This is a genomic window from Bradyrhizobium vignae (assembly GCF_004114425.1).
GTDB lineage: Bacteria > Pseudomonadota > Alphaproteobacteria > Rhizobiales > Xanthobacteraceae > Bradyrhizobium > Bradyrhizobium vignae.
Genome location: NZ_RDQF01000010.1, coordinates 1 through 55,546 on the forward strand (window position 1 = coordinate 1; position 55,546 = coordinate 55,546).

General features: G+C 63.5%; 54 protein-coding genes, 2 tRNA genes and 3 pseudogenes (1 of these 59 cut by a window edge). 29 read left to right on the plus strand and 30 right to left on the minus strand.

Annotation, left to right across the window (positions count from 1 at the left end):
* Positions 1–308 precede the first annotated feature (308 nt).
* From EAV90_RS10930 to EAV90_RS10940, 3 genes are all read left to right on the plus strand, one after another.
* Positions 309–1,514 (plus strand): ABC transporter substrate-binding protein, encoded by a 1,206-nt coding sequence (locus EAV90_RS10930; protein ID WP_129143389.1) that lies wholly within the window; start codon positions 309–311, stop codon positions 1,512–1,514.
* A 150-nt stretch (positions 1,515–1,664) separates the two neighbouring features.
* Positions 1,665–2,453, plus strand: coding sequence for an enoyl-CoA hydratase (locus EAV90_RS10935; RefSeq protein ID WP_122400586.1), 789 nt, complete (start codon positions 1,665–1,667; stop codon positions 2,451–2,453).
* Positions 2,454–2,455: 2 nt separating this feature from the next.
* On the plus strand, positions 2,456–3,202 hold the full coding sequence (locus tag EAV90_RS10940; RefSeq protein WP_162500084.1) for a VOC family protein: 747 nt from the start codon (positions 2,456–2,458) through the stop codon (positions 3,200–3,202).
* A gap of 182 nt (positions 3,203–3,384) precedes the next feature.
* Here the strand turns inward: EAV90_RS10940 and EAV90_RS10945 are convergent, their stop codons facing one another.
* From EAV90_RS10945 to EAV90_RS10955, 3 genes are all read right to left on the minus strand, one after another.
* Complete coding sequence (locus EAV90_RS10945) at positions 3,385–4,203, minus strand: enoyl-CoA hydratase/isomerase family protein (RefSeq protein ID WP_122400588.1); 819 nt, start codon at positions 4,201–4,203, stop codon at positions 3,385–3,387.
* Positions 4,204–4,303: 100 nt separating this feature from the next.
* The gene (locus EAV90_RS10950) at positions 4,304–5,464 is read right to left on the minus strand and encodes an acyl-CoA dehydrogenase family protein (RefSeq protein ID WP_122400589.1); all 1,161 of its coding nucleotides are present in this window, start codon (positions 5,462–5,464) and stop codon (positions 4,304–4,306) included.
* An 18-nt stretch (positions 5,465–5,482) separates the two neighbouring features.
* On the minus strand, positions 5,483–6,547 hold the full coding sequence (locus EAV90_RS10955) for an acyl-CoA dehydrogenase family protein (RefSeq protein ID WP_129143390.1): 1,065 nt from the start codon (positions 6,545–6,547) through the stop codon (positions 5,483–5,485).
* A 249-nt stretch (positions 6,548–6,796) separates the two neighbouring features.
* Between EAV90_RS10955 and EAV90_RS10960 the strand changes: the two genes are divergently transcribed.
* Complete coding sequence (locus tag EAV90_RS10960) at positions 6,797–7,582, plus strand: SDR family NAD(P)-dependent oxidoreductase (RefSeq protein ID WP_129143391.1); 786 nt, start codon at positions 6,797–6,799, stop codon at positions 7,580–7,582.
* A 140-nt stretch (positions 7,583–7,722) separates the two neighbouring features.
* Here the strand turns inward: EAV90_RS10960 and EAV90_RS10965 are convergent, their stop codons facing one another.
* Together EAV90_RS10965 and EAV90_RS10970 are read right to left on the minus strand one after the other, a co-directional pair.
* Positions 7,723–7,995: a GlsB/YeaQ/YmgE family stress response membrane protein gene (locus EAV90_RS10965; protein WP_174221543.1), complete on the minus strand. Its 273-nt coding sequence runs from the start codon at positions 7,993–7,995 to the stop codon at positions 7,723–7,725.
* Between the two features lie 28 nt (positions 7,996–8,023).
* Complete coding sequence (locus tag EAV90_RS10970; protein WP_129143392.1) at positions 8,024–8,587, minus strand: YidB family protein; 564 nt, start codon at positions 8,585–8,587, stop codon at positions 8,024–8,026.
* Between the two features lie 162 nt (positions 8,588–8,749).
* Here EAV90_RS10970 and EAV90_RS10975 point away from each other — a divergent pair.
* Both EAV90_RS10975 and EAV90_RS10980 read left to right on the plus strand, forming a co-directional pair.
* Positions 8,750–9,762, plus strand: a pseudogene (locus EAV90_RS10975) (2-dehydropantoate 2-reductase).
* Positions 9,763–9,780: 18 nt separating this feature from the next.
* Entirely contained in the window at positions 9,781–9,996 is a 216-nt protein-coding gene (locus EAV90_RS10980; protein WP_129143393.1) for a hypothetical protein, read from the plus strand.
* A gap of 90 nt (positions 9,997–10,086) precedes the next feature.
* Here the strand turns inward: EAV90_RS10980 and EAV90_RS39375 are convergent, their stop codons facing one another.
* On the minus strand, positions 10,087–10,710 hold the full coding sequence (locus EAV90_RS39375; protein WP_164936871.1) for a hypothetical protein: 624 nt from the start codon (positions 10,708–10,710) through the stop codon (positions 10,087–10,089).
* Between the two features lie 243 nt (positions 10,711–10,953).
* On the opposite strand from EAV90_RS39375, the gene EAV90_RS10990 reads away from it, so the two are divergent.
* From EAV90_RS10990 to EAV90_RS11005, 4 genes are all read left to right on the plus strand, one after another.
* Positions 10,954–12,471 (plus strand): AMP-binding protein, encoded by a 1,518-nt coding sequence (locus EAV90_RS10990; protein ID WP_129143394.1) that lies wholly within the window; start codon positions 10,954–10,956, stop codon positions 12,469–12,471.
* 21 nt (positions 12,472–12,492) lie between these two features.
* Positions 12,493–13,131: an RraA family protein gene (locus tag EAV90_RS10995; RefSeq protein ID WP_122400595.1), complete on the plus strand. Its 639-nt coding sequence runs from the start codon at positions 12,493–12,495 to the stop codon at positions 13,129–13,131.
* Positions 13,132–13,157: 26 nt separating this feature from the next.
* A complete protein-coding gene (locus EAV90_RS11000) occupies positions 13,158–13,529 on the plus strand; it encodes a cupin domain-containing protein (protein ID WP_129143395.1) in 372 nt (123 codons plus the stop codon).
* Between the two features lie 142 nt (positions 13,530–13,671).
* A complete protein-coding gene (locus EAV90_RS11005; protein WP_129143396.1) occupies positions 13,672–14,628 on the plus strand; it encodes a tripartite tricarboxylate transporter substrate-binding protein in 957 nt (318 codons plus the stop codon).
* 64 nt (positions 14,629–14,692) lie between these two features.
* Here the strand turns inward: EAV90_RS11005 and EAV90_RS11010 are convergent, their stop codons facing one another.
* Positions 14,693–14,986: a GYD domain-containing protein gene (locus EAV90_RS11010; protein ID WP_014490344.1), complete on the minus strand. Its 294-nt coding sequence runs from the start codon at positions 14,984–14,986 to the stop codon at positions 14,693–14,695.
* Between the two features lie 106 nt (positions 14,987–15,092).
* A complete protein-coding gene (locus tag EAV90_RS11015) occupies positions 15,093–15,446 on the minus strand; it encodes a VOC family protein (protein ID WP_129143458.1) in 354 nt (117 codons plus the stop codon).
* A 142-nt stretch (positions 15,447–15,588) separates the two neighbouring features.
* Between EAV90_RS11015 and EAV90_RS11020 the strand changes: the two genes are divergently transcribed.
* Positions 15,589–15,665, plus strand: a tRNA-Arg gene (locus EAV90_RS11020).
* 1,079 nt (positions 15,666–16,744) lie between these two features.
* Positions 16,745–17,569: a ribonuclease HII gene (gene rnhB, locus EAV90_RS11025; RefSeq protein ID WP_129143397.1), complete on the plus strand. Its 825-nt coding sequence runs from the start codon at positions 16,745–16,747 to the stop codon at positions 17,567–17,569.
* Between the two features lie 31 nt (positions 17,570–17,600).
* Here the strand turns inward: rnhB and ligD are convergent, their stop codons facing one another.
* The 5 genes from ligD to EAV90_RS11050 all read right to left on the minus strand — a co-directional run bounded on the left by ligD (position 17,601) and on the right by EAV90_RS11050 (position 22,641).
* Positions 17,601–18,548 carry a non-homologous end-joining DNA ligase gene (gene ligD, locus EAV90_RS11030; RefSeq protein WP_129143398.1) on the minus strand — a complete coding sequence of 316 codons (948 nt, stop codon included), beginning with the start codon at positions 18,546–18,548 and terminating at the stop codon, positions 17,601–17,603.
* 190 nt (positions 18,549–18,738) lie between these two features.
* Entirely contained in the window at positions 18,739–18,936 is a 198-nt protein-coding gene (locus EAV90_RS41645; RefSeq protein ID WP_407194545.1) for an LLM class flavin-dependent oxidoreductase, read from the minus strand.
* Positions 18,937–19,231: 295 nt separating this feature from the next.
* Entirely contained in the window at positions 19,232–20,905 is a 1,674-nt protein-coding gene (locus EAV90_RS11040; protein ID WP_164936872.1) for an arylsulfatase, read from the minus strand.
* Positions 20,886–21,884, minus strand: coding sequence for a formylglycine-generating enzyme family protein (locus tag EAV90_RS11045; protein WP_129143399.1), 999 nt, complete (start codon positions 21,882–21,884; stop codon positions 20,886–20,888). The genes EAV90_RS11040 and EAV90_RS11045 overlap by 20 nt, the downstream gene beginning before the upstream one ends.
* Positions 21,885–22,275: 391 nt before the next feature.
* Complete coding sequence (locus EAV90_RS11050; RefSeq protein ID WP_122400602.1) at positions 22,276–22,641, minus strand: hypothetical protein; 366 nt, start codon at positions 22,639–22,641, stop codon at positions 22,276–22,278.
* Positions 22,642–23,149: 508 nt separating this feature from the next.
* Here EAV90_RS11050 and EAV90_RS11055 point away from each other — a divergent pair.
* Positions 23,150–24,238 carry a SphA family protein gene (locus EAV90_RS11055; protein ID WP_245509492.1) on the plus strand — a complete coding sequence of 363 codons (1,089 nt, stop codon included), beginning with the start codon at positions 23,150–23,152 and terminating at the stop codon, positions 24,236–24,238.
* Between the two features lie 228 nt (positions 24,239–24,466).
* On the opposite strand, the pseudogene EAV90_RS41650 reads toward EAV90_RS11055, so the two are convergent.
* Positions 24,467–24,943 (minus strand): annotated as a pseudogene (locus EAV90_RS41650) (hypothetical protein); the annotation flags it as partial.
* On the opposite strand from EAV90_RS41650, the gene EAV90_RS11065 reads away from it, so the two are divergent.
* Positions 24,834–25,229: a site-specific integrase gene (locus EAV90_RS11065; RefSeq protein WP_407120370.1), complete on the plus strand. Its 396-nt coding sequence runs from the start codon at positions 24,834–24,836 to the stop codon at positions 25,227–25,229. The pseudogene EAV90_RS41650 and the gene EAV90_RS11065 sit on opposite strands and share 110 nt — an antisense overlap.
* Before the next feature lie 737 nt (positions 25,230–25,966).
* Here EAV90_RS11065 and EAV90_RS11075 read toward each other — a convergent pair.
* The gene (locus tag EAV90_RS11075; RefSeq protein WP_129143401.1) at positions 25,967–27,397 is read right to left on the minus strand and encodes a DUF1254 domain-containing protein; all 1,431 of its coding nucleotides are present in this window, start codon (positions 27,395–27,397) and stop codon (positions 25,967–25,969) included.
* A 258-nt stretch (positions 27,398–27,655) separates the two neighbouring features.
* Between EAV90_RS11075 and EAV90_RS41210 the strand changes: the two genes are divergently transcribed.
* Positions 27,656–27,778, plus strand: coding sequence for a hypothetical protein (locus tag EAV90_RS41210; RefSeq protein WP_283810462.1), 123 nt, complete (start codon positions 27,656–27,658; stop codon positions 27,776–27,778).
* Positions 27,771–28,307, plus strand: a complete 537-nt coding sequence (locus EAV90_RS11080) for a winged helix-turn-helix transcriptional regulator (protein WP_430644725.1) — start codon at positions 27,771–27,773, stop codon at positions 28,305–28,307. Before EAV90_RS41210 ends, EAV90_RS11080 begins: the two co-directional genes overlap by 8 nt.
* Before the next feature lie 120 nt (positions 28,308–28,427).
* Here the strand turns inward: EAV90_RS11080 and EAV90_RS11085 are convergent, their stop codons facing one another.
* The 5 genes from EAV90_RS11085 to EAV90_RS11105 all read right to left on the minus strand — a co-directional run bounded on the left by EAV90_RS11085 (position 28,428) and on the right by EAV90_RS11105 (position 34,321).
* Positions 28,428–30,050 (minus strand): ABC transporter ATP-binding protein, encoded by a 1,623-nt coding sequence (locus EAV90_RS11085; RefSeq protein WP_129143402.1) that lies wholly within the window; start codon positions 30,048–30,050, stop codon positions 28,428–28,430.
* Position 30,051: 1 nt separating this feature from the next.
* Positions 30,052–30,891 carry an ABC transporter permease gene (locus EAV90_RS11090; RefSeq protein WP_162500086.1) on the minus strand — a complete coding sequence of 280 codons (840 nt, stop codon included), beginning with the start codon at positions 30,889–30,891 and terminating at the stop codon, positions 30,052–30,054.
* Positions 30,888–31,859 carry an ABC transporter permease gene (locus EAV90_RS11095; RefSeq protein WP_122400607.1) on the minus strand — a complete coding sequence of 324 codons (972 nt, stop codon included), beginning with the start codon at positions 31,857–31,859 and terminating at the stop codon, positions 30,888–30,890. Before EAV90_RS11095 ends, EAV90_RS11090 begins: the two co-directional genes overlap by 4 nt.
* A gap of 78 nt (positions 31,860–31,937) precedes the next feature.
* Positions 31,938–33,488 (minus strand): ABC transporter substrate-binding protein, encoded by a 1,551-nt coding sequence (locus tag EAV90_RS11100; RefSeq protein WP_129143403.1) that lies wholly within the window; start codon positions 33,486–33,488, stop codon positions 31,938–31,940.
* Positions 33,489–33,547: 59 nt separating this feature from the next.
* Positions 33,548–34,321 carry a class II aldolase/adducin family protein gene (locus tag EAV90_RS11105; protein ID WP_122400609.1) on the minus strand — a complete coding sequence of 258 codons (774 nt, stop codon included), beginning with the start codon at positions 34,319–34,321 and terminating at the stop codon, positions 33,548–33,550.
* Positions 34,322–34,467: 146 nt separating this feature from the next.
* On the opposite strand from EAV90_RS11105, the gene EAV90_RS11110 reads away from it, so the two are divergent.
* The 4 genes from EAV90_RS11110 to EAV90_RS11120 all read left to right on the plus strand — a co-directional run bounded on the left by EAV90_RS11110 (position 34,468) and on the right by EAV90_RS11120 (position 38,020).
* Positions 34,468–35,172: a GntR family transcriptional regulator gene (locus EAV90_RS11110; protein WP_122400610.1), complete on the plus strand. Its 705-nt coding sequence runs from the start codon at positions 34,468–34,470 to the stop codon at positions 35,170–35,172.
* Positions 35,173–35,242: 70 nt separating this feature from the next.
* Positions 35,243–36,268, plus strand: a complete 1,026-nt coding sequence (locus EAV90_RS11115; RefSeq protein ID WP_122400611.1) for a histone deacetylase family protein — start codon at positions 35,243–35,245, stop codon at positions 36,266–36,268.
* Positions 36,269–36,688: 420 nt separating this feature from the next.
* A tRNA-Ser gene (locus EAV90_RS39385) sits at positions 36,689–36,756 on the plus strand.
* A gap of 124 nt (positions 36,757–36,880) precedes the next feature.
* Complete coding sequence (locus EAV90_RS11120; RefSeq protein ID WP_129143404.1) at positions 36,881–38,020, plus strand: amidohydrolase/deacetylase family metallohydrolase; 1,140 nt, start codon at positions 36,881–36,883, stop codon at positions 38,018–38,020.
* Between the two features lie 11 nt (positions 38,021–38,031).
* On the opposite strand, the gene EAV90_RS11125 is transcribed toward EAV90_RS11120, so the two are convergent.
* A complete protein-coding gene (locus tag EAV90_RS11125; protein ID WP_129143405.1) occupies positions 38,032–39,177 on the minus strand; it encodes an acyl-CoA dehydrogenase family protein in 1,146 nt (381 codons plus the stop codon).
* 148 nt (positions 39,178–39,325) lie between these two features.
* The gene (locus EAV90_RS11130; RefSeq protein WP_245162737.1) at positions 39,326–40,270 is read right to left on the minus strand and encodes an SDR family NAD(P)-dependent oxidoreductase; all 945 of its coding nucleotides are present in this window, start codon (positions 40,268–40,270) and stop codon (positions 39,326–39,328) included.
* Positions 40,271–40,329: 59 nt separating this feature from the next.
* On the opposite strand from EAV90_RS11130, the gene EAV90_RS11135 reads away from it, so the two are divergent.
* The gene (locus EAV90_RS11135) at positions 40,330–40,998 is read left to right on the plus strand and encodes a TetR/AcrR family transcriptional regulator (protein ID WP_129143406.1); all 669 of its coding nucleotides are present in this window, start codon (positions 40,330–40,332) and stop codon (positions 40,996–40,998) included.
* Positions 40,999–41,017: 19 nt separating this feature from the next.
* On the plus strand, positions 41,018–41,695 hold the full coding sequence (locus tag EAV90_RS11140) for an alpha/beta hydrolase family protein (RefSeq protein WP_129143407.1): 678 nt from the start codon (positions 41,018–41,020) through the stop codon (positions 41,693–41,695).
* 3 nt (positions 41,696–41,698) lie between these two features.
* Here the strand turns inward: EAV90_RS11140 and EAV90_RS11145 are convergent, their stop codons facing one another.
* On the minus strand, positions 41,699–42,673 hold the full coding sequence (locus tag EAV90_RS11145; RefSeq protein WP_122400614.1) for a ketopantoate reductase family protein: 975 nt from the start codon (positions 42,671–42,673) through the stop codon (positions 41,699–41,701).
* Between the two features lie 155 nt (positions 42,674–42,828).
* Between EAV90_RS11145 and EAV90_RS11150 the strand changes: the two genes are divergently transcribed.
* The gene (locus tag EAV90_RS11150; protein ID WP_129143408.1) at positions 42,829–43,632 is read left to right on the plus strand and encodes an enoyl-CoA hydratase-related protein; all 804 of its coding nucleotides are present in this window, start codon (positions 42,829–42,831) and stop codon (positions 43,630–43,632) included.
* A gap of 3 nt (positions 43,633–43,635) precedes the next feature.
* Here EAV90_RS11150 and EAV90_RS11155 read toward each other — a convergent pair whose 3' ends face one another.
* Positions 43,636–43,908 (minus strand): hypothetical protein, encoded by a 273-nt coding sequence (locus tag EAV90_RS11155; RefSeq protein WP_122400616.1) that lies wholly within the window; start codon positions 43,906–43,908, stop codon positions 43,636–43,638.
* A 177-nt stretch (positions 43,909–44,085) separates the two neighbouring features.
* Entirely contained in the window at positions 44,086–44,970 is an 885-nt protein-coding gene (locus tag EAV90_RS11160; protein ID WP_129143409.1) for a LysR family transcriptional regulator, read from the minus strand.
* 110 nt (positions 44,971–45,080) lie between these two features.
* On the opposite strand from EAV90_RS11160, the gene EAV90_RS11165 reads away from it, so the two are divergent.
* From EAV90_RS11165 to EAV90_RS11180, 4 genes are all read left to right on the plus strand, one after another.
* On the plus strand, positions 45,081–46,445 hold the full coding sequence (locus EAV90_RS11165; protein WP_129143410.1) for an FAD-dependent oxidoreductase: 1,365 nt from the start codon (positions 45,081–45,083) through the stop codon (positions 46,443–46,445).
* A 34-nt stretch (positions 46,446–46,479) separates the two neighbouring features.
* A complete protein-coding gene (locus EAV90_RS11170; RefSeq protein ID WP_129143411.1) occupies positions 46,480–47,484 on the plus strand; it encodes an ABC transporter substrate-binding protein in 1,005 nt (334 codons plus the stop codon).
* 109 nt (positions 47,485–47,593) lie between these two features.
* Positions 47,594–48,367, plus strand: coding sequence for an ABC transporter ATP-binding protein (locus EAV90_RS11175; RefSeq protein WP_129143412.1), 774 nt, complete (start codon positions 47,594–47,596; stop codon positions 48,365–48,367).
* A complete protein-coding gene (locus tag EAV90_RS11180; RefSeq protein ID WP_129143413.1) occupies positions 48,360–49,178 on the plus strand; it encodes an ABC transporter permease in 819 nt (272 codons plus the stop codon). Before EAV90_RS11175 ends, EAV90_RS11180 begins: the two co-directional genes overlap by 8 nt.
* A gap of 113 nt (positions 49,179–49,291) precedes the next feature.
* Here the strand turns inward: EAV90_RS11180 and gtdA are convergent, their stop codons facing one another.
* Positions 49,292–50,332 (minus strand): gentisate 1,2-dioxygenase, encoded by a 1,041-nt coding sequence (gene gtdA / locus EAV90_RS11185; protein WP_129143414.1) that lies wholly within the window; start codon positions 50,330–50,332, stop codon positions 49,292–49,294.
* A gap of 176 nt (positions 50,333–50,508) precedes the next feature.
* Here gtdA and maiA point away from each other — a divergent pair, with 176 nt between their 5' ends.
* Both maiA and EAV90_RS11195 read left to right on the plus strand, forming a co-directional pair.
* Complete coding sequence (gene maiA / locus EAV90_RS11190) at positions 50,509–51,141, plus strand: maleylacetoacetate isomerase (RefSeq protein ID WP_129143415.1); 633 nt, start codon at positions 50,509–50,511, stop codon at positions 51,139–51,141.
* On the plus strand, positions 51,131–51,643 hold the full coding sequence (locus tag EAV90_RS11195) for a MarR family winged helix-turn-helix transcriptional regulator (protein ID WP_164936874.1): 513 nt from the start codon (positions 51,131–51,133) through the stop codon (positions 51,641–51,643). The genes maiA and EAV90_RS11195 overlap by 11 nt, the downstream gene beginning before the upstream one ends.
* Before the next feature lie 274 nt (positions 51,644–51,917).
* On the opposite strand, the gene EAV90_RS11200 is transcribed toward EAV90_RS11195, so the two are convergent.
* From EAV90_RS11200 to EAV90_RS11215, 4 genes and pseudogenes are all read right to left on the minus strand, one after another.
* Positions 51,918–53,531: a benzoate-CoA ligase family protein gene (locus tag EAV90_RS11200; RefSeq protein ID WP_129143417.1), complete on the minus strand. Its 1,614-nt coding sequence runs from the start codon at positions 53,529–53,531 to the stop codon at positions 51,918–51,920.
* Positions 53,528–54,667, minus strand: coding sequence for an FAD-dependent monooxygenase (locus EAV90_RS11205; RefSeq protein WP_162500088.1), 1,140 nt, complete (start codon positions 54,665–54,667; stop codon positions 53,528–53,530). Before EAV90_RS11205 ends, EAV90_RS11200 begins: the two co-directional genes overlap by 4 nt.
* 190 nt (positions 54,668–54,857) lie before the next feature.
* Positions 54,858–55,073, minus strand: a complete 216-nt coding sequence (locus tag EAV90_RS11210; protein ID WP_129143418.1) for a hypothetical protein — start codon at positions 55,071–55,073, stop codon at positions 54,858–54,860.
* An 85-nt stretch (positions 55,074–55,158) separates the two neighbouring features.
* Positions 55,159–55,546, minus strand: a pseudogene (locus EAV90_RS11215) (cysteine rich repeat-containing protein) (its annotated part continues 332 nt past the right edge of the window); the annotation flags it as partial.

Below are 55,546 nucleotides of genomic sequence, written 5' to 3' on the forward strand. Positions count from 1 at the left end.
TATTCCGAAATCAGAAAACGCCACTTCTGCAGATAGTTGCGTTCAACCGTTCGGTCATAGCTGTTGTCTCGCATCGGATCGTTCCTCCGCTGCAGCGATCCAATCAGCGAATTATTGAACATGCACAGCAATGACGACGTGGAACGTCTTGCGTCTTCTCACCATTCCGCTTTGCGGAAAACATGCGCGGCAATCACGCATTCGCTTCGTTCCCGCGCTTGCTGCCCTCTCGCGCATGCGGCATGATTGCGGCAAGAGCAATAACCAAGCCGCCATCAGAGACGGGCGATAGAGGGAGGTCGTTTTCGATGAAGACTATTTTGTCCGGCATTTTTGCCGCCGCGCTTGCCCTCAATGCGAGCGCCGCGCAGGCCCAGGACAAGCCGTCGCTGAAGATCGGCGGCATCCTCGACATGTCCAGCCTCTATGCAGATATCACGGGCCCCGGCAGCGAGACCGCGGCCAAGATGGCCGTCGAGGATTTTGGTGGCGAGGTGCTGGGGCGCAAGATCCAGGTGCTGGCGGCCGATCATCTCAACAAGGCCGATCTCTCCGCCAACATCGCCCGCGACATGCTCGACAATCAAGGCGTCGAGATGATCTACGACGTCGCGGCCTCCGCAACCGCGCTTGCCGCCGGCGAGATCGCGAAAGCACGCAACAAGATCATCATGTTCAACGGCCCGGGCTCGATCCGTCTCACCAACGAAGCCTGCGGTCCCTACACCATCCACTATGTGTTCGACACCTACGGCCAGGCCAATGTGACCGGTCTTGCGGCCGTGAAGTCCGGCCTCGACAGCTGGTTCTTTCTCACCGCGGATTACGCCTTCGGCCAGGATCTGGAGAAGGACACCAGCGCCGTCGTGACCAAGACCGGCGGCAAGGTGCTTGGCAGCGTGCGTCATCCGCTCAACACGTCGGATTTCTCGTCCTTCCTGCTCCAGGCCCAGGCCTCCAAGGCCAAGGTGATCGGACTAGCAAATGCCGGCGGCGACACCATCAACGCCATCAAGCAGGCGGCGGAGTTCGGCATCACCAAGGGTGGCCAGAAGGTCTCGCCGCTGCTCGCCTTCGTCACCGATATCGACTCGATCGGGCTGGAGACCGCGCAGGGCTTGCTGCTTGCCGAGGCATTCTATTGGGACCTCAACGACGACACGCGTGCATTCTCGAAGCGCTTCATGGAACGCACCAAGCGGATGCCGACCTCGGCGCAGGCTGGAGTCTATTCCTCCGTCACGCATTACCTCAAAGCCGTGAAGGCGGCCGGCACCACCGATGCCGCGGCGGTGATCAAGGTGATGAAGGAGACACCGATCAACGACTTTTTCGCCAAGAATGGCAAGATCCGCGAGGATGGCCGCATGATCCATGACATGTACTTGTTCGAGGTGAAGAAGCCCTCGGAGTCGAAGGGCCGCTGGGACGATTACAAGCTGCTCGCCACCGTGCCCGGCAACGAGGCGTTCCAGTCGCTGGAGCAGTCGCGCTGCCCGCTGGTGAAGAAGTGACGGCGTGACGTAAGTCACGACGTCATTGCGAGGAGCTCTTGCGGTGAAGCAATCCAGACCGCATCCGCGGAGACATCTCTGGATTGCTTCGCTTCGCTCGCAATGACGGTGTGGTGAGAGCTCGGTCAAACAACGAGAGGGAGACGCCCGATGAACGACATGGTCCTGCAAAAGCTCGAAGGCGGGCTGCTCACCATCACCATGAACCGCCCGGAGCGGAAGAACGCGCTCAATCCCGACATGGTGCGCGGGCTGGTCGAGGCGGCGCGGCGCGCGGCTGACGATCCGGAGGTACGTGCAGTGCTGTTCAAGGGCGCCGGCGGTTCGTTCTGCGTCGGCGGCGACGTCAAGTCGATGGCGGAGGGCCGCGCGCCGCTGCCGTTCGAGCAGAAGCTCGCGAATTTGCGCCGTGGCATGGAAGTCTCGCGCATCCTGCATCAGATGCCGAAGCCTGTCGTGGCGCAGCTCGATGGCGCGGCGGCCGGCGCGGGGCTTTCGATGGCGCTGTCCTGCGACCTGCGCATCGCCTCCGAATCCTGCAAGATCACGACGGCCTTTGCCAAGGTCGGCTTCTCCGGCGATTACGGCGGGACCTATTTCCTGACCCAACTGCTCGGCAGCGCGCGGGCGCGCGAGCTCTATCTGATGTCGCCGGTGCTCACGGCGAGGGAAGCTCACGCCATCGGCCTGGTGACCAAGGTCGTGCCCGACGCCGAGATCGACACCGCCGCGCACGAGCTCGCGCTGTCGCTGGCGCAAGGGCCCTCGATCGCGCTCGGCTACATCAAGCGCAACATCAATAATGCCGAGCATTTGGCGCTGGAGGATTGCTTCGACGGCGAGGCGATCCACCACACCCGCTGTGGTGATACCGCCGATCACAAGGAGGCCGCAAAAGCCTTCGTCGAGAAGCGCAAGCCCGCCTTCAGGGGCGAGTGACGATGTCGTCCTACATGCGCTTGCGGCAGATCTGCCTGGTCGCGCCGCAGCTCGAGCCGGTGATCACGGATATCGCCCGGATCATGGGCTTGGCCATCTGCTATCGCGACGGCAATGTCGCAAAATACGGCCTGGAGAACGCGCTGCTCCCGGTCGACACGATCCTGCTTGAAGTCGTGGCGCCCTTCAGGGACGGCACCACGGCCGGCCGCTTCATCGAGAAGACCGGCGGCCGCGGCGGCTACATGGCGATCTTCTGCTGCGATGATCCGGACGAGCGCGGCCGCAACGCCAACGCGCTCGGCGTGCGCACGGCCAACGTCATCGACCATGCACCTTATCATGGTGTGCAGCTCCACCCCCGCGACTGCCGCGCCGCCTTCATCGAGTTCAACCACACCGAAGGCAGCGACGATAGTCTGGGCGCCTATCCGCCGGCGGGACCGGACTGGCAAAAATTCATCCGCAAGGATGTGACGCAGGCGCTGACGGCGGTGGAGATGCAGAGCCCGGACCCGCAGGGCCTCGCGGAGCATTGGGGCAAGATCATCGGGGTTGCGCCACGCGATGCCGAATTGAGACTACCGAACGCCACCTTTCGCTTCGTGAAGGGCGCCAGCGAGATCATGAGCGCGCTGGAGTTTCGGGTGACTGACGCGGCGCAGGTGCTGCATGCCGCCAAGGCGAAGGGGCTCGCCGTTGCCGGGAATGAGTTTCTGCTCGGCGGGGTGACGTTTCGCGTGAGTTGATCACGCTGTACCCTCTCCCCTTGTGGGCCTTGTGGGAGAGGGTGGCTTCGCGAGAGCGAAGCCGGGTGAGGGGTTTCTATCCCCATGAACAGTTTTGCGCACGGAGAGAACCCCTGATCCGGCGCTTCGCGCCACCTTCTCCCACAGGGGGAGAAGGAAGAAGAGAACGTTCATCGCCGCGATCACCTTCCCTTAAAATTCGCCACCCGGCGCTCTTCCGTGGCCTTCACGCCTTCCTTGAAATCTTCAGTCGCGCGCAGCCTTGTCTGCTCGGCGAGCTCGTGATTGGTCGCGGCCATGACGCGGTCGGCGAGGCCGGCGCGCATCGTGGCGCGGGTCGAGAGCAGGCCGAGAGGGGAGCATTCGGCGATCTCGCCGGCGAGCTTCATCGCGGCCGCCTTCACCTGGTCCTGCGGCACCAGCTCGTTGGCCAGGCCCCATTTGTAGGCCTCTTCGCCGGTGACCCGGCGGCTGGTGTAGAACATCAGCTCAGCGTTGTTCTTGCCGATCAGCTCGGGCAGCGTCACGGTCAGGCCGAAGCCAGGATGGAAGCCGAGTTTGGTGAAATTCGCGGAAAAGCGCGCTTCGGGGCAGGTGACGCGAAAGTCGGCCGACACCGCGAGACCAAGGCCGCCGCCGATGGCTGCGCCCTGCACGGCGGCAACGATTGGCTTCTTGGCGCGGAAGATGCGCACGGCCTGGATGTAGAGGTGGCTGATCGGCCCGAGATTGTCGGCCGGATCGCCCTTCTTGGCTTGCTCGGCCTCGCGCGCTTCCTGCGCCTGCCGCGCCGGGTCGCCGAAATTGGCGCCGGCGCAGAACGCCTTGCCCTGCGCCGACAGAACGGAGGCGCGGATCTCGATGTCGCGGTCGAACTCGTCGAGCGCATCCGCGATCTGGTTGATCAGCGAGATGTCGAAGAAGTTGAGTGGCGGCCGGCGGATCTCGATGGTGCCGACATGCCCGACCTTCTCGACACCGATATCTTTATACGTGCTCATAGATTGTCTCCAAACGTCCCGATACGTCCGTGGCGAAGAACCACCCCTCCCATAGGGAGAGGTCGGCGCGGAGCGCGAGGCTGGCAGGTCGCCACGAGCGTTACCGCAAGCCAAGTCCGCGGGCGATGATGCCGCGCAGCACCTCGGTTGTGCCGCCCTGGATGGTGAGTTTCGGTGCGGTCTTGATGGCGAAGTCGAGCTGCCGCTCCAAGGTCTCGCGGTTGGTCGCGGTCTCCTCGACGAAGGCGGCGAGATCGCGCACGCGATGCGGCAGCTGCTGCTCCCAGACCGTGCCGATGTCCTTGACGATGGACGCCTCGACCACGGGCTCCTTGCCGGCTTCGAGCATGCCGGCGACCGAGACCGACATGCGCCGCATGGTGTGGAGCTGCGCGACCAGGCGCCCGATGCCTTCGGCGCTGCGCGTATCCGGATTGGGCCCGACTGCGCGCACCAGCTCGGTCAGCACGTAATAGGTTTCGAGGAAGCGCTCGGGGCCCGAGCGCTCATAGGCGAGCTCGCTCGTCGCCTGCTTCCAGGCGCCGTCGACCTCGCCGAGCACGTGGTCGTCGGGGATGAAGTGATCGGTGAAGACGACCTCGTTGAACTCGTACTGGCCGGTGATCTGGCCGATCGGGTTCACCTTGATGCCCGGCTGCTTCATCTTGACCAGGAACTGGGTCAGGCCGTGACGGCGGTTTTCCTTGGTCGGCGGCGAGGTCCGGAAGATTGCGATCATGTAGTCGGCGATGTGTGCCGACGAGGTCCAGATCTTGGTGCCGTTGATGAGATAGCCGCCGTCGGTCTTGGTCGCGCGCGTCTTCGCCGCGAACAGGTCGGAGCCGGAGTTCGGCTCGCTCATGCCGATGGCAAAGCAGATCTCGCCGCGGCAGATGCGCGGCAGGATGTCCATCTTGATGTGCTCGGGCGCATATTTCAGGAGCACCGGGCCGCTCTGGCGGTCTGCGACGAAGAAGCGGCGCGTCGGCGCGTTGGCGACGCGCATCTCCTCGGTCACCACGTAGCGTTCGAGGAACGAGCGCTCCTGGCCGCCATATTTCTTCGGCCAAGTCATGCCCAGCCAGCCCTTGGCGCCGACCCGGCGGGAGAACTCCGGCGCGTCGGTGTCTTCGCGGTTGGGCTTGTGCGGATCAAAAGTGCCGGCGGCGATTTCCTCGGCGAGGAAGGCGCGGACTTCCTTGCGCAGCTGCTCGCACTTCTCGGGCAGGCGGATCGGATCGAAACGGAGGGCAGCGGTCATTGTTGTCTCGTCCCCTGATCAGCGCGAAGCCACGAGCGGCCACAATTCGTCCGCGCCGCGGTTTGCTATGAGCTTGCCGAGCTCGACGGCCCAGTAGCTCTCCGAGCCGAAATCGTCGCGCCAGGCCAGCGCGCGCAGTGAGTAGCGGTGCAGGATATGCTCCATAGTGAAGCCGATCGCGCCATGGACTTGATGCGCGATACCGCCGCCCTTCTCGGCCGCTTCCGCGCAGCGGATTTTCGCGGAGGCGGCCTCGAGATAGACCTCGTCGTTGAGCGATTTCGCATTCGCGATGGCGTCGGCCGCCGAGGTTGCGGCCGCGAGCGCTGCGGCGGATTCGCCGGCAAGCCGCGCGAGATTGTGCTGCACCGCCTGGAATTTCGAGATCTTCTTCTCGAAGGCGACGCGTTCGTTGGAATAGCGCACGGAGATGTCGAGCATGGATTCCAGCGCGCCGGCGATCTGGAGGCTGCGTGCGACGCCGCCCATCAGCATCAGATTGGTCTGCTCAAAGTCCTTCGGTGCGGGCTTAATCGCAACGGGCTGCACTTTGTCGAGCGTCACGGTGTCGCTGTGGTCGTAGCCGACATTGAGGCCGGCCTCGATCCGCGCCTTGGTCGCATCCACCAGCGCAATCGCGGCGCCGTCCTTGCCGTGCGCCAGCACCGCAAAATGCTTCGCCGATTTTGCGAAAGGCACGCCGCGGGCGCGGCCGGAGAGCAAGCCGTCGGCATCGAGGCCGACGCGGTCCTTCGGAGACGCCGGCAGCACCGTCATCTCGCCGTCGGGCGAGGTGATCCTGGCCTGCGCCAGCAGCCAGCCGGCCAGCATGGTCTCGGCCAGCGGAACTGCGACGGCGAAACGGCCGGCGGCGTTCAACAGCGCAAAGCCGTCGGCGAGGCTTGCGCCGGAGCCGCCGAGATCGTCCGGTACCCAGGAGAGCGGCAGGCCGGCTTCGCTCAGCGCCTGCCACAGCGGCGCCTGCCAGGTATTCTTCCTGTCGTTGTTGATTTCTTGCGGATCGGCGAGATCGGCGAAGATTTTCTCCGCGGTCTCGACGACGATATTGTCACTCTCCGCCACAGCGTTCCCCGTGTCTTGCCATTGGCGCGTCCCGCCTCCGTGGGGCGGCGCGCACGTTCTTCTTGCGCCCGATGATCGGAAAAAGCCATGGCCCTGACAAGCGTTGATCGCAGGTCAACCTGCGGTGCGGGCATGGGCGCAAGGACCAATTGGAGGCTAATTCCGCTTAGCGGAGTTTGCTCGATTTGCAGGGCGCGGCAAACTCGCTAAACAGGGCGCCGCGATCAAAGACAGGGGAAGGAGATCGGGATGGCAAAGGACAGCTTGTGCGCAATCGTGACGGGGTCTGCTTCCGGCCTTGGCGCAGCAACCGCGGAAATTCTGGCGCGGAGCGGGGCGCGGCTCGTCATCAACTATTCGTCGAGCCAGAAGGAGGCCGACGCTACGGCTGAGCTCTGCCGCAAGGCCGGCGCGGCGGAGGTGCTGGTTGCGCAGGGCGACGTCTCGAAGGATGAGGATTGCCGCAAGATCGTCGCTGCCGCTGCGCCTTGGGGCCGGCTCGATATCCTCGTCAACAATGCCGGCACCACCAAGCACGTGGCTCACGCCGATCTCGATGGGTTGTCGGCTGAAGATTTCCAGCGGGTCTACGGCGTCAACACCATCGGCCCGTTCCAGATGGTGCGCGCGGCGCGCAGCCTGCTGGAAGCCGCTGCGAAGGCTTCGGGGCGTCCGTCGGCGGTCGTGAACGTCTCCTCGGTTGCCGGCATCAGTGGCGTCGGCTCGTCGATCGCGTATGCCGCGAGCAAGGGCGCGCTGAATACGATGACGCTGTCGCTGTCGCGCGCGCTCGCGCCGCTGATCCGCGTCAACACGGTCTGCCCCGGCTATATCGATACGCCCTGGTTCACCAAGGGCCGCGGCGAGGCCGGCGCCAAGCAGGTGCGCGACAGCGTCGTGGCGAAGGTGCCGCTCAAGGTTGCCTCATCCGCCGAAGATATCGCCCAGCTCGTCTGCTTCCTGGCAATGCCGGCCTCCAGCAACATGACCGGCGAGGTCGTGCGCATGGATGCGGGGATGCATTTGATTACGTGATTGGGTGTCTCGCCGCTCTCTCCCCGTCATGGCCGGGCTTGACCCGGCCATCCACGTGTTGTCACGCAGATCAAAAGACGTGGATGCCCGGGTCAGGCACGGGCATGACGATGTGGAGGCGGTGTGCCGCCCCTCGCTGGCTACCCCTTGATCACGCCGCTCGCCACGAGGCGATGCCAGATGAACAGCACCACTACGGCGCCGATCGTCGCCGTGATGAAGCCGGCACCCTGGTCAGGGCTGTAATGGCCGATGGCCTGGCCGACGAAGGTTGCCAGAAAGGCGCCGGCGATGCCGAGGATGGTGGTGAGGATGAAGCCGCTCGGATTGTTCGGTCCCGGCGCAAGCCAGCGCGCGATGAGGCCGGCGACGAAGCCGACGACGATGATCCACAACAGGCCGCCCATGCTCATGAGTGTGCTCCCCTTCCCGAGACCGCCATCAGATTCGCCCCGAGAGTTCGTTCTCAGTCGGCAGCCGTCCGTCCGGCGTCAGATGATCGATCACCTGCGGTAGATATTGGCTGAGACCAGAGAGCAGCTCCTCGCGTGACAGGCCGCTCTGGGCGGACAGGCTGTCGATCTGGTCGGCGCCGAGTGCGCTGGCGAGATCGCCCGGCGCGATCGGCTTGTTCTCGCCCTTGCCGACCCAGGAATTCGCGGTGTCGCCGTGACCGCTCTGCTGCAGCTGGTTGAGGAGATCGCCAAGCCCGCCGCTGAGCACGGTGCCGGCCGCGCCGCCCGCAAGCAGGCCGCCGAGGCCGCCCTTCAGTATATCGCTCAGTCCGCCACCCGCACCCGCGTTCACCGGCGGAGGCGCGGGCGACGGTTGCGGCGCCGAGCCCGACTGATTGGCGGTGAGATGCTTGAATGCCTTCCAGGCGAGGAGGCCGAGCAGCGCCATGGTCATCGGCGACATGCCGCCGGAGGATGATTGCTCTGAGCTGGGTGTGCTTGGGCCGCGCGGGCCTTTCTGCATGCCGTTGAGGACGTCGAGTAGACCCATGATGCTCTCCTTCGTCTCGTTCGGCGAGCGCTCGCCGCTGACTGCCCCCCGGGCGAAATCATATGGGGCACTCATGACGGTTACAAGGCGGCTGCGACGCAACCAATGGGCAGGCGGCGTTGCCTCTGCTATCGAAGGCCGGTCCTTCAGGGAGCGAGTTCAATGGTTACGGATCGACCGATCGTGGTGGCCGGCGCCGGCGCCATCGGCTGTTTCGTCGGCGGCATGCTGGCCGCGTCAGGCCGGCGTGTCGCGCTGCTGGTGCGGCCGCGGGTGAAGACCGAGATCGAGCGGTTCGGTCTGCGGCTGACCGATTTCGACGGCTCCGAGAAGAGGCTTGGCGCGGGTCAGCTTGCGTTGTCCGAGGATCCTGCGATCTTCCACGGCGACGGCATCGTGCTGGTGACGGTGAAGAGCGCCGACACCGCCGCTGTCGCCGATCAGATCGCGCAGCATGCGCCGCAGGATGCGGTCGTCGTCTCACTCCAGAACGGCATCGGCAACGTCGCAGTGTTGCGCGAACGACTTGGCGACCATTTTAGGCGCGTGCTCGCCGGCATGGTGCCGTTCAACGTGGTCGCGATGGGCGAGGGCCGCTTCCACCGCTCGAGCTCCGGTGACATCCATGTCGGAGAAGACGAGGCGAACACCGCCGGGGCGCTTTCGGTGCCTGGCCTTAAGGTGCGTGCGAGAGGTGACATCACCGGCGTGCAATGGGCAAGCTGATCATCAATCTGAACAACGCGCTCAGCGCGCTGTCCGACATGCCGCTCGCCGCACAACTGGCGAATCGCGAGTGGCGAAGATTGTTCGCCGACCAGATGGCGGAAGGGCTGGCTGCGCTGAAGGCCGACGGCATCGCGCCGGTTTCGTCGACGCCGATCCCGATGAAATGGTCTCCGGCATTGCTGCGGCTGCCAGACATGATCTTCGACGCGATCCTCGGGCGGACCATGAAGATCGATCCCGAGGCGCGCTCCTCGATGTGGCAGGATCTGAAGCAGGGCCGTAAAACCGAGATCGACTATCTCCAGGGTGCGGTCATCGCGCTCGCCGAGCAAAACGGCGTGAACGTGCCGCTGATGCGCCGCATTGTTGCGCTGATCAAGGAAGCCGAGGCGGCCGGCAACGGCCCGCCGCGGCTGACGCCGCAGCAGATCCGCGGGTCGGCGTGAGTGCGAAGGAGCTACGCCATGAAGCGTTGTCTGATGATCGGGGTCGCGCTGGCCGCGCTCTGCGGCGCATCGACGCTCGCCCTTGCGAGGCCGCCGACGGTCGTGAACTCTCCGGGCTATGACAGGCGATTGCAGGAGAGCAGGTCGCAGTTGGGTGGTTCGCCGACGGTAATCGCGCCCGCGAATCCAACGGTGCCCACGTCCAAGCGCAGCAAGAAGAAGCATCCAAACTGAAGCCTCACCCTCCGCCGTCGTCCCGGATCGGGGCTGACGCTTCTCGGGAGGACAGCGGAGTTTGCGGCCGCCGCGGAAAAGCCGAGAAGCTTACCCCTTTTTCGCGGGTTTGCTCGGCGTCGGGTTGAACAGCTTCTTCAGGTCGTTCAGGCTTTCCGATAGCCGCGGCCATTCGCAGCTGAACGAGCCCTTGGTGCAGGGCGCGCTCTTTGGTCTCGTGCCCACGGCCTGCTGAACCTTCGGCCGTTCGACCGGGATAGGCACGCGCTCGACTTCGGTCTGCAGCGCGACCTGCTGAAGCTGCCGCACCTGTTGCTCTTGCTGCTCGCGCTGTTGGCGCGCGGTGGCTTGGGCCGCTTCATTGCTGCGGCGCTGATTGGCGAGATACGCGGTGTAGGCTTCGTCGATCTTCTTCTGCTCCTCCGGCGTCGGATTGGGGCCGGCGATGTCGAAGGTGCGATCCTGGAGGAAGTCGTAATAGGAATAGCCGCCGCCCGGCTTGCGGCGGCCGGCAAACTTGGCGTTGCAATCGGCAAGCGCGGCTGTCTTCTCGGTCTTGGTTGCGGCCTTCTCGGCGGCGTCGGCGCATTCCTCGAAATCGACCGGCGCACGTTTCCACCATTGCGCCTCGGCATGCGCATGCATCAGCAGGTAAAACCCTGTTGCGGCAACGACAAGCAGCGCTGCACGATGCGATGTAACGACGGCCGACATTCTACGAGAGCATTCCCTATCAGACTCAACCCGAACTGAGTCGGGTCGGATTTTTGCCCCTTTATCGCCGCCTTGTCACCCATGGAACCCACATGGAACCCGGGAATTTCATGGCCGGGATGCTGACATTTTGTGCTTGACGTGGCGTGGGAGTCACAGCGTCGCGCCGGCAGGCTGTTACACTTATGTTGCGAGCGCCTCACTCCCCGCGGCAACGCCAAGAACACGAAGTGGAAACGCCTGATGCTGCTCCCCCTGTCCGATGTGCCGCGCTGGTACGCCGAGCGCAAACCGCAAGGCACGATCGCTATCCGTCACGGGCAGGACACGTTGACATGGGACGAGCTCGAGCGTTGCGCCAATCGGCGCGCGCGGGCGTTCGCGGCCAAGGGCGTCAAGCCTGGCGATTTCGTCGCGATCGGTTTGCCCAACGGCAACTCGTTCTTCGAGACCTCCTTTGCGGTATGGAAGTGCGGGGCGACGCCGACCTCGCTGTCATGGCGGCTGCCGCGCGGCGAGGCCGCCGCCGTGCTCGACATCCTCAAGCCCGCGCTGGTGGTCGGCGGCGAGGCCGACTGGAATGCGCCGAACCGCCTGCCTGCGGATTTCGTGCCGGAAGGTGTTTCGGACGAGCCGCTCAATCCGCCGGTGGCGCGCTACTGGAAGGCGATGACGTCAGGCGGCTCGACCGGCCGTCCCAAGGTGATCCTCGATCACCATCCGGCGGTGACCGACACCGTCGCGGCGCCGCCGCTCAACATTCCTTTCGGCGTCTCGCTGCTCAATCCCGGCCCGCTCTACCACAATGCGCCATTCATCGTGTCGCACTACGCGCTGTTCGCCGGCGGCAAGCTCACCGGCCTCACCAAATTCGATGCCGAGGAGACGCTGCGCCAGATCGAGCGTGAGCGCGTGCAATGGGTCAATTTCGTGCCGACCATGATGCACCGGATCTGGGCGCTGCCGGAGAGCGTGCGCAACTCGTACGACCTATCGAGCCTGCAGACGGTCTTCCATATGGCGGCGCCGATGCCGCCGTGGCTGAAGGAGAACTGGATCGCCTGGCTCGGACCGGAGCGGATCTGGGAGCTCTATGGCGGCACCGAGCGCCAGGGCGCCTGCATCATATCAGGCACCGAGTGGCTGACGCACAAGGGCTCGGTCGGCAAGATCGGCGATATGGCGAAGCTTCGCATCATTGGCGAGGACGGCAACGATGTCGCGCCGGGCGAGACCGGCGAGATCTACTTCCTCAACAATGACGGCAAGGACGCCACTTATCACTATCTCGGGGCCGAGCCGAAACGCCGCGCCGATGGCTGGGAATCGCTCGGCGATATCGGCCGGCTGGATGCAGAAGGCTATCTCTATCTCGGCGACCGCCTCGCCGACATGGTGCTGCGCGGCGGCGCCAACATCTATCCGGCCGAGGTCGAGGCTGCCGTCTCCGCCTGTCCCGGCGTGCGCTCCTGCGTGGTGGTCGGCTTGCCCGATCCGGAATTGGGCCAGCGCGTGCATGCGATCATCGAGCCGGAGCCCGATGCCGACGGCCAGGCCATTGCTGATGGAATGGCAGATTTCCTCAAGGACCGGCTCAGCCGCTACAAGCACCCTGAAAGCTTCGAATTCGTCAGCGCCCCGCCGCGCGATGATTCCGGAAAAGTTCGCCGCACGCTGTTGCGCGATGAGCGCGCAGCATGGATGAAGGAAGGGCGCGCTTTCCGGATTTTACCGGCGAAGGCGCGGGCGCACGCCGAATGAGACAAACACGGAAGGATTGACATGACGATCACCATCGCAGCGAGCAGCGTGCCGAAGCCGCCGGCCGATATCATCGAAGGTTTCAGGCACGCGCCGACCTCGGTGATCTCGGACAATCTCGCCCGGCTGCCGGGCGCAGTGGGGCTAAGGCCCTATCACCGCGGCGGCAAGCTGGTGGGGACGGCCTTCACCGTGCGCACCCGTCCCGGCGACAATCTCGCCATTCACCGTGCGCTCGAACTGGTCGGGCCCGGCGACGTCATCGTGGTCGATGGCGGCGGCGACGAGACGCGCGCGCTGGTCGGCGAGATCATGAAGAACATCGCGCAATGGCGCAAAGCCGAAGGCTACGTCATCGACGGCGCGATCCGCGATGTCGCGGCCTTCGCAGCGGACGACTTCCCCTGCTATGCGCGCGCGGTGATCCATCGCGGCCCCTACAAGAACGGTCCCGGCGAGATCAACGTGCCTGTCACGGTCGGCGGCAGCGTCATTTCGCCCGGCGACATCGTGGTCGGCGACGAGGACGGCGTGGTGTCGTTTCCGGCCGCCGGTGCTGCCGCGCTGCTGGACGCGGTGCGCGCCCAGGTCGCGCGCGAGGAGGAGACCATGAAGGCGATCCGCGAGGGCCGCTACCAGGGCTCCTATGGCAAAGCTTGATCGCAGAAGAACGAGGGGAGGATGACGTGAGCCAGAAGGACGAATTCCACAACATCGACAATCCCGGCGACGGGCTGTTTCGCGAGCTTGCAGCCGGAGTGACCACGCGCATCTTCTCCGGCGAGCAGGCGATGCTGTCGGTGGTGACGCTGGCGCCGCATGCGCAAGGCGCGCTGCATCATCACCCCGAGGAGCAATGGGGCGTGCTGCTCGACGGCTCGGCGATCCGCGTTCAGGGCGATGAGGAAGTCCCGGTGAAGAAGGGCGATTTCTGGCGCACGCCCGGCAACGTGCCGCACACCATGCGGGCCGGCCCCGACGGCGCCCGCGTGCTGGACATCTTCAGCCCGCCGCGGCCAGAATACAAAAAAGCAGGGACGGGCTTCGGCACGACCTAAAGCATGATCCGGAAAAGTGCGAAGCGGTTTTCCGGAAAGATCATGCGTAAACAACAAGCTAAAGCGCGATGACGATTCATCCAAATCTCATCGCGCTTTAGCGCTCAAAAGTAGAAAAGCGCGAAACAAAAGGGAGGGGACCATGACGATCACACGGCGGGCCCTGCTGGCCGCGCCCGCCATCCTCGCGATGGCACCGGCAAGCGCGCAAGCCTCGAAAATCACGCTGGTCGTGCCGTTCCCGCCGGGCGGCTCGACCGATGCCATGGCGCGGCTGCTGCAGAGCAACCTGCAGACAAAGCTCAACCGTATCGTCGTGGTCGAGAACAAGTCGGGCGCCGCCGGCGCGCTCGGCGCAGCGCAGGTCGCCAAGAGCCCGGCGGATGGTGCGACGTTCCTGGTGACGTTCGATTCGCATGCGGTGATCCCGTCGATCCTCGACAAGCCGCCCGTCGATGTCGAGCGCGAGCTGATGCCGGTGTTGCTGATCGGCACCGCGCCCTACGTGATCGCGGCCGGCGCCGGCCGTCCCTACAAGAGTTTTGCCGACGTGGTGGCCGCCTGCAAGACGACGCCCGGCGCGGTGAAATACGCCTCCGTCGGCATCGGCACGCTCGGCCATCTCGCCATGACCGTGCTCGGCAGCAAGGCCGGCGTCGACATCATGCACGTGCCCTATCGCGGCGGCGGCCCGGCCATGAACGACGTGCTCGGCGGCCATGTCGATCTGATTGCGGGATCGGCGGCGCTGGTCGCAGCCCAGCTCGGCACCAACATGCTGCGCCCGATCCTGCAGCTCGGCCGCGAGCGGCTGCAGGCCCTGCCGGATACGCCGACCGCGATCGAGGCCGGCTTTCCCGATTTCGAGACGCTGGCCTGGTGGGGCATCTTCGCGCCCGCGGGCACGCCGCCCGACATCGTCTTGGCCATGGCGACCGCGTCCCGGGAGATCCTGAGCGAGCCCGCGACTGCCGCCCAGCTCAAGGAGACCCAGCACATGACGCTGCTGCTCCAGGACGGCCCCGCCTTCAAGACCTTCTTCGACAAGCAGGTCGCCTATTGGGGCAAGGTGGTCAAGGACAACAACATCAGGGCGTAAGAGGCCTCAGCCCGGGATTGCCATCCCGGGTCCGGTGGCAGGTCCGGTGCGCTCGCGCTGAGCGTCAGAGCATCTTGCCAACGATCTTCGTCATATCCGCTGCCGAAAACGCGCGCAGCGTTTCGGTGCGGACATTGCCGAGTGCGCTGAGACTAAGGCTGAGCGACATCGCTGCAGCCTCATCTGGAGCCTCGAGAACGGTCACAACGTCATATCGTCCCTGCGTCCAGACGATCTCTTTCACAGTCACGCCGAACGTTTTGGCCATCTCCTTGAAGGCTTCGGCCCGCTTCGGCGAGTCCTTGACGTTGCGGACTCCCTGATCCGTGAAGTTGCCTAGCACAACATAGGTTACCATGGTCGTCCTCCCTGGTTAGAACTTGAGGAAACCGCGCCGAGCTTGCCACGGCGGCTGAGACGGCGCCACTTGCGCGTTGGAACGTCAGCAGATGCGACTTATTCGGTCAGGACAACGGCCGAGCGAAACTGAGCTCATGGCCGTCGGGGTCGGTGAGATGGAAGTAGCGCTCACCCCATTCGGCATCGCGCGGCGTGGTGGACGGCGGCCACCCGGCGGCACGCGCCTGTGCGTAGGTCTCGTCGACATCGGCCACGTAGAAGATGACCCGGCCCCACCAGGACCAGCGCTTGTCTTCCGGCTGCGCAGTCAGGTTGAGATAGCCGGTGCCGGCGCGAAAGCTCGTGAATGCGGCGGCTTCACCGCCATACAGCAGCTCGAATCCGAGCGAGCGATAGAAATGCACGGCACGCGCCATGTCGTGGGTGCCGAGCGTGATGGCGCTGATGCTCTCGATCATGTGGGCTGCTCCGCCAAGAGGGATCTCGGCGCATTGTACGGCCGCCTTGCTCAGCTTGCAGATGATCTGGCCCGCCTTGCGGCTGGCGAACCGCATCCTGCTCTGCTATGAGGAGGCCGAACCCGCAGCTATCGGGTTCCGCGGTCCCGTAGCTCAGCCGGATAGAGCGGCGGTTTCCTAAACCGTAGGTCGGAAGTTCGAGTCTTCCCGGGATCGCCAGCCTCCGACCGCAAGAAACCCTATAAGCAAAGGGATTTGTGCTTCGTACGCGCTCCGTTCCGGTGAAAAACTCGCGCCAAAACGATATTACCGTCGATTACGCTCAGTACCATTGATTTCAACGGGTTACGCCCCAGTACCGTCTGTTCCGTGCAACACGGATGCAACACGGACGAGGTGTCGTGTTCGTAATTCGTTTCCTTTCCAATAGACAATTCGAAGCTCGTTTTCTGGACATTCCAGTCCGACAAATGGCCTGTGTTGGAATGAGATCGGAGGCGGCTTCGAGACTTCCGCACGAGCTGTAGCATGACCCCGCCGAGGGTGCCGCCGACGAAGCGCGCGCGGTGGCGATTCGGCTACTCGAAACTCGGCGCGGCTTCGCAGAGCGGAGTTGCTGTCTTTGGGGAAATGTCTGCTAAGTTGTGCCGACAGCCCTCACATCGAACGATTGGCTTCCGATATGGAATTGGACGCAAAGCCGCCCGTCGAAGGCACAAATTTTCGATTCACGATCTCGGGCGGTATCGGCACCACCCGCATCACTGTGCAAAGTGAACGGAAAAATGCTGCACGACGGCGATTGCCCCGATCCGCCTTGTCACGCGGAGATGCGCATACCCGCTGTCGTGGGGAACCGAATTGGTGGTGATCGCCAAGGACTCTCACCAAGCTGGATCTAGACCGCAAGCTGAAGACGAGGACGGCAACGGAAACGCAGCCGATACGGCCGAGCATTCTGGACTTCATCGCTAATTACCGCGATCTGCAGGATCTCGACAAAGCGTCTCCGCGAGATCTTTATGTGACGATCAAGGCCATGCGCATCAAGAAGAAAAGTCCAGAAGCGGCCACCCCCGGCGGTGCTCCCAAGGCCGGCAGCGAGGCGCCAAACGGTTCCGACTTCGACGACTGATGCTTGGCCCTCCAATCGATATGTTGTGCCCGCTGTGAGGGTTGCAGACGCTTAAGTCCGCGAGGCCATAGCAGCCTCACTCGTCTTCGGCATGGGTTAATTTCAGACAATCGCCACAAAGTTAACCGACACGCGCCTTACAGTCAGTCTCCACAAGACCGCCATGTCCCAGTATTCACTCGATGTATTGCGTCAACGCTATGTCGTCGAGAAAAGACCGCTCGAGACCAGCGTGGAGCAGATCTTACGGGCCGACGGCCGCGCGGGAGCGCGTGCCATCTTGGCTGCAATCGATAAACGCCGCTTCGAAAATAGGTCCGAAGGCCAACGCCTCCGCAAGATGCTCCGCTTCGAGACCTCTCTCTGGGAGAGCGGCCATCATGCCGTGGCAGGCGTGGATGAGGCCGGAATGAGCCCTCTCGCCGGGCCGGTCTCCGCCGGTGCCGTGATCCTGAAACCTGGCACGCGGATAGTCGGGATCGACGACTCGAAAAAACTCGACGCCGCGGCTCGCGAAGAACTCGCGAAGGAGATCAAGGAAAAAGCAGTGAGTTGGTCTGTAGCGTTCGTCGAGGTCGAGGAGATCGACGCGATCAATATCTATTGGGCAGGCATCCAGGCTATGCAGCGTGCCGTCCAGGGGCTGGGCTTGACGCCGCAGCACTTGCTGATCGATGCGAAGCGGTTGAAGCAAATCGACATCCCGCAGCAGGCCATCATCAAAGGCGATGCCAAGTCAGCCAGCATCGCCGCCGCCTCAATCCTCGCGAAAGTCGAGCGCGACACCGTCATGCGAGCGGTCGACGTGCGTCACCCCGGCTACGGATTCGCGGACCACAAGGGTTACCCGGTGCCGGCTCATTATGAGGCGCTCGCCAGGCTTGGTGCATGCGCAGCTCACCGGAGGTCGTTCGGACCCGTCCGCAAGGCTCTCGGGCTACCGCCCCTGCCGCCCTGGCCTTCGGCATCCGAGCGATCCGTCGGCTGAACTCTAAGTCGTACGCTTCGTCTGAAGGGCATTATTTTCGCGACCGGCTCTTTTCGCGAACGACATCCTTGGCCTGTTTGTCTGACCGCAGACCGAGATAGACCGGCTGGCGCAGCTCGCCCTTGCTGGTCCACTCCGCGAACTTCACTTCCGCAACCAATGAAGGGCGCACCCAGGTCGTGACCTGCTCATCCTTCACCTTAGCAGGGAAGGGCGACTTGGCGGTCTTGAGCTTCACGAGCTTGCCGTGAAGCTCTTCGAGAGCTTGGTGGCTGAAGCCGGTGCCGACGTGGCCAATGTACCGCCATGCACCGTCTTCGCGTACCGCCAGCACGAGAGCGCCGAAGAAGGGCCGGGTTCGCCTGGGTGCCGTGAAGCCGGCGATTACAACCTCCTGACGCTGCGCGGTCTTCACTTTCAGCCAGTCGGGGGTCCGGCATCCGGACGCGTATGGGCTGTCGGCGCGCTTGGCCATGATGCCTTCGAGATGTCTCTGCTCAGCTTCTGCGAAGAACTTCGTTCCGCTGCCTTTGCGGTGCTTGCTGAACGCGATCAGCTTGTGGCGGGGCAGGATGGCCCTGAGCCGCTTCTTGCGCTCGAGGAGCGGCAGCGCACGCAGGTCCTCACCATTTGCGAACATCAGGTCGAACGCGCAGTAGAGAAGCTTAGCCTCGTGGCGCAGGGCGTTTTGAAGCAACTGGAAATGGGATACGCCATCAGTTCCAATCGCGACGAGCTCGCCATCGATCACGGCATCGGCCTTCACGCCTTCAAGTGCTTTCGCGACCTCCATGTAGGAGTGGCTGATGATTTTCCCGTTTCGGCTGTAGAGCGCGACCTTACCGCCCCGGATTTCCGCGACCATGCGGAAACCATCGAACTTGTCCTCGAAGACCCAATTGGGATCGTCGAACGGTGAATCGGTCAGCGTGGCCAGCATGGGCTGCAGGCGGCGAGGCAGGGTTGATTTTCGGGCCATAGCTGGACGATGGGACTAGAGAGGGACGGCAACTAGCACGATGCATCGTGAGTTCCCCGCGAGAAGTGAAGGCCTGGGTGTAAAATTGAAGATGGCGGAGTCCGAGACCTACACCGTTAGCCGACAAAGCGTGCCTGCCGCTTTTGGCACCCCATGGTTGCCTCGATGCTCGTCCTCCTGCTCTGATTTGCTAGGAAGGTATAATCTCGACGCGTATTGCGCCGAGCGCAGCCACTCCCCTCCCGGCGATGATCTCTGTGCGGCCGCCGGACACCAGGTCGAGCGAAGCATATTCCTCGAAGACGCGGACCGGGTCTGCGGCTCCCAGGATGGTGATTGCGCTGGTGAGACGTATCTGCCGTGTACGCGCCGCAACGGCCCGAGCAATATCGCGGGAGCCGAATCGAGAAACTCGTCGGTGTGGTGTTCGCCGATTCCGTAGATGTGGATGCCGAGCTCATCGGCGAGCTGGATCTCCTCCAGCACATGGTTGACGACCTGCGTCGGCAACTCCTCGAGCGTTTCCCCGCGCGGCGCGAAGAACAGCGGAGGTGCGAGCTTGGTCCCCGTCGCTACATGATGTTGTCCGACGGGCGCCCGCGGCCGGCACCCGCCATCGCGCATTCTACTTGCCGGCATGCGACTGCATGGTCTCGATCGGCAAGCAGCCAATCGCGGTCTTGTCACTTTGCCACGGCATGCCTCGCCGCCTCGATCTGGGCTTTTACCGCTTCGAGATTGAAGCTCGCTCCCCTCTGCATCGGCGGGAATTCGATGGCCGTCTTGGCCAACTCCTCCACTTTCTGCTGTATGAACACGAAGCGCCAGAATTCGTACTGGAACCAACCGAAGTAATGCTGCGCACCGTTCTTGGTGCCATTTTCCGGCCAACCCGTTCGCTCGAACGGATCGAGGCGCAGATTGGTAATGTAAGGCACATCGACCTTGCCCTTTTCACCCAGCCAACCCGCGGGCTGGTCGATGAAGCGGTACTTGTAGTCGTCGATGCGTATGGCACCTAGCGTGCTCTCGCCAAAATACCAGATCTCATGCCTGTTCGACGGCCCCTTGCCGGTGATCATGTCCATCTGGTTGTAGCCGTCGAGATAGACCTTGTAAGTGCGGTCGCCGATCTGCTTGCCCTTCTTCAGCTCCTCGGCAATGTTCGGATTTCCTGCGGCCGCCACCAGAGTCGGGAACCAGTCTAGCCCCGACATGATGCCGTTCTCGACCTTGCCGGCCGGCACGCGGCCTGGCCAGCGAATCATGGCCGGTGCACGATAACCGCCTTCCATGACCGTGCCCTTTGATTGCGCAAACGGCGTCTGTCCGCCATCTGGCCACGTGAAAACCTCAGTGCCGTTGTCGGTGGTGAAGACGACGATGGTGTTGTCGTCGACACCCATGTCCTTGAGCTTCTTCATCACCTCGCCGACGATATCGTCGAGCTGCGCCATGCCTGCTTCATGAATGGTCCAGCCGTTCCTCGAGTTGCGCATCGCCTCATACTTCTGCGACAGGTGAGTGACGATGTGCATGCGCGTTGGGTTGAGCCAGAGGAAGAATGGCTTGTTGTCGGCCTTGGCCTTCTCGATGAACTTGAAAGAAAAATCGCGAATTTCGTCGTCCACCGTCTCCATGCGCTTGGGATAGAGCGTGCCGGCATCCTCGATCCTCTGCTTGCCGACCTTGCCCCAACGCGGGTCGACGGTTGCATCGTCGCTGTCGGTCGCCCAGGAGTGAACCATGTTGCGCGGACCCACCACGTTCAGCAGCTCTTGCGGGTAGCCGGGGTGCGCGGGGTCTTCCATGGCGTCGAGATGGTACAGATAGCCGAAGAACTCGTCGAAACCGTGCACGGTCGGCAGAAACTCGTTCTTGTCGCCCAGGTGGTTCTTGCCGAACTGGCCGGTGGCGTAGCCCATTGACTTGAGCACATGGGCGATTGTCACGGCCTCCGCCGGAATCCCGATCGGCGCGCCGGCCTGACCAACCGTCGTCATGCCGGTGCGGATCGGCAACTCGCCGGTGATGAAGGCGGCGCGGCCGGCGGTGCAGCTTGCCTCGGCATAGTAATCGGTAAACAGCATTCCTTCGGCCGCGAGCTTGTCGAGGTTCGGCGTTCGTCCAGCCATCATGCCGCGGTGGTAGGCACCGATGTTCCAGATGCCGATGTCATCGCCCATGATGACGACGATGTTGGGCCGCTGGCCGCTCGGTGCCTGCTGCGCCTGGGCCAGTGCCTTTTCAACCGATGCGGCAGCGCCCAATGCGGACGCTGCCGCCAGGCTTGTCGTCGCGAGCAAAACGTGGCGACGGCTCATATCGCGTGAGGTGTTATCCTTGTCCTCGCTCATCATTTGCTCCCTTCCTTATGATGCATCGAAAACCAACGTGGCTCGTGGACGTATCCACCGCTTCCGCATGACGCGCAGCCGGGCGGTAGCGACGGCAGTAGCTCGGCGCGCAGAGATGCGAGCCGCCCTTGAGAACCTTGCGGGGAATTTTGATCCTGGGCAGAGACGGATCGTGGCTGTCTTGCTCTTGTCCGCCGCGCGGATTATGCGGAACACAGCAGGCTTTGGGGGCGTCGGGCTCATGTCTGGTAGACCACCAATCCGTGGTCCACTCCCAGACGTTACCGATCATGTCATGGAGACCGTAGCCATTCGGCGGGAACGCCGTTATCGGCGAGGTGCGGGCGTGACCATCGCCGTTGAGATTTTCGTACGGAAACGCGCCTTGCCAGGTGTTCGCCATTGACCTGCCGCCGGGCATGAACTCGTCGCCCCAGGCGAACTCGGCTCCGTCGAGGCCGCCGCGCGCGGCAAACTCCCATTCGGCTTCGGTCGGCAAGTCCTTGCCAGCCCATATCGCGTAGGCCTCGGCATCGCGATAGGCAATGTGGACCACGGGATGATCGTCGAGGCCGCTGATCGAACTGCGGGGGCCGTATGGCCGGCGCCAGTTGGCGCCAAATTTGAAACTCCACCATTGCGACCAGTCGCGCAAATCGACCGGACGCTTCGGTGGCGTGAAAACCAGCGAGCCGGCCTTGAGCATGTGCGGCAGCGCGCCTGGATAGTCCTTTGCCTCGGGCCGCGTCTCCGCTGACGTCACGTAGCCTGTTGCGTTGACGAACTTGCGAAAATCGCGATTGGTGACCGGCATCCGGTCCATCCAGAAGCCGCTCACCGAGACGCGATGGACGGGTGCCTCTTCGGCGTAGTGCCTGTCGGAGCCCATGCGGAACGTGCCGCCCGGAATCCAGTTCATGCCACCTTGGCTGGGCTCATCCGACAAAGGTACGCCTGCCGCAACGCCAACGTCGTGCATGGGCTACTCGCAGCGAACGAGAAGTTACGAGCGCCGCCCCGAGCATTTCAAAAATCTTTCCGACAGCTTTCCAGCATCGGTTCTGCGGGGGAGGAGCGCGGCTCAACCATTAGTCAGTCAACATGACAATCGAACATCTGAACCGGTGGCAAGTTCGCAGCCACACAACCTTCTTTTATTGATCTAGATCAATCCAGCCAGCTCGCCTTCCTTGTCGAGGGCCCCTGACGACTATGCAAGACACAGAAGGCTGTGGCGTCATGAACTCAGCCGTTCAATAGACCTCCGGCTGAACTCGAGTATGCCGATTTCGCATGGACCAACGGCGACGGTGTGGGCTTATCTTTTCCCGATCATGCCCTGGCAGCAGACATCATGGCGCCAATACGGGCTAGTTTGGACCCTTCTTCTTTTTGCTCGCGCCCTTCAAGGCTGCTGCCGAGGTCGTGACTGATCCATCGGTCATTTGAAGACAGGTCAAGAGATCGACATAGCTCGCTTCGCCTATCGTCGCCTCTCCCTCACACTGGGACCTGACAGCCGGGGAGTACGAAGACCAAATCGGGCCCAGCTGTTCACGCGCTGAGTTCTCATCGCTCAAACACTTGTCGAAACTCTGCGGTAGGCTCAAACTCATCGCCTTGTCGGCTTCTACCGATGCTCTGCAAGTAGCCTCGACGTTGAATTTTGGGATAGCATCGGAAATGGGCGTCAACAATTGAGTAGCCGCCGCCATGGCCATGATTGCGGGGTGCATCGGATATCCTTTCCTTCACAAAAAACAAACAGGCACGAGCGATGCCGCCAAGTCGCATAACGATTTGTGAGAAGTACCCATTGCGTCCTCCGATCAAAGGCTCGCTTCGCGGGAATATGGCTTCGGCTCCAACGTCGCCATAACGACTGGCCCTTCTTTCAAGAGAAAACCAATCTTGGGCGACGTCCGAAACGATGGTCGTTAGAAAGGAAAAAGAGGTGGCCAAGTCACAACTGTCTGCGAACTGGGCAGCACGAGATGCTTCCAGCAACGCGTTCTGCTTTTATTGATCTAGATCAATCACGCCAGTGGCTGATGCCTTGTCGAGAGCGCCCTGATGGTGATGCAAGAACGGCGGGGCTGTGGCATCTAGGACACAACCTTTCAACAAAACTCCAGATGAATGCAAGTTTGCCGATTTCGCATGGACGTGCGCCAGCATACTGTTTCCGAGTTCGCACCGGCCGGAGCCGGCAATGGCGCGATCGCGAGAGTCGGGGGATCGGCGATGCGGTACCTTGGATCGGGTTTAGGACGTAGATTTTCGCGGCGGCATTCGAGTGTTGGGGCGATTGCCGCTCTGCTGGTGCTGTCCAACCAGGCGGCTCGCGCCGATGAAAATGGCATCAGCTTTTGGGTACCCGGATTTTTTGGCAGCCTCGCGGCCGTTCCGCAGCAGGCACCGGGCTGGTCGGTGACCTCGATTTATTATCACACCTCTGTTTCCGCCGGCGGCGACGTGGCGCGGTCGCGCGAAATCACGCTTGGTCGCTTTCCCGCGAATCTAACGGCCACCGTGAACGCGAACGTCAACGCGAACGTGGATCTTGGCCTTTTGGCCGGAACTTACACCTTTGCGACACCCGTGCTGGGTGGTCAGGCTTCTGCCACCCTGTTGGCGTCCTACGGCTCCAACTCCACGTCGTTGGCCGGATCGCTCGTTGGGACATTGACGGGACCGGGCGGCGGCACGCTCCCGTTCTCGCGCTTCGACAGCATCGACAGCTCGCTCATTGCATTCGGCGACCTGATCCCGCAGTTCGCGCTGCGCTGGAATGCCGGAGTCAACAATTACATGACGTACGTTACCGCTGACCTCCCGGTCGGCGCCTACCAGTCGACCCGCCTGGCGAATTTGGGGATCGGACACTGGGCGATCGACGCGGGCGGCGGCTACACCTATTTCGATCCAAAGACCGGGCATGAATTTTCGGCGGTGCTGGGATTCACCTACAACTTCGTCAACCCCTCCACTCAATATCAAAGCGGCGTCGACATGCATCTCGACTGGGGCGCATCGCAATTCCTGACCAAGCAGTGGCAGGTCGGCCTCGTCGGCTACCTCTATCAGCAGCTCGGCTGCGACAGTGGCTCCGGCGATCGCGTCGGCTGCTTCCGGTCGCGCGTGGCCGGCGTCGGCCCGCAGGTCGGCTACATTTTCCCGGTCGGAGACATGCAGGGATATCTGAACCTGAAGGGCTACGGCGAATTCGCCAACGAAAATCGGCCAGCAGGCTGGAACGTTTGGCTGACGTTCAATCTTCAGCCCGCGGCGCCAACGCCGCCGACGTCCACAAGGCCGAGGTTCACAAAATAAGGATGCCGTGACGCTGCTGATCGCGCTGAAGGAATTCCCGCAATTCACGGAAGTTGAGAGACGCCCAGCGCCCGGACCGGGACCGAGACGACGTTTGGCGAACGCCACGGGGTCGAGACCCGCATGACCCGGGATGCCCAATTCATGTGTGAAGATATCGCTCACGACAGCAGCGACCGGCCCCTCACAATCGACAACGGGCGCTCCGGAGGAGCCGTGATCGATGATGAGGCGATTGGTTCCGTCATACATTTCCAGAAGTGCCATGCCGGCCAACTTCTCGTCGTCTCCGAACCGAACGAACCGACCTCCAACGAGCTGAGGGCGCCCGGCTGAATAGGCAACCGTCCAAACCGGTTCTTCCGGAGCGAGCGGCTCCTTGCGGATGATGGCGGTTCGCGACGATGAGGCGGCCCGTTGTAGTTCGATCACGGCCAGCCTTTCCATCTGACTACCCGCTAACCGGTGGATACGTGCGGGGACGGACTGGCCACCGTCCTCGCCGTCAATCGGCGTCCAGTCCTGATGCGAGAGATTCATCGCTGTCGCGACGTGCTCCGCCGTCACGATCGTGCTCGGCGAAAGAAACCAAGCGGTGCCCGTCGGCGCAAAGCCGCCGCTCCGTCCCAAGCACGTCTGGTCAATCCGAACCAAGCTCCAGGTCGAAGGTCGAACGCGTGATCTGGCGCTTTTCAACGTCGCCATCGACAGCAAGCTGCGCGGCTGCGATGTAGTCGCATTGAAAGTCGATGACGTTGCGCCAGGCGGGTATACGGCCGATCGCGCGATCGTCCGACAGAAGAAGACCGGTCGACCAGTCAAATTTGAACTAACGGAATCGATCCGTCAGGCCCCCACAGGCGGTCCGGGCCAAACTCAGACAAAAGGTTCGGAGACAGGCGGTCTGCTCACTGGCCCGGTTGAGCAGGTGGGCTGGGCCAATCCGATCGCAGATTGTTCGGGTTATTTCGATCGAATAAGTCCTGCCTAGTAAGGCCGCTCAGGCGAGGATCAATTGCGGATTCAATTCTGCGAAGCTCATGGCTTCGTGTGACTACGACCCCGGGTCTTACGACGCAATTAGCAGGATAACCAGCGTGTTGGCAGTAAACTACGGCACTCCCCGTTCCAGTGCTTCCAGCTAAGAACACAATTATTAGCGACGCCGACAATGCGATTGATCGCCGCATTTTTGCCTCCCGTGGCCAACCCAATCCTATGGCCAATCCACGAAGAAGTGTGGCGCTATTGCCAAAAATGGCAAGAGTCATTGGACAACGGATTTCCGCTTCGGGTCTTGGTTGTGTGAAAACACCATGACGCTTGACCGCGAGAGAAGAAGTTGTTCGTCCAACACCGATGTAGCCCTCAAGCTCTCAAGCGCCTTCAACGTCAAGGGACGAATTGAGAATGCAATTCTAGTCGTATCGATCTTTGCGTTTTTACAAAGCCAGGGTCATGAGCACCTGTTCGAACCGCCGTTCTCTCGCGTCCGGTTTACCCCGACGAGGAGCGGGCTCGGGCCGCACTTCGCTTTCGGGCCAGAAGCCGAAATGGCGGCATTGCCCTGCTCGACCCGTTTTAGTTCTGGACGTCAACATCGGCTCGTCAAACATTCCAGTCCTTCCGGGGGTGCCTCAAAAGACGCCGCGTAAGAGCTGATTTAGGTCAGGATCGACATTAGCGATGATGCCGGCCCACCACGATGGGCCGGCATGATGTAGATCCTCAAGCGCCGACCTTCTTGGCGGTAGGAACTGTCCATGTGCCGTTGATGATCGACGGGTCTGTTTCCTGCGGCCAGTACATGCGCAGCATGAGGATGAAATCTCCTTCAGGCGCGGGAAGCCAGTTTGCCTCCTTGTCTTTACCCGGCGAGTCCTTCTGGATGTAAAGATCGGTTGAGCCGTCCGGGTTTTCCTTTAGGTCCTGGCGCGCGCTGATCGAGTAGCGGTTGAGCGGATTGTTCACAAAGAAGTAGCTGCTGTCGTACATCGTGAGCGACCAGAATCCTTCGGCGGGAGGCAGGTGGCCCTTGGGAAAACGCATCACGTACTTGTTCGCGCCATTGTACTTTTGACCATCTGCATCCTTCTGCGAGGTCGGATAAACCGCATCCTGCGGGCGGTTGGCGCCGAGGCCAATCGCGGTGACCAAGGCTCGCATCAGATAATCGGTGCCGTAGATGCCGGTTTTCGTCGTGAAGGCAAAGCCATTCTCGTCCCTGATGGCCTTGTTGATCTTGAATTGAAGCATAATCCTGTCGAACGACAATTCCGGTACGCGCTTCAGGAAATCCGCCTTCAGCTTGCTCTCGTCAAACTCCTGTCCGGGGACGATGCCGATGCGCGCGAACTTGGCAAGCTGGGGCGCGTCGGCGGCGTAAGGCGGATTGGCTTTCATGAGCTCACAGAGCAGCTTGAAATACGCTCCTGCATCCATGCGGTTGACCTGTTCGCGCACGGCCGTCTTCATGTCGATCAAGGGATCGACCTTTCCCGGAGGCGGTGTGTACGGCTTGCCATAGGCACTGAGCGGAACGAGCTTGCACTCGTCCTGCAGCTTGTGCACGGCTGCATAGTCCTCCGGCGTGCCGGTACAATAGATGCGGCCAAGCAGCCACACGATGTTTGTCTGCGACTTGTACTCCTTCACGCCATCCGGCAGCATGCCTTTCCATCCAGGGCCGGTGATCGCGTAGGTCTGGGCCCCGGTGCCGGTGGTGCGTTTGCCGGGCACCTGGAAAACCGTCGTCCAACCGTCCAGCATCGGCATCAGGAAATAGCGTCCGTTCATGTCTGGGATGCTGAGGACCCATGGTTCTTTCCCGACGTCGAAAAATGAAGTCGTGTAGAGGGTGTCCGCGTTCGGTGCCGTGACGTCCTTGAACGAGGCGTCGGGATAGTGGCGCAACTTGATGATGTGGCCCATCGGCCCACGCGTGCCCACGGGTTCGGCGACGTTGGTTATGATCCGCCGGGTCATCTCCATCGTGACCAGCGGATAGCCGAATACATAGGCGTCGCTTGCGAGCCAGAGATCCTCCAAACCTTCGCCTACGCCAAGGAACGCATCCTGGGCCAAGGCCGACCGTGCCGCAGTTGCTCCTGCCAGCAGTCCTATTCCACCAAATGCCACGGATCGACGGGTGAACTTCATCCCATTTCCTTTCCTGAAATCAACTCACACTGACCGCAGTGATCTCAGGTTCGGCTAGCCGGTCACGGGCTTCTTTGATCTTGATCAATGAAAGGTTGCAAGAAGGGCAGCCCCGCGCGGGGCTACGATGGCGACTGTTCTGCGAAGCTCAATAGCCAGATGGATAGGGACGACTTCCGCTAATGGGATGGACCGGCCGTGCTTCGGCCCCGACAGCACGCAAAGCTGGCCCGGGACAGCGAAGAGACGGAGCACGCCATGTCTCAGCAAGCCAACTGCGCAATAGCCGTGATCGGCATCGATATCGGCAAGAACTCGTTCCACGTTGTGGGGCGCCAGATCCGCAAGGTAAGAGAAAAAGGCTTCTCCAGGATTGGTTGAGGACGCCAATGCGCGCGCAGCGCTGACGGATGCTTCCGGGCGGTCCAGCACGACGGCCTCGAACAGCGCGCCCCTGGTACTAGCTCGAAGTGTCGCAGCCCAATTCCCGTATGCCACGCAACTCATGAAGGCTTCGTTCGTCTTGTGGAGCCGTGGCGACTTCGATGTAGAACGCTGCCCAGTGCGCGAGATCCTCAGCCATCTGGGCGACAAGTGGACCACGCTCATCGTCATTGCTCTCGCCGAAGGACCACATCGGTTCAACGAGCTTCGTCGCGCTCTCCCCGACATCTCCAATCGCATGCTCACGCAAACCTTGCGGGATCTCCAGCGCGACGGACTTCTGTATCGTCAAGTCTTCCCGACCAAGCCGCCAAGCGTCGAGTACTGGCTAACGCCGCTCGGACGGTCACGGCTCGATCCGCTCGCGGCGCTCGTCACCTGGGCGCAGAACACCCATGCCGATGTCAAGACGGCGCGATCGAAATTCGACAGGAGCGGGTCGGTTATCGCTAATGTCGATTCCTAACCGGCGCGTCCGCCGGCAGGCACCGGGGCCGTTGCTCGCAAACTATGGGCTGGACAATCCGCGGTTCCTCAAGCAGCTGCGAAGATCGAGGCTCTTGCTGATCGGCACGCAACGCATCGATCAGGCCGCACGTGACGAGGAAGTCTGGCCGGGAACGGCGGCGAGCAGCTCGCGCGTGTAGGCGTGCTCCGGTGCCGAGAACAAGGCGGCCGTCGGCTTCAGCTCGACGATGGCGCCGCGCTGCATCACTGCGATGCGGTCGCAGATCTGCGCGGCGACGCGCAGATCATGCGTGATGAACAGCATCGACAGGCCGAGGCGTTTCTTGAGGTCTTCCAAGAGATTGAGCACCTGCGCCTGAACGGAGACGTCGAGCGCGGAGACAGCCTCATCGGCGACGATGATCTCGGGCTCCAGCGCGAGTGCGCGCGCAATCCCGATGCGCTGGCGCTGGCCGCCGGAAAATTCATGCGGATAACGCTCCAGCGCGCTGGCATTGAGGCCGACGAGGCCGAGCAGTTCGCCGGCGCGCTTATGGGCCGTTGCGGCATCGGTGCCATGCGCGATCGGTCCGTCGGCGATGATATTGCCGACCTTGCGGCGCGGATTGAGCGAGGCGAACGGATCCTGGAAGATCATCTGGATGCGGCTGCGCGCCTTGCGGAGCTCCTTGCCGCCGATCCGGGTGAAGTCGATATCGCCGAGACGGATCGTGCCCTGGTCCGGCTCGATCAGCCGCATTACGAGCCGCGCCACCGAGGATTTGCCGGAGCCGGATTCGCCGACCAGTCCGAGCGTCTCGCCCTTGAGGATATCGAAATTGACCTCGTTGGCGGCGCGCACGCGGCGCTCCGGCTGAAACCAGCCACCGCCGGAGACATAGGTCTTGTCGAGGCCGACGACTTCGACCGCCTTGGCACGGCCCGCGAGCGGCGCGCGCTGCGGCGGCTGCATCGATGGCACAGCCGCAAGAAGGGCGCGAGTATAGCTGTGTTGCGGGCGCAGCAGCACATCGTCGGCCGCGCCTTGCTCGACCACCTTGCCGTGCTGGAGCACGATGACACGGTCCGCGATATCGGCGACGACGCCGAAATCATGGGTGATGAACATGACCGCCATGTTGCGGCTGCGCTGAAGGTCGCGGATGAGCTTGAGGATCTGCGCCTGCGTGGTGACGTCGAGCGCCGTGGTCGGCTCATCCGCGACCAGCACGGCCGGCTCCAGCGCAAGCGCCATCGCGATCATGGCGCGTTGGCGCTGGCCGCCGGAAAGCTGGTGCGGATAGGCGCGCATCGAACGTTCGGGGTCGGGCAGGCCGACCTCGCGCAGCAGCTGCAGCGCCTTCTGCGTCCGTTCCTTCGGCGTCAGCAAATTGTGCGCCTCGAACATTTCGGCGATCTGCTCGCCGATCCGCATCAACGGATTGAGCGCGGTCATCGGCTCCTGGAACACCATCGCGATGTGGCGGCCGCGCAGCGCGAGCCAGCCGGTCTCGTCGAGGGCGAGCAGGTTGTGGCCGTCATAGACGATCTCGCCGGCCTCGCGGCCGATCGTGTCGGGCAACAGTCCCATCAGCGCGTGCGCGCACATCGATTTGCCGGAGCCGGACTCGCCGACCACGCAAAGGATTTTCCCGGGTGTGAGATCGAGGGAGACGTCGTCGACGGCGTAGCGGCGGTCCGCGCCGGGCGGCAGCGCGAGCTTCAGGTTCTTGATCGAGACGACGGCCGTTGCGGCGGACATGTCAGCGTCCCTCCTTGTTGAGGCGCGGATTGAGCGCGTCGTTGAGACCTTCGCCGATCAGGTTCAGCGCGAGCACCGAGATCAGGATCGCGATGCCGGGAAACACCGTGATCCACCAGGCTTGTCGGATCACCGTGCGCCCGGCGCCGACCATGTAGCCCCAGGACATCAAATTGGGATCGCCGAGGCCGAGGAAGGAGAGCGAGGATTCCAGCAGGATCGCCGTTGCGACCATCAGTGAGGCCAGCACGATGACCGGCGACAGCGCGTTGGGCAGGATCTCGCGCCAGATGATCCAGCTGTGGCTCTGACCGGTGACCACGGCGGCCTGGACATATTCGCGGGTGCGGAGCGACAGCACCTCGCCGCGGACGAGGCGCGCCACCGGCGGCCAGCTCACGATCGCGATCGCCAGCACGATCGAGACGATCGAGGGCTGCAGGATCGCGACCAGCACGATCGCGAGTGCGAAGCTCGGCACGGTCTGGAAGAACTCCGTGAAGCGCATCAGGGCGTCGCCGATCCGGCCGCCGAAATAGCCGGCCATGGCGCCGACGGGAATGCCGACCGCCAGCGCGGCCATGGTCGAGACCAGGCCGACCAGCAGCGAGACGCGGGCGCCATGGACGATGCCGGCCAGCACGTCGCGGCCGAGCGCGTCGGTGCCGAGCGGCAGGCCCGGCGCCGTGAACGGCGGCAAGAAGGGACGCTGCACCATGCGCCAGGGCGAGGTCGGAAACAGCAGGGGACCGAAGACCGCAACAGCGACCGCCAGGATGAGGATCATGAGGCCAATCACGCCGCCTGGATTGCGCAGCATCGTGCGCCAGAAATTCATCATGACGCGAACTCGATGCGCGGATCGACCGAGCGGTAGATCAGGTCGGTGATCAGGTTGAAGGCAAGCACCATCGCCGAGCAGACGACGAAGACGCCGAGCAGGAGATTGTAGTCGCGCTGCAAGAGCGCCTCGTACATCAGTCTGCCGATGCCGGGCCACGCGAACACCGTCTCCGTCAGCACGGCGCCGCCGACCAGCGTTCCGGCTTGCAAGCCGGCAAGCGTCACCACCGGCAACAGCGCGTTGCGCAGCACGTGGCGGCGCTGGATCACGGCATTGCGCAGGCCCTTGGCCCGCGCGGTCTTGACGAAGTCATGCCGCTGCACCTCGAGCATCGAGGCGCGGGTCATGCGGGAATAGGTCGCCATGAAGAACAGACCGATCGTCGTCGCCGGCAGGATCAGATGGGCGCCGACGTCGAGCACGTGGGCAAGACCAGTGTAGTTTGCGCCGACCGTTTCGTAGCCAAAGCTGGGCAGCCAATCCACCGCGACCGAGAACAGCAGGATCGCCATCAGTGCCACCCAGAACAGCGGCGTTGCGTAGAAGATCAGCGAGAATATCGTGACGGCGGTATCGAGCCAGGTGCCGGCGAAGCGTGCGGCGAGCGTGCCGAAGAGGATGCCGAGCAGAAGCGATATCGCAAACGCCGTCAGTGTCAGCAACAGCGTCGCCGGTAGCCGCTCCACGATCAGTTGCGACACCGGCGCCTGCTGCCGGAAGGAGAAGCCGAGGTCGAGGGTCGCGATGCCCTTGACATAGATGAAGAGCTGCTCAGGCAGCGGCTTGTCCAGGCCGAATTTTTCCCGCAACTGATTGACGAACATCTGGTCGCTGGCGCCGGCTTCGCCCGCCATCACGACAGCCGGATCGCCCGGTGCCATGCGGATCAGCATGAAATTGAGCACCACGATCGCGAACAGAACGACAATGGCCTTTGCAAGTCTCTGGGCAATGAATGCGAGCATCGGTGATCTCGGTTGCGTTCGAGAGGGGACAGGAGGAAGCCGCGGCGCCTTGAAAGCGCGGCGGCTTCGTGGGATCGTCTACTTGTCGAGCCAGGCGTCGCGGAAGCCGTCGTTGACGCCGATCGCGGTGGTGATGAGGTTCTTGACGTTGCAGCGTGTGATGGTCGGGAACTGCAGTTCAAGCAGCCAGGCCACCGGCACATCGTCGACAAGGATCTTCTGCGCCTTGTCGTAAAATGGTTTGCGTGCCGAGTCGGAGAAGGCGACCGCGCCGTCGGCAAACAACTTGTCGATTTCCGGGTTCGAATAACCTTCGACGTTGTTGAACGGATTGCCCTTGAGGATCTGGCTGGAGACATAGGTGCGGCCGACGCCGAGCGCGGGATCGCCGTACTGATAGACATAGGTGAAGGCGATATCGTAGTCCCATTCCGAGGTCCGCTGATTCCACCCGGCGACATCGGTCGCGACCATGTCGACATTGATGCCGACATCCTGCAGGTTCTGCCGCACCGCCTCGGCCCAACGCTGCCAGGTTTCGCCATAGGGCAACGGCAGCAGGCGGACCTTCTCGCCGTTGTAGCCGGCTTCCTTCAGCAGAGCCTTGGCCTTGGCCGGGTCGTAGTCATATTTCGGCACGTCGCTGCTGTAGTACTTGATCGATGAGCCCGACGGACCGGTTGCGACGTTGCCGAGGCCGTTCCAGATCACGTCTTTCGCGAAATTGCGATCGAGCGCGTACATCACGGCCTGGCGGAATTTCTTGTTCGCGGTCGGGCCCTGGCGATTGTTCAGCCACAGCCAGGAATGCGGGCTGAAGAATTCCCAGCCGGCGCCGGTGACGCAGACATTCTTCAGCTTGGAGAGGCGCGGCACGTCGAAATTCTCGACCGAGCCGCCCGGCAGCACGTCGACCTTGCCGGTCTCGAACGCCACCGCGCGCGCGGCCGCATCCGGGATCACGTGCCAGTAGATCTCGTCGAGGTTCGGCTTGCCCTTGATGTAGTAGTTCGGGTTCTTGACCAGGCGAATGAACGAACCCTTCTGCCATTCCTTGAACATGAAGGGGCCGGTGCCAACAGGCGTGTTGTTGGCCGGATTGGTCTTGAAATCAGTGCCCTCATAGAGGTGCTTCGGGATCATCGGCAGCGAGCCGACCTCGAAGACTCCGAGGAACGGCCCGAACGGCTCCTTAAGGTTGAAGATCACGGTGCTGTCGTCAGGCGTCTCGATCTTGTCGACCTGCGCGAAATTGCTGCGCGCGCGGGGATGGGTCTGTTTGAGGAACTCGATCGAGAACACGACGTCGGCAGAGGTGAAGGGCTTGCCGTCATGCCAGGTGACGCCCTTGCGGAGCTTGAAGGTGTAGGTCTTGCCGTCCTCGCTGACATTCCAGCTCTCGGCGAGGCCCGGCAGCGGCTCGAGTTTCGGGCTGTAGCGGAGCAGGCCTTCATAGATATTGCCGGAGACCATCTGGGTCGGGCCGTTCTGTACCAGGCCCATCATCAGGCCCGGCGGTTCGGGCTGGATCACCGCGTTGATCATGCCACCGGTTTTCGGCTCTTGCGCGTACGCCGCAGTGCTCAGCGCACTCGCTACCATCAGGCTCAGCAATACTCGCTTCAACATGTCCAATCTCTCTTCTGGTTGGATGTTCCCGGGCGCGGCTCCGGGACAAGGACTTACGACTAGCTCACGAAATCAGGATCGGTCCGCTCCAGCATGCGCTTGAAGGCGGCCCATTCCGTGTCGGGCATGCCGTTCAGTTCGATGCTGTCGTAGAAGGTGGCGTATTGGCCCGCGGTCTTGTGTGCGACGGCATCGGAGAGCGGTGCGATCTCGGCGCCTGCGGCCTGGATCGCGAGCTGCGCGCGGCAGGAACGTTCCAGATTGTGCATTAGCTTGAAGGCCTCTGCGATCGAGCGGCCGCAGGTCAGCATGCCGTGATTGCGCAGGATCATCACATACTTGTCGCCGAGATCGGCGACCAGGCGTAGCCGCTCGTCGAGGTCGAGGGCGATGCCCTCATAGTCGTGGTAGGCGAGGCAACCGGTGAACTGCATCGACCATTGATTGAGCGGCAGCAGGCCCTGCTTCTGGCAGGACACTGCGACGCCGGCAACGGTGTGGGTGTGCAGCACGCATATTGCGTCATGACGCGCGGCGTGCACTGCGCTGTGGATGGTGAAGCCGGCCGGATTGATGCCAAGACCAAGCGGGTCGTCGATGATGTTGCCGTCGAGATCGACAGTGACGAGGTTCGATGCCGTCACCTCCTCGAAGCGCATGCCGTAGGGATTGATCAGGAAGCGGTCGTGCTGGCCCGGAAGTCGCGCCGAGATGTGGGTATAGATGCTGTCATCGAGCCCGAGCCGGTGGATCAGTCGGTAGGCCGCGGCGAGGTCGATGCGGAATTGCTGGTTCTGGTCCTTCACACCGTCGGGCCGCACATGCGTCGTCATCGTTGCTGCTTGTCCCTCTCCGCGGGCCGTTCTGTTGAGTTGCAATGCCCGCGTCACTAAACTGTCGACAATCTAAGGTTTGATCAAGACTAAACTGTCGACAATCGGCGATTAAATAATATACAAGGGTCGAAAATGGACCTTTAATGCGCACGATTTCCCCTCCGGTCGGCTTGCCGGCCCTCAACGAGACCGACCTTGTCCGCCAGGTCGCCCGCCGCCTGACTGAAGCCATCGTCCAAGGGCGGCTGCCGCCGGGATCAAAGGTCGTCGAGGCCGGAATCGCGCGCGAACTGGGGGTGAGCCGGGCGCCGGTGCGCGAGGCCGCGCGGCTGCTCGAGCAACAGGGCTTGCTCGTCGCCAATCCGCGCCGCGGCTTCTTCGTCCGGCAGTTTGCCGCCGATGATATCGACGAGATCTACGACTTGCGTCTCTGCGTCGAGCGTCATGCCGCGGTGCTTGCCGCGCGCAACCTGACGCCGGAGACGCGCGACAAGCTGCGCCGGCAAATCGACGTGCTGCACGAGACCGCCGATCTCGACGATCCGGCGCGGCAGGTCGAAGAGGACTACCGCTTCCATCGCCTGATCTGCGAGATCGGCGGTAACCGGCGGATGCTGCGGGTGTTCGACGATCTCGCCTCGGAGCTGCGCATGGTGATCGGCCTGATCGGCCGCCTCTATGACGATCCGCACGAGGTCGCGCGTACGCATGAGCCGGTGCTCGCTGCGATCGAAGCCGGTCATCCCGAACGTATCGTCGCGCTTATCGACTACCACATCGGTGTTGCCTGGCGCGAAGTCGGACGGCTGGTGCGCGAGATTCCTCCTTTGCCGCTTGCGGCGAAATAGACGCGCGTGATCTTGCTCAGGCGCAATGTCGTGCGATCCATCTCACTTATTCATCCGACAGGAGTGTCCCGTGAAGGCCGTCTATAGTGATCTACACCGCAGCCATGATCCGCAGTTCTTCCTGGTCCGCGGCGTGGTCCAGCGCACCACCGAGCAGCCCGAGCGTGCCGATCGCCTGCTGGCAGGCCTGAAGGCGGGCAAGCACACGCTGATCGAGCCGACCAAATTCGGGCAGGGGCCGCGGGCGCGCGTGCACAGTCCGGAATATCTGAGCTTTCTCGCCGAGGCTTGGGATGCATGGTCCGCGCTCGGCGATGCCGGGCCGGAGATGATCGCGAACATCCACCCGGTGCGCAACGCCGCCACCTATCCGACCCATATCGTAGGCAAGCTCGGCTGGCACACGGCGGACACTGCGGCCCCGATCGGCGCGGGCACCTGGGCCGGCGCCTGCGCCTCGAGCGACGTGGCGGTCACCGCTGCGCAGATGGTGCTTGACGGTGAGGATGCGGTTTATGCGCTGTGCCGTCCGCCCGGCCACCATGCCTATCGCGATATGGCCGGCGGTTTCTGCTTCCTCAACAACAGCGCGATCGCGGCCGAGCATCTGCGCCAGAAGCATGAGCGCGTCGTCATCCTCGACGTCGACGTGCATCACGGCAACGGCACGCAGGGCATCTTCTACGAGCGGCAGGATGTGTTCACCGTCTCGATCCACGCCGACCCGTCGTTCTTCTATCCGTTCGTCTGGGGCTACGCGCATGAGCGCGGCGCCGGACCCGGCCTCGGCGCCAATCTCAACATTCCCCTGGCCAAGGGTACCGGCGACGACGACTACATGAAGGCGCTCGCGGCGGCGGAGAGGGCGATCCGCTCCTTCGCGCCGACCGCGCTCGTGGTCGCGCTCGGCCTCGACGCCTCCGAGAAGGATCCGCTCGCCGGTCTCGCCGTCACCACCGATGGCTTCCGCCGGATCGGCGAGGGGCTGGCCCGGTTTGGACTGCCGACGGTGCTGGTGCAGGAAGGCGGCTATCTTTCCGACATCCTCGGCGCCAATCTGACCGCGGTGCTCGGCGGATTCGAAGCCGCGCGCTAGTAGCCGTCGCTCATCGCTGGTAGGCCATGATGGATGGGAACGGTGCGCCGGGAGACCGGCAGGAGATGGAAGGTGCAGGTCCTTTGCGGTGAAGGAGTAGCGACGTATTTCCTGTCGACGTAGACGAGACCGCGTCCGTCAAAGCTCTTGCGAATGGCGGTCACCTTGCAGATCAGGATATCGTGGCTTCTCGCTCGAAATGGATCCAGGCTTGCGCTTGATGACCTCCAGATCGAGTTGCTGGCTCCCGTCTAGCCGCCCTCCGCTCGTTTGCCGAGCCGCGCGTGTTGACCTCTTCCCAGGAACCAGACCTGAAACGGGAGCAGCCCGCGCCGCTTCCCGCCGCGTTCGACATCGGCGCTGGCGCTACGCCCCTTTTATGGCCGCAACAGATGTGCAACATCAGGCGGCTGAGTGACTGATTTCATGTGCCTCAAAACGGTTTCCTAAACCGTAGGTCGGAAGTTCGAGTCTTCCCGGGATCGCCAATTCGGCATGGCTCGTCGGCCCCGCTCGACAAGCTCTCCGGCGCGAAAATTGCTAAAGGCAGGAGGCTTCCTTCCTCGGCTGACTGCCGCCAGTCGCCTCACTGCCACACATCCGGAGACAACGATGCCTTTCGACTTGATCCTGCGCGGGGGGCGGGTGATCGACCCGTCCCAGAAGCTCGATGCCGTGACCGATGTCGCCTTTGCCGGCGGCAAGGTCGCCGCGATCGGCAGCGGGCTCAAGGCGAACCCTGCGACAGAGGTACGCGACGTCTCGCGGTTCATCGTCACGCCGGGGCTGATCGATCTGCACACCCACGTTTACTGGGGCGGCACCTCGCTCGGCATCGATGCCGAGGAATTCTGCCGCACCTCCGGCGTCACCACCGCGGTCGATACCGGCAGCGCCGGGCCCGGCAATTTCGCCGGCTTCCGCAAGCATGTGATCGAGCCGAGCCAGGTTCGCATCCTCGCCTACCTGCACGTCTCGCATGCCGGCATCTTCGGCTTCTCGCACCGGATCATGGTCGGAGAGAGCGAGGAGCTGCGGCTGATGAATCCGATCGAGGCAGCCGAGGTGGCGGATGCCAACCGCGATCTCATCGTCGGCATCAAGGTGCGCGTCGGATTGCACTCCTCGGGCACCTCGGGGGCCGTGCCGCTCGACATCGCGCTCGAGGTCGCGAACGAGGTCGGCATGCCCCTGATGGCGCATATCGACCATCCGCCGCCAAGCTACGAGGACGTGCTCGCCCGTCTGCGTCCCGGCGACGTTCTCACCCATGCGTTCCGCCCCTTTCCCAACACGCCCGCGACCGCGCAAGGCACGGTGAAGAAGGCGGTGCTGGAGGCGCGCGAGCGCGGCGTGCTGTTCGATATCGGCCACGGCAAGGGCTCGTTCGCGTTCAAGACCGCGCGCGCCATGCTCGCCAACGGCTTCTATCCCGACACCATCTCCTCCGACATCCATCAGCTCTGCATCGACGGCCCGGCCTACGATCAGGTCACGACCATGTCGAAGTTCCTGTGCATGGGCATGGAGCTCTCCGACGTCATCGCGGCCTCGACGGTGAACGCGGCGATGGCGCTGCGCCGCCCCGAACTCGGCAGCCTCAAACCGGGCAGCGTCGGCGACGCCACGCTTGTTACGGTCAGGCAAGGCCAGTTCGACTATGAAGACGTCGTCGGCGAGCACCTGATCGGTAACAGCAAGATCGTCTCGGAGGGGGTCGTCATCGGCGGCCGCTGGTGGCATCCGAATTGAGACGGCGGCCCCTACAGCGACCTCGCGATCAAGAGCTTCATGATCTCGTTGGTGCCGCCGTAGATCTTCTGGATGCGGGAGTCGATGAAGATGCGCGAGATCGGGTATTCCTGCATGTAGCCGTAGCCGCCGAACAGCTGCAGGCATTCGTCGGCGGTCTCGACCTGCTTCTCCGAGCACCAATATTTCGCCATCGATGCCGTGACGGTGTCGAGGTCTTTTGCGATCAAGCGCTCGATGCACCAATCGACGAAGACGCGCGCGATCATCGCCTCGGTCTTGCGCTCGGCGAGCGTGAACGCGGTGTTCTGGAAGTCCAGCAGCGGCTTGCCGAACGCCTTCCGCTCCTTGGTGTACTCAGTGGTGAGCTTGACGGCGCGCTCCATCGAGGCGACGGCGCCGACCGCGAGCGCAAGCCGCTCCTGCGGCAATTGCTGCATCAGCTGGACAAAACCCTGGCCTTCCTCATTGCCGAGCAGGTTTTCCGGCGGCACCGTCACGTTGTCGAAAAACAGCTCCGAGGTGTCGGAGGCGTGCAGGCCGATCTTGTCGAGGTTGCGCCCGCGCTTGTAGCCGTCCGCGCCCTCGGTCTCGACCACGATCAGCGAGATGCCCTTGGCGCCCGCTTCGCCGGTGCGCGCGACCACGATGACGAGATCGGCGGCCTGGCCGTTGGTGATGAACGTCTTCTGGCCGTTGATGACATAGGAATTGCCCTGCTTCTTCGCCGTGGTCTTGACGGCTTGAAGATCAGACCCGGTGCCGGGCTCGGTCATGGCGATGGCACCGACCATCTCGCCGGAGGCCATCTTCGGCAGCCAGCGCTTCTTCTGCTCCTCCGAGCCGTAATTGAGGATGTAGTGCGCGACGATGGCGCTGTGCACGGAGACGCCGGTCGTCAGCTCCGGCACCGTGCTTTCGAGATCGTCCAACACGGCAGCATCATAAGCGAAGGTCGCACCTAAGCCGCCATATTCCTCGGGCACGCTCGCCAGCAGCGCACCCATCTCGCCGAGCCCGCGCCAGGCGAAGCGGTCGACCATCTTCTGCTCGCGCCATTTTTCGGCGTGCGGCGCCAGGTCCTTGGCGAGATATTTCCGGAACTGGTCGCGGAAGACGTCGAGCTCTTCGGTCATCCAGGAGGAGCGATAGGACATGATTACCTCATCTTGGCGTGGACGGCGCGTGCGCATCACGCGTGCCACAGCAGTCGGGGCCGACGCAAGCCTGCCCGCTTCTGGTAGGCCAACCAAGAGTAGGGATGATTGTGTTTTCAGGCTGCCGGCGCAGTGTCGCCGCCAGGCGTTATCCGGCCTGCGCCGTCTTGCCGCCATCGATGACGAACTGACCGCCGGTCGTGTAGGGATGATCGTCCGAGGCCAGCACCAGGGCGAAAGCTGCGATCTCCTCCGGTGTTGCCACGCGTTGCAGGCCTGGAACATGCGACTTGGCCCATTGCGCGATGGCGACATGCCAGGCGGCGTCAGGCAGATTCTCCATGCCCGACAGGCGGCGGATGAAGGGCGTATCCGTCGTGCCCGGGATCAGCGTGTTGATGCGGATGCCGTATCTTGCGTAGTCGAGCGCGGCGGCCTGAACCAGGCCGACCAGCCCGCGCTTGGCCGCCGAATAGGCGGAGCGGTTGGCCGTGGTCGCGATGGCGTTGGACGATGAGGTGACGACGATCGATCCGCCCTTCTGTAACATGTGCGGGATCTGATATTTCATCGACAGGAACACGCCGCGCAGGTCGGTGCCCAGCACGTCGTCGAACTCGGCCGCGCTGTACTCGTGCAGGGGTTTTTCGACCGAGATGCCGGCATTGTTGAAGGCGACGTCGAGCCGGACGTAGCGTTCGATGGTCTTGTCGACCAGCGCCTTCACCTCGGCCTCGTTGCGGAGATCGGCGCGAATGAAAACGGCCTCGCCGCCGGCCTCGCGCACCTCGTTCTCTACCTGCTTGCCGCGCTCGACGTTGCGGCCGCAGAAGGCGACCCGGCCGCCTTCGGCCGCGAACATCAGCGTCGCGGCGCGACCGATGCCGGAGGTGCCCCCCGTGACGATGATGACCTTGCCCTCGAATCGGCGCTTGCCGCTCGGCTTCTGCTGAGGCAGCGTCGCGGCCTGGCCGAGCGCCACGCCGCCGGCGAGGCCGCCGGCGGCCCCGGCGAGCACACCCAGGACCGCGCCCCCGACCAGATGACGGCGCTTTACCGGGCTGCTTTGGGTGATATCCTGCATTTCGGTCATTTCGAACTCCGGTCGCTCAATCTGAACAGTGTTAAGATTGGTAGACCGCGATCTAAACAGTGTCAAGTTACATGAAGAAGCAGGGCTCCTCAGGCAAACGCAGCGCCGGTTTGACCCGGTCGAAGCCGGAGCCCGGCTATCATCACGGCGAATTGCAGGAGGCGCTGATCGCCGCCAGCGAAGCCATTCTGGCCGAGCAGGGTGCCGAAGGTTTCACGCTGCGCGAGGCCGCCCGCCGCGCCGGGGTCTCGCCGGCTGCCCCGTCGCACCATTTCGGCAATGCGCAGGGCCTTCTGACCGAGGTCGCGATCCGCGGTTACGACGCGCTGGCCGAAGCCTTGCGCGCGGCAGCCTCCGGCAAGCAGGGCGCGCGCGAAAAACTTCGGGCCCAGGGACTTGCCTATGTCGATTTTGCGCTGAGACATCCCGGCCGCTTCCAGATGATGTTTGCGAACAAGCGACTCGTTGCTGACGATGCACGCTTGAAGCAAGCGAGCCGGGCCGCCGGCCACGCCTTCGAGACCGTCGTGGCCGAGCTGGTCGGCGGCACCGCGAAGGAGGCGAAGACGGCGGCTGCGGCGGCCTGGTCGACCGTTCACGGCTTTGCCAAGCTTGCACTCGAAGAGAAATTCGGCTCTGTGAGGAACGAGGGCGGACGCCGCGAGATCATGATGACGCTTGATCAGGTCCTGAACTATCTATGGCCGGCGAGTGGCGCGCGCCGTTGAGCGAGGCCTGGATGACGTCATGACGAGCAAGACGACGGAGCTCAAGCTCGACATCGAGCGCATCGGCACGGTCTCGGCGATGCTGACGCGGCCGGATCATGCGCGCGCCTGCTACGTGCTGGCGCACGGCGCGGGCGCCGATATGCGGCATTCCTTCATGGGGAAGGTCGCAGCGGGACTCGCGGAGCGCGGCATCGCGACGTTCCGCTTCAATTTCCCTTACATGGAAGAGAAGAAGGGGCGTCCCGACCAGCCGGCGGTCGCGCACGCCGCCATCCGCGCGGCGGTCGGGGAGGTGGCGCGGCTGTGTCCCGGCGTGAAGCTCATTGCGGGTGGCAAATCTTTCGGCGGACGCATGACCTCGCAGGCGCAGGCGAAGGCACCTTTGCCTGACGTCAAAGGCCTCGCCTTCCTCGGCTTTCCTCTGCATGCCGCGAAGAAGCCGTCTTCGGAGCGCGCCGAGCACCTCTCCGACATCGCCATCCCCATGCTGTTCCTGCAGGGCACGCGCGATGCGCTTGCCGATCTGAGCTATTTCAAGCCTGTCGTCGAGAAGCTCGGCCCGAAGGCGATGCTGCATCAGGTCGAAGGCGGCGATCATTCGTTTGCGGTGCTGAAGAAGTCCGGCCGTAGCAGTGACGAGGCGCTCACCGAGGTGCTGGATACGCTCGCGGCCTGGATCGATGTGCTCGCCTGAGCCTCACGCCGAATAAAGCCCCTTGTCGCGCGCCTTCTGGATCGCCAGCGCGGCGATCAGGTCGAGCGTCGGTGTCGACAGGCCGGCGGTGCGTGCGAAGGCTTGGGGCGCCTTCACCAGCACGTCGATCTCCATGGCGCGGCCGAGCTCGAAGTCCTGCAGCAGCGACGGCTTGTGATTGGGGGCGGGGCCGCTTCGGGTGACGCGCTTGACCTCGGGAATGAAATGCTGGGCAATCTCGTTGGCTTCGTTCAGCATGCGCGGGATCACCTCCGCGAAGGCGGGGTCGTCGCGCACGCCGCGCGCGGTCTGGCCGGTGAGCAGGCACAGCACCGAGAGCGACATGTTGGTCAGCAGCTTTGACCAGATCGCCTCGCGGATCTCGGCCACCGGCGGCGATTCCAGCCGCGCGTCGTTGAAGACCCCGCGCAGCCTGGTGATGCGCTCGCAATTGCGGTCGTCGCACTCGCCGATCAGAAGGCGATTGCGGTCCGGCGTCAGGTTCTGCACCACCCCGGGCGCGATGACCTCGTTGGAGGAGAAGATTACGCCGCCGATGATCCGCTCCTTCGGGATGCAGGCGCGCAGGCGCCCGCCGGGATCGAGGAAGGAAATGTCCGGCGGCGTCGGGTGCCGCGGCGGCAGGCCGATGCCGTACCACCAGGGAATGCCGTTCTGGGCGAACACGATCGCGGTATCGTCTTGCAGCAACGGCTTGATGCTGGACACCAGTCCCGGCAGCGCGGTTGCCTTCAGCGTGGAGATCACGACGTCCTGCGGGCCGAGCTGGGCCGGATCGCCTGACGCGTTCACCTTGGCCCCGGCCTCTGAATCGCCGACGCGCAGCTTGAGTCCATTGGCGCGCGCCGCCTCCAGATGCGCCCCGCGCATCACGCACGAGACCTCGTGGCCGGCGCGCGCCAGCCGTACCGCAATGTGGCTGCCGACGGCGCCCGCGCCGAAAATGCAGATGCGCATGATGATATCCCGAACCTATCCCTTGGTGCCGTCCGGCAGCAGCATGACACAAGCCGCCATGCGATGGACGCGGCCGCCCTACGCCGGAAAGATATGGATCGGGACATGCAGCCTCGGCCATAGTGCAGGGCAAATAAACGACCGGAGGATCGCCGATGACTGCCAGCCCCGTCCTGTGGAGCCTCGATCAGCGTGGGGTTGCGACCGTCACGTTGAACCGGCCGGAGGTGAACAACGCCTATGACGGTGCGCTGATATCAGGCGTGCTCGCGGCCATGGACGAGCTGGCTAAGAAGCCGAACCTGCGGGTGGTCGTTCTCAGGGGCAACGGCAAGCATTTCCAGGCCGGCGCGGACCTCAAATGGATCAATGGCGTGCGGCCGCAATCGGCCGAGGCCAACGAGGCGGCCTCGCGGGCGACCTTCGAGGCCGTGCAGCGGCTCAACACCGTGGCCGTCCCGACGGTCGCGTTGGTGCAGGGCGGCTGTTTCGGCGGCGGCACCGGCGTGATCGCGGCTTGCGATGTCGTGATTGCCGCGGACAACGCGCTGTTCTCGATCACCGAGGTGCGATGGGGCCTGACGGCGGCCATCATCATCCCGCAGCTCTGCGACGCGATCGGTGTCCGACAAGTGCGCCGCTACGCGCTGACCGGCGAACGCTTCGGCGCAGAGGATGCCCGCCGCATCGGCCTCGTGCACGAGGTGGTGGCGCTCGCAGATCTCGAAACCGCAGGCGCCAAGGTGGTCGAGCAGCTGCTCGCCAACGGACCCGAGGCGATGGCCGAGACCAAGAAGCTCGCGCTGGAGAGCTCGTTCGGCGGCATGGCGGTGGACGATGCGGTCTACAAGCGGCTGGTGCAGCTGCATTCGCTCAAGCGCCAGAGCACGGAGGCGGCGGAGGGACTGGCGTCATTTGCCGAGAAGCGGGCGGCGAAGTGGGGCGGCGGAATAGCCTGAACGTCAGCAGCCGCGGCAGATGTTGTTGATGCTGCGGTGGACCGCGTCGTCGTCCTGCCGCATCTGGCGCAGCGTTTCGAGCGTGTTGCTCTCGGCGATTGCTGGCGCCCGCTTGCGCTTCGCCGCGAGCTCGTCCTCCTGCCGCTTGTAGCAGGCTTCGCGCTCGGGCTTGGCCTGGATGAAGCGGCAGTTCTGCTCCACGGCCACGGCGGGGCAGGTTGAGATCGCGAGAACGACCAGGCCGGGCAGGGCGAATTTCAAAAGCGTCGAATCCATCTGTGAACCAAGGTGCTGGTCGTCGCCCGGCTTGACCGGGCGACCCAGTACGCCGCCGCCTCTCCGTACACGTTTGACGCCTCTGGAATACTGGATCGCGATGACAGTGGGGCGCGACGGCTCTTCTCTCAGGTCCGTCGTCTGAGGGCAATCGCCATTTTGTCCACCCGATGCTGCTCACAGCGACGGCGCCAGTGACGTTTTCAGCAGCGTCAGCAGCGCCTGCACCGCGGCCGCGTTGCGGCGCCGCTCGGGAATTGCAGCTTTCACCCACAGTTCCGGAATCGGAAAGTCGCGCAGCACGGGCTTCAGCCTGCCCTCGCGCAACGCATCCGCGACGAGATAATGCGAGATCAGTGCGATGCCGTTGCCGGCGATCGCGCTGCGTGCCAGCACGTGTGCTTCGTTGGAGGACAGCAGTGGGCTGACCTGGATGCTGATGCGGCCGCGCGGTCCGTCGAAGACCCATTCCGGTCCGGTCGGCATGAAGCTGAGGCAGCGATGCTCGACCAGATCGCGCGGATGTCTTGGCGTGCCATGTTTCTTCAAGTAAGCCGGCGAGGCGCAGAGCAGCCGCTTCAGCGGACACAGCGGCTCGTCGATCACACCGCCGAACGAATGCGGGAAGGCGCCGATGGCGATGTCAAAACCTTCGGTGACGGGATCGACGGGACGATCGATCAACACGATCTCGAGCTTCAGTCGCGGATTCTGGGTCTGGAAGGCGCTGAAGGCATCGGCGAGCCGTGCCACGGTCAGCGAGGTCGGCGCCTTGATGCGCAAGTGATCGACGAGATCGTGGCCCTTCTCGCCCATGCGCGAGAGCAGATCGGTCGCATCGGCCACGACGCCGCGCGCGCGATGCACATAGCGCTGCCCGGCTTCGGTGAGCCGCAATTGCCGGGTCGAGCGGTGAAACAGCGGCGTGCCGATCCGTGTCTCCAGCTGCGTGACGCGCTTGGCGACCACCGACGTCGAGACGTTGAGCTTTCGCGCGGCGGCAGAGAAGCCGGTGGCATCCGCGGTGGCGAGGAAGGCCTGAAGGTTCACCAGGATATCCATGTCGATCTTTCTCGATTCGCGAAAGCTGATCGCGTATTTTGGTGGATTGTACGCTTGCTCGCGTTAATTCATAGTCGCCCCAAGCAAGAGATTCCGGGAGCGGACGCGCCATGCGGGCCACGATGATCGAAGAACCGGCACGACGAGTGCCGCTCTATGGCGAATATGAAGTCGTCGTCCTCGGCGGTGGTCCGGCCGGCATCATGGCGGCGGCGTCCGCGGCGCGGGCCGGACGGCGGACCTTACTGATCGAACGCTACGGCTTTCTGGGCGGCATGGGCACCGCAGCCGGTGTCACCAACTTTTGCGGCCTGCACGGCAACGTCCATGGTGAGCACCGGCGGCTGGTGCAGGGCATGGCGTCGGAGCTGCTGGCGCGGATCGATCATCTCAACGGCCTCAATGCGCCGCATCTGATCCTCGGCAAGGTCTTCGCGCAAGCTTACGACACCGCGGCCTACAAGATCGCGGCCGACGAGCTGCTCGCCAGCCACAAGGTGAATATCCTCTTCCACGCGCTCGGCGCCGGCGTCGTCATGGCTGATGAGCGCCGCATCGACGCGTTGCTGGTCGAGACCAAGGCAGGTCGGCAGGCCGTGCGCGCGGAGATATTCATCGACTGCTCCGGCGACGGCGATCTCGCGGTCTGGGCCGGTGCGCCATTCGAAATCGGCGACGCGCACGGCCATCCGCTCTATCCCTCGATGATGCTCCGCCTCAACGGCATCGATCCCGCAAAGGCCGGCGAGGCCTGGCGCACCATTCCGCAATTGATGGAAAAGGCCGCGGCCGCCGGCACCCACGCATTCCCGCGCAAGAGCGCGATCGTGCGGCCGCAAAAGTCCGGCATCGAGTGGCGGGTGAACTTCACGCAAGTCGCACGCGAGGACGGCCACGCCATCAACGGTATTGAGCCCGACGATCTCACCCGCGGCGAAATCGAAGGCCGCAAGCAGGCGCTCGCCGCGTTCGAATTCCTGCGCACCGTGCCGGGCTTTGAAAAATCCTACATCGTCGATCTGCCGCCGCAGCTCGGCATCCGCGAGACCCGCCGCATCAAGGGCGGCTATCAGCTCAGCGGCGAGGACGTGCTCGGCTGCGCCTCTTTCGCGGATTCCATCGGCGTCAACGGCTGGCCGATCGAAGCCCATGTTCCCGGCGACGTCGTCTTCACCTTCCCGCCGATCCCGGAATCCCGCGGCTACAACGAGCTGCCTTACCGGATGCTGGTGCCTGACCGCGTCGACAATCTCCTGGTCGCCGGCCGCTGTGCCTCGATGACCCATGAGGGTCAGTCGGCGGCGCGGGTCTCCGGTGCCTGTTTCGTGATGGGTGAGGCCGCCGGTTCCGCGGCGGCGCTGGCGTTGTCCGGAAACAGGATCCCGCGTGACATCCCCGTTGAAAAATTGCAGGAAACGTTGAAACAACAGGGCGCTTTCGTCGGGCGAGATCAGGCTGTGCCCGAAGGCCTTTAACGGACTGCAAGACAACGACGGTGGAGGGAACGGGATGATCGGGATAGTGCGGCTTGCGCTGGCAGGCCTGGTGGCGATCATGGCGATCGGCACCGCGCGGGCCGAGGACGCGCTGAAGGCCAAGATCGGCGTGCTCCGCCTGTCATCCTCCGCGCCGGTCTTCATCGCGCAGGACAAGGGCTACTTCCGCGACGCCGGCTTGGAGGTCGAACTGAAATTCTTCGACGCGGCGCAGCCGATCGCGGTGGCCACCACCTCCGGCGACGTTGATTTCGGCGTCACCGCCTTCACTGCGGGCCTCTACAATCTCGCCGGCAAGGGCGTGCTGAAGGTGATCGGCGGCATGAGCCGCGAGAAGCCCGGCTATCCCCTGATCGGCTATTTCGCCAGCAACAATGCCTTCGCCGCGGGCTTGAAGACGCCGAAGGATCTCGCGGGCAAGCGCGTTGCGGTCACGCAGGTCGGATCGAGCTTTCACTATTCGCTCGGCCTGCTCGCCGACAAATACGGCTTCAAGCTCGCGGATGTGAAGATCGTGCCGCTGCAATCGCTGTCGAATGCGGCCGCCGCGCTGAAAGGCGAAACCGTCGATGCCGCGCTTCTACCCGTCTCCACTGCGCGAAAGCTGATGGACGAGGGCGGCGCGAAGTTTCTGGGCTGGGTCGGCGACGAGACGCCGTGGCAGTTAGGGGCGGTGTTCGCCTCGCCGAAGACGCTGACCAACAAGGCGCTGGTGACCAAGCTGCTCGGCGCTTTGACGAAGGCCGACCGCGAGTACCACGACGTCATTCTCGCCGCGATGAAAGATGGCGTTGCGCCGATCAATGAGCAGACAAAACCGCTGCTGGAGATCATCGCCAAGTACACCAATCTGCCGGTCGAGCAGGTCGTCGGCAATTGCGCCTATATCGATCCCGAGGGCAAGCTGGATGTGAAGAACGTCGACAACCAGATCAAATGGCTGCAGGAGCAGGGATTCGCGGACAAGGGTTTTGACGCGAACGGGATCATCGCCAAAGACTATGTGAAGGCGGATTGATGCGGCGAGCGCCATTCCAAACCCGTCATCCTTCGAGGCTCCCATCGCGGTGCATTTGCACCGCAATGCTCGCACCTCGGGATGACGCGGCGCGAATCGAAGGTGCCGCATGGACCTGATCGCCAGCCACATCACCCATCGCTTCGGCGATCTCGCCGTGCTCGACGATATCTCTTTCACCGTTAGCGCGGGCGAGGTGGTGGCAGTCGTGGGGCCCTCCGGCTGCGGCAAGAGCACGCTGCTGTCGATTCTCGGCGGGCTGCTGCAGCCGACCTCCGGCGCGCCCGAGCTGCGCGGCGCGCCGCCGGCGGACAGCCTCAATCCGCTGACCTTCGTGTTCCAGGATTTTGCGCTGCTGCCCTGGGCAACTGTGGAGGAGAACGTCGAATTTCCGTTGCTGCACACCCAGCTCTCGGCAGCCCAGCGCCGCGCGCTGGTCGAGGACGCCCTGCGCCGCACCGGCCTGACCGATTTCCGCCAGACTTATCCAAAGCAGCTGTCCGGCGGCATGCGCCAGCGCGTCGGCATCTCGCGCGCGCTTGCGGTGAAGCCCGCCATCCTGCTGATGGACGAGCCGCTGTCGGCGCTGGATTCGCAGACGCGCGAGCTCCTGATGGAGGATTTCGTCCGTCTGCTCGCCGATGGCGGCATGGGCGCGGTCTACGTCACCCACAATCTCGAAGAGGCCGCGCGGCTCGCCGACCGCATCGTTGTGCTGTCGCGGCGACCGGGGCGCATCCGCGAAGTCGTGCCTGTGCCGATGACGCGGGCGGCGCGCGGCGAGATCACTGCGCGTGAAAAGCTGCTGGACTTGCAGAACCAGATCTGGTCGCTGATCCGCAACGAAGCCATCGACGCCGAGCGCGAGGTCCAGCATGCTTGATCGCGCCGGCCTGCCTGCGAAGGATGAGACGACGCGCCGCGTCCACTTCCGCGGCGCCGGCTTCGTGCCTGCCTCGAGCCGTTTCGGCGGCTGGATTGCGCTCGCGCTGGTCATCGCGATATGGCAGGCGGCGGGCAGCACCAAGCTCGTCAACCCGCTGTTCCTGCCGGCGCCCTCGGCGATCGCGCGCGCGATCTACCAGCTCGCGGTCTCAGGCGCGCTCTGGCAGCATGTGTCCGCTTCGCTCTTGCGCATCGGCATCGGCTGGCTGCTTGGGACAGCGGCCGGCGTCGCCGTCGGCTTTGCCATCGGCCTGTCGCGGCTCGCGCGCAGCGTCGGCATCACTTTCATCTCGGCGTTATTTCCGATCCCGAAGATCGCGCTGCTGCCGCTGTTGATCCTCTGGCTCGGGATCGGCGAAGAGCCGAAGATCGCGACCATTGCGCTCGGGGTGTTCTTCTCGACCGCGATCTCGGTCTATAGCGGCGTCGATGCGGTGCCGCGCAACCTGATCCGGATGGCGCAGAGTTTCAACGTGCCCTTCGTCACCATCGTGCGCAAGGTGATCTGGCCGGGCGCGCTGCCCGCCGTCCTCGCCGGCTTCCGCATTACGGCTTCGGTGGCCCTGCTGCTCGTCGTCAGCGCCGAGATGATCGGCGCGCAATACGGCATCGGCGCCTTCGTGCTGCAGGCCGGCAATCTGATGCAGACCGATCAGCTGCTCGCCGGCGTGGTGATCCTTTCGGTATTCGGGCTGGCGGTGGGAAAGGTGATCGGCTGGCTGGAGATACGGCTGTTGCACTGGCGGTAGCCACGTCCGTCATTGCGAGGAGCGAAGCGACGAAGCAATCCAGATTCTCTCCGCGGAGAGATTCTGGATTGCTTTGCTTCGCTCGCAATGACGGGGTGGTTAGCCCCAGTGCCTCACGCGTTCCCGCGATCTTCCCTGAACAAATCCAGCTTCTGCTGCACGGGCCGATCCGAGAAGCTGAATAGCACGGCGTCCTCATCCGCCTCGTGCGTCACCCAGTGCCAGCTCGGGACGACGAACAGGTCGCGCGGGCCCCACTCGAAAACGGTGTCGCCAATGCGGCTGCGTCCCTTGCCCTCGATCGGGCAGAACACCGTCGCATCGGTCGAACGATAGCGCGCGGTGCCAAAACCCTTCGGCAGCAATTGAATGAACGTGCCGATCGTCGGCATCGCGAAGTCGCCGGTCTCGGGGTTGCTGAACTTCAGCTTCAGTCCGTGACATGCGTCCCAGTCCTGGCTCGCGCGGGCCTTCTCCAGGGCCTCTCGGGTATAAGCGTAGGGATAGCTGAAGATGGGCGATGTCTTCGAGCTCCGCTTGACGTCGACCGGCAAGAGGTTGTGGCCGTAGCGGGCAAAGCTGTCGCCGGCAGGTTTTGTAATTCTCTGCTGGTCCTCTTTCGAGCCTTCGGCGAAGGAGCAGTCGAAGAACTGCACCAAAGGAATATCGAGGCCATCCAGCCAGAACATCGGCTCATTCGTCTCGTTGGAATGATCGTGCCAGGTCATCGACGGCGTGATGATGAAGTCGCCGGGCTCCATCGCGGTACGTTCGCCGTCGACGGCGGTGTGGGCCCCCTTGCCTTCGAGCACGAAGCGCAGCGCCGACTGGCTGTGACGGTGCGCAGGCGCGACGTCGCCGGGCACCACCATCTGCACGCCGGCATAGAGCGAGGTCGTGATCTTGGATTGCCCGCGCAGGCCGGGATTCTCCAGCACCAGAACGCGCCGTTCGGCCTCCTTGGCGGTGATCAGCTTGCCGGCCTCCGTCATGTAGTCGCGGATGACGCCGAACTTCCAGAGGTGAGGGCGGCACGCGCTCTTCGGCTCCGGCGTGATCAGGTCGCTCATCACCGTCCAGAGCGCGGTGAGATTCTCGCCGTCGATCTTCTTGTAAAACGCCTCGCGTTCCGGCGTCTTGGTCACGGCTTCCATGGCGCGCCTCCTGTTCGTTTCTAAATTGACAGTATACTTACGATCTAGGTAGCGTCAATGCGACGAGTGAACTACAAGACAGTCATTCCGGGGCACGCGAAGCGTGAACCCTGAATCTCGAGATTCCGGGTTCTATGCTGACGCATCGCCCCGGAATGACAAACGGGAGGGTTCCAATGAAGCTGCACGGCTATTTCCGCTCCAGCGCCGCTTACCGCGTGCGGATCGCGCTGAACCTGAAGGGACTTGGCGCCGAGCATCTGCCGCATCACCTTCGCAAGGGCGAGCAATGTGCGCCCGCTTATCTTGCCATCAACCCGCAGGGCCTGGTGCCGGCCCTGGAGAACGATGCAGGTGCAGTGCTGACCCAATCGGTCGCGATTATCGAGTGGCTCGACGAGACTCACCCTAATCCGCCGCTGCTGCCGAAAGATCCGCTGCGGCGCGCCAAGGTGCGCGCGTTCGCGCTCGCGATCGCTTGCGACACCCATCCGGTGCAGAACCTGAAAGTGCTGGCGCGGTTGCGCGAGCTCGGCCTGCCCGAGGAGAAGGTCCAGGACTGGGCCGCCTGGGTCAATCGCGAGGGCCTTGCGGCTTGCGAGACGCTGATCAAGGACGAGCCGGTCCCGTTCTGCTTCGGCGATGCGCCGACGCTCGCCGACCTCTGCCTGGTGCCGCAGCTCGCCAATGCCCGCCGCTTCGGCGTCGATGTCTCGGCCTATCCGCGCCTGCTCAAGGCCGAGGCCGCCGCCAGGGCGCTGCCGGCGTTTGCCGATGCCGCACCGGAGAAGCAGCCCGATGCCGAATAAGCCTGCCGCTCCGATCACGATGGACGCCGTCTATGCCGCGCCGGGCTACCTGTTCCGGCGCATGCAGCAGATCGCGGTCTCGATCTTCATGGAGGAGTGCAAGGCGTTCGATCTCACGCCGGTGCAATATGCCGCGTTGGTCGCGATCCATACTCATCCCGGCATCGACGCGACGCGGCTCTCGGCCGTGATCGCCTTCGATCGCTCCACGCTCGGCAGCGTGATCGAGCGGCTGCTGGCCAAGGATTTTATCGAGCGCAAGCCGGCACCCGAGGACAAGCGGATCAAGTTGCTGTATCTGACGAAGTCAGGCGCGGCGATCCTGCGCGAGATCATCCCCGCCGTCGAGCGGGCCCAGGCGCGGATGCTGGAGCCGCTGAATCCCGCAGACCGCAAGACGCTGATGGGGCTCTTGGCGCAACTGGTGGATCTCAACAACGAGGCCTCGCGCGTCCCGCTGCGGGCCGAGGATGCTCTGGAACATCTGGGGAAGGGCGGGTGAGGCCCTGCTGCAGCCTCTAAAGCGCGATGGGATCAGGATGAATCACCATCGCGCTTTGGGTTATTGTTTGAGCATGATCTTTTCGGAAAACCGCTGCACACTTTTCGGGATCATGCTCTAACTCCGCTGTCATTCCCCGCGCAGGCGGGGAATCCAGTACGCCGCGGCTTCTCCATTCTAGCCGCGCCGTCTCTGGAATACTGGATCGCCCGTCTGCGCGGGCGATGACAGCGGTTGTGTAGCGGCGCGAGTGCGCTCCTGACTGTCCTTGCCCTCACATCCGCAGCAACGCCTGCCGGTCGATCTTCCCCGTGCCCGTCTTCGGCAGCTCGTCGATGAAAATCACCTCGCGCGGGTATTTGTAGGGCATTAGCTTGCCCTTCACGTAATCCTGCAGCCTGCGCGTCGCTTCGACCTGATCGGCAGCGCGGTCGTTCATCACCACCACCGCCTTCAGCGTCATGCGACGATCCGGTAACTCGGCGGCGAACACCGCGCATTCGCGGATGTCGGGGTGGTCGGCGAGACAGAGCTCGACTTCGAGCGGATAGACCCACTGGCCGGAGATCTTGATGAGATCGTCGGCGCGGCCGCGGAAGAAGTGAAAGCCGTCGGCATCGCGGACGAAGCGGTCGCCGGTGTAGATCCAGCCGCCCTCGCGAATGGTTTCGGCCGATTTGTCCGGCCGGTTCCAGTACAGCGGCGTGTTGGAATCGCCGCGGACCCACAAGATGCCTTCCTCGTTGTCGCCGACCTCGTTTCCATCCGTGTCGCGCAGCGCGACCTCGTAGCCGGGCACGCGCAAGCCGGCGGCACCGAGCTTCTTCTGCTCGGGGCGGTTGGAGAGATAGATGTGCAGCACCTCGGTCGAGCCGAGACCTTCGACGATCTCGAGGCCGGTGAGTGTCTTCCAGCCGTTGAAGACCTCGGCCGAGAGCACCTCGGCGGCGGAGAGCGACAGTCGCAGCGACGAGAAGTCGGTTTTGTCCGCGCCTTCGGCTTTTGTCAGCGACGTGTAGAGCGTCGGCAGGCCGAAGAAGACCGTCGGCCTGTATTGCTCGATCGCCGCGAAGATCGACGCAGGCTTCGGCTGGCCCGGCAGCAGCAGCGTCGCGGCGCCGGCCGAGAACGGGAAGGTGACGGAATTGCCGAAGCCGTAGGCGAAGAAGATCTTCGGCACCGAGAAGCAGACGTCATCGGGCGTCAGTCTCAGCACGTTCCGCGCAAAGGCGGCTTCGCTGTAGGCCATGTCGTGCTGCAGATGCACGATGCCCTTGGGCCGGCCGGTCGAGCCGGACGAGTACATCCAGAACGCCATTTCGTTGCGATGAGTCGGCGCTTCCGCCAGCTCAGTCGGGAACTGCGCGAGCCAGCTTGCCGCGGCGGCTGCCCGCGGCGCCGCGTGATCGCCCACCCCGCCATTGGTGACGATCAGCGTCCGCAGGCCCGTGTCCTTGCAGGCCTCTGCATTGAAGCGCGCGCAGAATTCGGACTCGACGACCGCGACAGTCGCGCCGGAATCGGCGAGATAGAATTGCAGGAGATCCGGCGGCGTCAGCGTGTTGATCAGGAGCGGCACGAAGCCGGCACGCACGGCGCCGAAGAACGCGGCCGGATAGGCCGGCGTATCGTCGAGGAACAAGAGCACGCGGTCGCCGCGCTTCAGCCCAAGCGAGGCGAAACCGTTGCCCCAGCGGCAGGCTTCGCCGCAGAGCTCGCCATAGGTCCGCGTGCCTGCCGGACCCATCAGCGCGAGCTTGTCGCCGCGGCCTTTGCCGAGATTGTCGAACAGCACGCGGCTGGCATTGTAAATCTCAGGAATGGCAAAGCCGATCTCGCGCGCGCCGGGGCTGTCTGCGGGCACCTGGTCTCTGATCTCGTTGCTCATGGCGCATCTCCGCCGTTCTTGGCCGCCTCGTAGCGGGCCATGAAGGCCGGCGACATCGCGCGCAGCCGGGAATCGTCGATGCGGCCGGAGCGGGTGATATAGCTATAGGCAAAGTCCATCAGGGGAAGCTTCATGTGCTCGGCGAAGTGTTCGTACCAGGACGCACTCGTGCGCGCGGCATCGACGAGCTTCTGCACGATCGGCTTGCGCGTAGCCTGATAGCGATGCAACGCGGTCGCAAGATGCACATCCGACTCCAGCGCCTTGACCAGCGCGATGGCGTCCTCGATCGCGAGCCGCGTGCCCGAGCCGATCGAGAAATGTGCGGAATGCAGCGCGTCGCCGAGCAGCACCATGTTCTTGAACGACCAGTGCTCGTTCCAGACCCAGGGAAAGTTGCGCCAGACTGATTTGTTGGAGACGAGGCAATGACCGCCGAGCGTGTCGGCAAACACCTCCTCGCAGATGCCCTTGGACTGCTCGACGTCCTTGTAGGCGAAGCCATAGGCCTGCCATGTCGCGTGATCGCATTCGACCAGGAAGGTGCTCATGGTCGGCGAATAGCGGTAGTGATGGGCGTTGAAGGTGCCGCGGTCGGTCTTCACGAAGGTCTGCGACAGCGTGTCGAAACGTTTCGAGGTGCCGTACCAGACGAACTTGTTGGAGGAGTAGGACAATGAGGTGCCGAAATCGCCCTCATAGGCCCGGCGCACCAGCGAGTTCAGCCCGTCGGCGGCGACGATCAGGTCGTGGCCATTGAGCTGGTCGATGGCCTGAATCTGCGTGTCAAACCGCGGCGTGATGCCGGCGTCGAGCGCGCGCTGTTGCAGGAACTTGAGGAGCTCGAGCCGTCCGATCGAGGAGAAGCCGACGCCGTCGATGGCGACGCTGTCGCCGTGCAGGTTCAGCGTGATGTTCTCCCAGCTCTCCATATGCGGGGCGATCGCATCGACCGTCTCGGGGTCGTCGGCGCGCAGGAACTCAAGGGCCTGGTCAGAGAACACGACGCCAAAGCCCCAGGTCGCGTCGGCCGGGTTCTGTTCGAACAGGTCGACCTGATCCTCGGGGTGGCGCTTTTTCCAGAGATAGGCGAAGTAGAGCCCACCGGGCCCCCCGCCGATCACGGCGATCCGCAACGTCTGCCTCCCTAATTGACAGTATACTTACTATCTAGGGATAGACTAATGTGCTCCAGCGCCCGGCGCCAGCGGAATTATCGGCGTGGCCGGCACGCCATAGCTCGCCTTCAGGCCCACGTTTGCGGGTGCCCGAAAACGTCAGATGCGAATCATAGCCAAACCGGGCCGGATTGGCCACCCGGGCGCGTCAGACGCAGCGCCTCACATAGACCCCGTTCACCAGCACCCTGGTGCAACGGACCGCGGGCACCGGCTTGCGGACCGCGACGGCCGCGTTCGGACCGGCGCAGCCGGCGCGATAGACGCCGCGGGCGCACACCACCGCATTGGCATCGGTGGTCTCGAACGTCATGGTTGCGGCGAAGGCGAACAGAGCAGAAGCAACGAGCAGCAATGAACGCATGTTGTCCTCCCGGACTTGTCGTGATCGAAACTGAGTCTCCACCCGCCGCAATTCAGTGCTGCGGACGTGCATAGTCCGCTTCGTCTTATCTCGCGGCGAAAGGTGCGAGTACCTCTCTGCAGGCCGGCGAGAGCGATGCCGCCCGATTGGAAATGCATTGTATGATCCGGCCGCCGCCGGGCGCCACGCCGGCGCAGAGCGTGCGGATATCGGCGCCGCAGGCCGATCTGGCGATGAACAGCTCCTCGCGCGGCAGCAATGGCCGCAGCACGATCGTGGCCGGCGCCGCGGCGGGCGCAGTCGCGGGAGCCGCACCTGCAGGTGCCGCCGTAGCCGCTGGACCGGATGCCGCGCTCAGCGCGCCTTGGCAGGAGGGTGAGACTCTTGCCTTGTTCTTCTCCAGGCATTCGAGCGCAGCCGCGCCGCCCGGCGTCACGCTCGCGCAGACTTTTGGATAGTCGGACCGGCAGGCG

Bases quoted from the DNA above. Each gene is read 5' to 3' on its own strand.
- EAV90_RS11095 (WP_122400607.1), bottom strand. From the start codon at position 31,859: ATGCTCGCATTCATTGCCCAGAGACTTGCAAAGGCCATTGTCGTTCTG.
- EAV90_RS41210 (WP_283810462.1), top strand. From the start codon at position 27,656: ATGTCTCAGCAAGCCAACTGCGCAATAGCCGTGATCGGCATCGATATC.
- EAV90_RS10980 (WP_129143393.1), top strand. From the start codon at position 9,781: ATGAAGCGTTGTCTGATGATCGGGGTCGCGCTGGCCGCGCTCTGCGGC.
- EAV90_RS11165 (WP_129143410.1), top strand. From the start codon at position 45,081: ATGCGGGCCACGATGATCGAAGAACCGGCACGACGAGTGCCGCTCTAT.
- EAV90_RS11120 (WP_129143404.1), top strand. From the start codon at position 36,881: ATGCCTTTCGACTTGATCCTGCGCGGGGGGCGGGTGATCGACCCGTCC.
- rnhB (WP_129143397.1), top strand. From the start codon at position 16,745: ATGTCCCAGTATTCACTCGATGTATTGCGTCAACGCTATGTCGTCGAG.
- EAV90_RS11125 (WP_129143405.1), bottom strand. From the start codon at position 39,177: ATGTCCTATCGCTCCTCCTGGATGACCGAAGAGCTCGACGTCTTCCGC.
- EAV90_RS10945 (WP_122400588.1), bottom strand. From the start codon at position 4,203: ATGAGCACGTATAAAGATATCGGTGTCGAGAAGGTCGGGCATGTCGGC.
- EAV90_RS11075 (WP_129143401.1), bottom strand. From the start codon at position 27,397: ATGAAGTTCACCCGTCGATCCGTGGCATTTGGTGGAATAGGACTGCTG.
- gtdA (WP_129143414.1), bottom strand. From the start codon at position 50,332: ATGGAAGCCGTGACCAAGACGCCGGAACGCGAGGCGTTTTACAAGAAG.
- EAV90_RS11040 (WP_164936872.1), bottom strand. From the start codon at position 20,905: ATGAGCGAGGACAAGGATAACACCTCACGCGATATGAGCCGTCGCCAC.
- maiA (WP_129143415.1), top strand. From the start codon at position 50,509: ATGAAGCTGCACGGCTATTTCCGCTCCAGCGCCGCTTACCGCGTGCGG.
- EAV90_RS11090 (WP_162500086.1), bottom strand. From the start codon at position 30,891: ATGATGAATTTCTGGCGCACGATGCTGCGCAATCCAGGCGGCGTGATT.
- EAV90_RS11175 (WP_129143412.1), top strand. From the start codon at position 47,594: ATGGACCTGATCGCCAGCCACATCACCCATCGCTTCGGCGATCTCGCC.
- ligD (WP_129143398.1), bottom strand. From the start codon at position 18,548: ATGGCCCGAAAATCAACCCTGCCTCGCCGCCTGCAGCCCATGCTGGCC.
- EAV90_RS11105 (WP_122400609.1), bottom strand. From the start codon at position 34,321: ATGACGACGCATGTGCGGCCCGACGGTGTGAAGGACCAGAACCAGCAA.
- EAV90_RS10965 (WP_174221543.1), bottom strand. From the start codon at position 7,995: ATGAGCATGGGCGGCCTGTTGTGGATCATCGTCGTCGGCTTCGTCGCC.
- EAV90_RS11130 (WP_245162737.1), bottom strand. From the start codon at position 40,270: ATGACCGAAATGCAGGATATCACCCAAAGCAGCCCGGTAAAGCGCCGT.
- EAV90_RS11180 (WP_129143413.1), top strand. From the start codon at position 48,360: ATGCTTGATCGCGCCGGCCTGCCTGCGAAGGATGAGACGACGCGCCGC.
- EAV90_RS10995 (WP_122400595.1), top strand. From the start codon at position 12,493: ATGACGATCACCATCGCAGCGAGCAGCGTGCCGAAGCCGCCGGCCGAT.
- EAV90_RS10990 (WP_129143394.1), top strand. From the start codon at position 10,954: ATGCTGCTCCCCCTGTCCGATGTGCCGCGCTGGTACGCCGAGCGCAAA.
- EAV90_RS11045 (WP_129143399.1), bottom strand. From the start codon at position 21,884: ATGCACGACGTTGGCGTTGCGGCAGGCGTACCTTTGTCGGATGAGCCC.
- EAV90_RS10960 (WP_129143391.1), top strand. From the start codon at position 6,797: ATGGCAAAGGACAGCTTGTGCGCAATCGTGACGGGGTCTGCTTCCGGC.
- EAV90_RS10970 (WP_129143392.1), bottom strand. From the start codon at position 8,587: ATGGGTCTACTCGACGTCCTCAACGGCATGCAGAAAGGCCCGCGCGGC.
- EAV90_RS11005 (WP_129143396.1), top strand. From the start codon at position 13,672: ATGACGATCACACGGCGGGCCCTGCTGGCCGCGCCCGCCATCCTCGCG.
- EAV90_RS10935 (WP_122400586.1), top strand. From the start codon at position 1,665: ATGAACGACATGGTCCTGCAAAAGCTCGAAGGCGGGCTGCTCACCATC.
- EAV90_RS11110 (WP_122400610.1), top strand. From the start codon at position 34,468: ATGCGCACGATTTCCCCTCCGGTCGGCTTGCCGGCCCTCAACGAGACC.
- EAV90_RS11210 (WP_129143418.1), bottom strand. From the start codon at position 55,073: ATGCGTTCATTGCTGCTCGTTGCTTCTGCTCTGTTCGCCTTCGCCGCA.
- EAV90_RS11160 (WP_129143409.1), bottom strand. From the start codon at position 44,970: ATGGATATCCTGGTGAACCTTCAGGCCTTCCTCGCCACCGCGGATGCC.
- EAV90_RS11055 (WP_245509492.1), top strand. From the start codon at position 23,150: ATGCGGTACCTTGGATCGGGTTTAGGACGTAGATTTTCGCGGCGGCAT.
- EAV90_RS10940 (WP_162500084.1), top strand. From the start codon at position 2,456: ATGTCGTCCTACATGCGCTTGCGGCAGATCTGCCTGGTCGCGCCGCAG.
- EAV90_RS11100 (WP_129143403.1), bottom strand. From the start codon at position 33,488: ATGTTGAAGCGAGTATTGCTGAGCCTGATGGTAGCGAGTGCGCTGAGC.
- EAV90_RS11145 (WP_122400614.1), bottom strand. From the start codon at position 42,673: ATGCGCATCTGCATTTTCGGCGCGGGCGCCGTCGGCAGCCACATTGCG.
- EAV90_RS11150 (WP_129143408.1), top strand. From the start codon at position 42,829: ATGACTGCCAGCCCCGTCCTGTGGAGCCTCGATCAGCGTGGGGTTGCG.
- EAV90_RS11085 (WP_129143402.1), bottom strand. From the start codon at position 30,050: ATGTCCGCCGCAACGGCCGTCGTCTCGATCAAGAACCTGAAGCTCGCG.
- EAV90_RS10930 (WP_129143389.1), top strand. From the start codon at position 309: ATGAAGACTATTTTGTCCGGCATTTTTGCCGCCGCGCTTGCCCTCAAT.
- EAV90_RS11015 (WP_129143458.1), bottom strand. From the start codon at position 15,446: ATGATCGAGAGCATCAGCGCCATCACGCTCGGCACCCACGACATGGCG.
- EAV90_RS11010 (WP_014490344.1), bottom strand. From the start codon at position 14,986: ATGGTAACCTATGTTGTGCTAGGCAACTTCACGGATCAGGGAGTCCGC.
- EAV90_RS11155 (WP_122400616.1), bottom strand. From the start codon at position 43,908: ATGGATTCGACGCTTTTGAAATTCGCCCTGCCCGGCCTGGTCGTTCTC.
- EAV90_RS11195 (WP_164936874.1), top strand. From the start codon at position 51,131: ATGCCGAATAAGCCTGCCGCTCCGATCACGATGGACGCCGTCTATGCC.
- EAV90_RS10950 (WP_122400589.1), bottom strand. From the start codon at position 5,464: ATGACCGCTGCCCTCCGTTTCGATCCGATCCGCCTGCCCGAGAAGTGC.
- EAV90_RS11140 (WP_129143407.1), top strand. From the start codon at position 41,018: ATGACGAGCAAGACGACGGAGCTCAAGCTCGACATCGAGCGCATCGGC.
- EAV90_RS11170 (WP_129143411.1), top strand. From the start codon at position 46,480: ATGATCGGGATAGTGCGGCTTGCGCTGGCAGGCCTGGTGGCGATCATG.
- EAV90_RS39375 (WP_164936871.1), bottom strand. From the start codon at position 10,710: ATGTCGGCCGTCGTTACATCGCATCGTGCAGCGCTGCTTGTCGTTGCC.
- EAV90_RS11200 (WP_129143417.1), bottom strand. From the start codon at position 53,531: ATGAGCAACGAGATCAGAGACCAGGTGCCCGCAGACAGCCCCGGCGCG.
- EAV90_RS11050 (WP_122400602.1), bottom strand. From the start codon at position 22,641: ATGCACCCCGCAATCATGGCCATGGCGGCGGCTACTCAATTGTTGACG.